General features: G+C 68.8%; 52 protein-coding genes (1 of these 52 running past the window's edge). 33 read left to right on the top strand and 19 right to left on the bottom strand.

Annotated features, from left to right (window positions below; genetic code table 11):
• Positions 1-4005: the 5' portion of an NAD-glutamate dehydrogenase gene (locus OZ671_RS23720; protein WP_268863020.1), read on the bottom strand. It extends 834 nt beyond the left edge of the window; 4005 of the gene's 4839 nt are visible here — the first part of the coding sequence; its start codon is at positions 4003-4005; its stop codon lies off the left edge, out of view.
• Positions 4006-4191: 186 nt separating this feature from the next.
• Here OZ671_RS23720 and OZ671_RS23715 point away from each other — a divergent pair, with 186 nt between their 5' ends.
• The 16 genes from OZ671_RS23715 to OZ671_RS23640 all read left to right on the top strand — a co-directional run bounded on the left by OZ671_RS23715 (position 4192) and on the right by OZ671_RS23640 (position 18254).
• Positions 4192-4776 (top strand): peroxidase-related enzyme, encoded by a 585-nt coding sequence (locus OZ671_RS23715; RefSeq protein ID WP_268863019.1) that lies wholly within the window; start codon positions 4192-4194, stop codon positions 4774-4776.
• A gap of 80 nt (positions 4777-4856) precedes the next feature.
• Positions 4857-5531 carry an LON peptidase substrate-binding domain-containing protein gene (locus OZ671_RS23710; protein ID WP_268863018.1) on the top strand — a complete coding sequence of 225 codons (675 nt, stop codon included), beginning with the start codon at positions 4857-4859 and terminating at the stop codon, positions 5529-5531.
• Positions 5532-5633: 102 nt separating this feature from the next.
• Complete coding sequence (locus OZ671_RS23705) at positions 5634-5831, top strand: Trm112 family protein (protein WP_038303382.1); 198 nt, start codon at positions 5634-5636, stop codon at positions 5829-5831.
• Between the two features lie 309 nt (positions 5832-6140).
• Positions 6141-7511 (top strand): MmgE/PrpD family protein, encoded by a 1371-nt coding sequence (locus OZ671_RS23700; RefSeq protein WP_268863017.1) that lies wholly within the window; start codon positions 6141-6143, stop codon positions 7509-7511.
• Positions 7512-7577: 66 nt separating this feature from the next.
• A complete protein-coding gene (locus tag OZ671_RS23695; RefSeq protein WP_268863016.1) occupies positions 7578-8066 on the top strand; it encodes a MaoC family dehydratase in 489 nt (162 codons plus the stop codon).
• Entirely contained in the window at positions 8063-9208 is a 1146-nt protein-coding gene (locus OZ671_RS23690) for an acyl-CoA dehydrogenase family protein (RefSeq protein ID WP_268863015.1), read from the top strand. Before OZ671_RS23695 ends, OZ671_RS23690 begins: the two co-directional genes overlap by 4 nt.
• Before the next feature lie 3 nt (positions 9209-9211).
• Positions 9212-9709 (top strand): MaoC family dehydratase, encoded by a 498-nt coding sequence (locus OZ671_RS23685; protein ID WP_038303355.1) that lies wholly within the window; start codon positions 9212-9214, stop codon positions 9707-9709.
• Positions 9709-10932 (top strand): CaiB/BaiF CoA transferase family protein, encoded by a 1224-nt coding sequence (locus OZ671_RS23680; RefSeq protein ID WP_268863014.1) that lies wholly within the window; start codon positions 9709-9711, stop codon positions 10930-10932. Before OZ671_RS23685 ends, OZ671_RS23680 begins: the two co-directional genes overlap by 1 nt.
• A gap of 42 nt (positions 10933-10974) precedes the next feature.
• Positions 10975-11892 (top strand): HpcH/HpaI aldolase/citrate lyase family protein, encoded by a 918-nt coding sequence (locus OZ671_RS23675; RefSeq protein WP_268863013.1) that lies wholly within the window; start codon positions 10975-10977, stop codon positions 11890-11892.
• Between the two features lie 82 nt (positions 11893-11974).
• Positions 11975-12991 carry a TRAP transporter substrate-binding protein DctP gene (dctP, locus tag OZ671_RS23670; RefSeq protein ID WP_268863012.1) on the top strand — a complete coding sequence of 339 codons (1017 nt, stop codon included), beginning with the start codon at positions 11975-11977 and terminating at the stop codon, positions 12989-12991.
• Between the two features lie 83 nt (positions 12992-13074).
• Positions 13075-13584, top strand: a complete 510-nt coding sequence (locus OZ671_RS23665; RefSeq protein ID WP_268863011.1) for a TRAP transporter small permease — start codon at positions 13075-13077, stop codon at positions 13582-13584.
• Positions 13585-13588: 4 nt separating this feature from the next.
• Complete coding sequence (locus OZ671_RS23660) at positions 13589-14866, top strand: TRAP transporter large permease (RefSeq protein WP_268863010.1); 1278 nt, start codon at positions 13589-13591, stop codon at positions 14864-14866.
• A complete protein-coding gene (locus OZ671_RS23655) occupies positions 14863-15657 on the top strand; it encodes an IclR family transcriptional regulator (protein WP_268863009.1) in 795 nt (264 codons plus the stop codon). Before OZ671_RS23660 ends, OZ671_RS23655 begins: the two co-directional genes overlap by 4 nt.
• A complete protein-coding gene (locus OZ671_RS23650; protein ID WP_268863008.1) occupies positions 15626-16915 on the top strand; it encodes an MFS transporter in 1290 nt (429 codons plus the stop codon). The genes OZ671_RS23655 and OZ671_RS23650 overlap by 32 nt, the downstream gene beginning before the upstream one ends.
• 133 nt (positions 16916-17048) lie before the next feature.
• Entirely contained in the window at positions 17049-17366 is a 318-nt protein-coding gene (locus OZ671_RS23645) for an ArsR/SmtB family transcription factor (RefSeq protein WP_268863007.1), read from the top strand.
• 12 nt (positions 17367-17378) lie between these two features.
• On the top strand, positions 17379-18254 hold the full coding sequence (locus OZ671_RS23640; RefSeq protein WP_268863006.1) for an SRPBCC domain-containing protein: 876 nt from the start codon (positions 17379-17381) through the stop codon (positions 18252-18254).
• Positions 18255-18281: 27 nt separating this feature from the next.
• Here OZ671_RS23640 and OZ671_RS23635 read toward each other — a convergent pair whose 3' ends face one another.
• The 3 genes from OZ671_RS23635 to fdxA all read right to left on the bottom strand — a co-directional run bounded on the left by OZ671_RS23635 (position 18282) and on the right by fdxA (position 20725).
• Positions 18282-19157: an RNA polymerase factor sigma-32 gene (locus tag OZ671_RS23635; protein ID WP_268863005.1), complete on the bottom strand. Its 876-nt coding sequence runs from the start codon at positions 19155-19157 to the stop codon at positions 18282-18284.
• A 237-nt stretch (positions 19158-19394) separates the two neighbouring features.
• Positions 19395-19976 carry a CarD family transcriptional regulator gene (locus OZ671_RS23630; RefSeq protein WP_268863004.1) on the bottom strand — a complete coding sequence of 194 codons (582 nt, stop codon included), beginning with the start codon at positions 19974-19976 and terminating at the stop codon, positions 19395-19397.
• A gap of 413 nt (positions 19977-20389) precedes the next feature.
• Entirely contained in the window at positions 20390-20725 is a 336-nt protein-coding gene (gene fdxA / locus OZ671_RS23625) for a ferredoxin FdxA (RefSeq protein WP_038303371.1), read from the bottom strand.
• A gap of 154 nt (positions 20726-20879) precedes the next feature.
• Here fdxA and htpX point away from each other — a divergent pair, with 154 nt between their 5' ends.
• Positions 20880-21791: a zinc metalloprotease HtpX gene (gene htpX, locus OZ671_RS23620; RefSeq protein WP_268863003.1), complete on the top strand. Its 912-nt coding sequence runs from the start codon at positions 20880-20882 to the stop codon at positions 21789-21791.
• 84 nt (positions 21792-21875) lie between these two features.
• Here htpX and OZ671_RS23615 read toward each other — a convergent pair whose 3' ends face one another.
• Positions 21876-23552 (bottom strand): methyl-accepting chemotaxis protein, encoded by a 1677-nt coding sequence (locus OZ671_RS23615; protein ID WP_268863002.1) that lies wholly within the window; start codon positions 23550-23552, stop codon positions 21876-21878.
• Positions 23553-23746: 194 nt separating this feature from the next.
• On the opposite strand from OZ671_RS23615, the gene OZ671_RS23610 reads away from it, so the two are divergent.
• The 4 genes from OZ671_RS23610 (at position 23747) to OZ671_RS23595 (ending at position 27524) form a co-directional block, all read left to right on the top strand.
• Entirely contained in the window at positions 23747-25093 is a 1347-nt protein-coding gene (locus OZ671_RS23610; RefSeq protein WP_268863001.1) for an RsmB/NOP family class I SAM-dependent RNA methyltransferase, read from the top strand.
• 86 nt (positions 25094-25179) lie between these two features.
• Complete coding sequence (lptM, locus tag OZ671_RS23605; protein WP_038303394.1) at positions 25180-25488, top strand: LPS translocon maturation chaperone LptM; 309 nt, start codon at positions 25180-25182, stop codon at positions 25486-25488.
• A 3-nt stretch (positions 25489-25491) separates the two neighbouring features.
• Positions 25492-26757 (top strand): diaminopimelate decarboxylase, encoded by a 1266-nt coding sequence (gene lysA / locus OZ671_RS23600; RefSeq protein WP_268863000.1) that lies wholly within the window; start codon positions 25492-25494, stop codon positions 26755-26757.
• 95 nt (positions 26758-26852) lie between these two features.
• Positions 26853-27524: a carbonic anhydrase gene (locus tag OZ671_RS23595; protein WP_268862999.1), complete on the top strand. Its 672-nt coding sequence runs from the start codon at positions 26853-26855 to the stop codon at positions 27522-27524.
• 223 nt (positions 27525-27747) lie between these two features.
• On the opposite strand, the gene OZ671_RS23590 is transcribed toward OZ671_RS23595, so the two are convergent.
• Positions 27748-28785, bottom strand: coding sequence for an aspartate-semialdehyde dehydrogenase (locus OZ671_RS23590; protein WP_268862998.1), 1038 nt, complete (start codon positions 28783-28785; stop codon positions 27748-27750).
• A 459-nt stretch (positions 28786-29244) separates the two neighbouring features.
• Between OZ671_RS23590 and OZ671_RS23585 the strand changes: the two genes are divergently transcribed.
• Together OZ671_RS23585 and OZ671_RS23580 are read left to right on the top strand one after the other, a co-directional pair.
• Positions 29245-30849 (top strand): glucan biosynthesis protein, encoded by a 1605-nt coding sequence (locus OZ671_RS23585; RefSeq protein ID WP_268862997.1) that lies wholly within the window; start codon positions 29245-29247, stop codon positions 30847-30849.
• A gap of 113 nt (positions 30850-30962) precedes the next feature.
• Positions 30963-32075, top strand: coding sequence for an S-(hydroxymethyl)glutathione dehydrogenase/class III alcohol dehydrogenase (locus OZ671_RS23580; RefSeq protein ID WP_268862996.1), 1113 nt, complete (start codon positions 30963-30965; stop codon positions 32073-32075).
• A 46-nt stretch (positions 32076-32121) separates the two neighbouring features.
• Here the strand turns inward: OZ671_RS23580 and OZ671_RS23575 are convergent, their stop codons facing one another.
• Complete coding sequence (locus OZ671_RS23575) at positions 32122-33168, bottom strand: LacI family DNA-binding transcriptional regulator (protein ID WP_268862995.1); 1047 nt, start codon at positions 33166-33168, stop codon at positions 32122-32124.
• A gap of 385 nt (positions 33169-33553) precedes the next feature.
• On the opposite strand from OZ671_RS23575, the gene OZ671_RS23570 reads away from it, so the two are divergent.
• The 5 genes from OZ671_RS23570 to OZ671_RS23550 all read left to right on the top strand — a co-directional run bounded on the left by OZ671_RS23570 (position 33554) and on the right by OZ671_RS23550 (position 37969).
• Positions 33554-34414 carry an amidohydrolase family protein gene (locus tag OZ671_RS23570; protein ID WP_268862994.1) on the top strand — a complete coding sequence of 287 codons (861 nt, stop codon included), beginning with the start codon at positions 33554-33556 and terminating at the stop codon, positions 34412-34414.
• Between the two features lie 68 nt (positions 34415-34482).
• The gene (gene araD1 / locus OZ671_RS23565; protein WP_268862993.1) at positions 34483-35478 is read left to right on the top strand and encodes an AraD1 family protein; all 996 of its coding nucleotides are present in this window, start codon (positions 34483-34485) and stop codon (positions 35476-35478) included.
• Between the two features lie 86 nt (positions 35479-35564).
• On the top strand, positions 35565-36857 hold the full coding sequence (locus tag OZ671_RS23560) for an MFS transporter (RefSeq protein ID WP_268862992.1): 1293 nt from the start codon (positions 35565-35567) through the stop codon (positions 36855-36857).
• A 184-nt stretch (positions 36858-37041) separates the two neighbouring features.
• Positions 37042-37554, top strand: coding sequence for a helix-turn-helix domain-containing protein (locus OZ671_RS23555; protein WP_268862991.1), 513 nt, complete (start codon positions 37042-37044; stop codon positions 37552-37554).
• An 88-nt stretch (positions 37555-37642) separates the two neighbouring features.
• Entirely contained in the window at positions 37643-37969 is a 327-nt protein-coding gene (locus OZ671_RS23550) for an antibiotic biosynthesis monooxygenase (RefSeq protein WP_268862990.1), read from the top strand.
• Between the two features lie 31 nt (positions 37970-38000).
• On the opposite strand, the gene OZ671_RS23545 is transcribed toward OZ671_RS23550, so the two are convergent.
• From OZ671_RS23545 to OZ671_RS23530, 4 genes are all read right to left on the bottom strand, one after another.
• Positions 38001-38306, bottom strand: coding sequence for a DUF1330 domain-containing protein (locus tag OZ671_RS23545; protein ID WP_268862989.1), 306 nt, complete (start codon positions 38304-38306; stop codon positions 38001-38003).
• Positions 38307-38419: 113 nt separating this feature from the next.
• A complete protein-coding gene (locus tag OZ671_RS23540) occupies positions 38420-39151 on the bottom strand; it encodes an alanyl-tRNA editing protein (RefSeq protein ID WP_268862988.1) in 732 nt (243 codons plus the stop codon).
• 87 nt (positions 39152-39238) lie between these two features.
• Positions 39239-40066: a helix-turn-helix transcriptional regulator gene (locus tag OZ671_RS23535; protein ID WP_268862987.1), complete on the bottom strand. Its 828-nt coding sequence runs from the start codon at positions 40064-40066 to the stop codon at positions 39239-39241.
• A 139-nt stretch (positions 40067-40205) separates the two neighbouring features.
• A complete protein-coding gene (locus tag OZ671_RS23530; protein ID WP_268862986.1) occupies positions 40206-40898 on the bottom strand; it encodes a PspA/IM30 family protein in 693 nt (230 codons plus the stop codon).
• A gap of 117 nt (positions 40899-41015) precedes the next feature.
• Here OZ671_RS23530 and OZ671_RS23525 point away from each other — a divergent pair, with 117 nt between their 5' ends.
• Positions 41016-41630, top strand: a complete 615-nt coding sequence (locus tag OZ671_RS23525; RefSeq protein WP_268862985.1) for a TetR/AcrR family transcriptional regulator — start codon at positions 41016-41018, stop codon at positions 41628-41630.
• Here OZ671_RS23525 and OZ671_RS23520 read toward each other — a convergent pair.
• The 5 genes from OZ671_RS23520 to OZ671_RS23500 all read right to left on the bottom strand — a co-directional run bounded on the left by OZ671_RS23520 (position 41627) and on the right by OZ671_RS23500 (position 52304).
• The gene (locus OZ671_RS23520) at positions 41627-43324 is read right to left on the bottom strand and encodes a hypothetical protein (RefSeq protein ID WP_268862984.1); all 1698 of its coding nucleotides are present in this window, start codon (positions 43322-43324) and stop codon (positions 41627-41629) included. The genes OZ671_RS23525 and OZ671_RS23520 overlap by 4 nt on opposite strands.
• A gap of 6 nt (positions 43325-43330) precedes the next feature.
• Entirely contained in the window at positions 43331-45388 is a 2058-nt protein-coding gene (gene pbpC, locus OZ671_RS23515) for a penicillin-binding protein 1C (protein WP_268862983.1), read from the bottom strand.
• On the bottom strand, positions 45385-50661 hold the full coding sequence (locus OZ671_RS23510) for an alpha-2-macroglobulin family protein (RefSeq protein WP_268862982.1): 5277 nt from the start codon (positions 50659-50661) through the stop codon (positions 45385-45387). Before OZ671_RS23510 ends, pbpC begins: the two co-directional genes overlap by 4 nt.
• Before the next feature lie 277 nt (positions 50662-50938).
• Positions 50939-51559, bottom strand: coding sequence for a 2-hydroxychromene-2-carboxylate isomerase (locus tag OZ671_RS23505; RefSeq protein WP_268862981.1), 621 nt, complete (start codon positions 51557-51559; stop codon positions 50939-50941).
• 4 nt (positions 51560-51563) lie between these two features.
• Positions 51564-52304, bottom strand: coding sequence for an SDR family oxidoreductase (locus OZ671_RS23500; RefSeq protein WP_268862980.1), 741 nt, complete (start codon positions 52302-52304; stop codon positions 51564-51566).
• A gap of 219 nt (positions 52305-52523) precedes the next feature.
• Here OZ671_RS23500 and rpmB point away from each other — a divergent pair, with 219 nt between their 5' ends.
• From rpmB to ppa, 4 genes are all read left to right on the top strand, one after another.
• Entirely contained in the window at positions 52524-52820 is a 297-nt protein-coding gene (rpmB, locus tag OZ671_RS23495) for a 50S ribosomal protein L28 (RefSeq protein WP_038303433.1), read from the top strand.
• Between the two features lie 163 nt (positions 52821-52983).
• Positions 52984-53994, top strand: a complete 1011-nt coding sequence (locus tag OZ671_RS23490; RefSeq protein ID WP_268862979.1) for a Tim44 domain-containing protein — start codon at positions 52984-52986, stop codon at positions 53992-53994.
• Between the two features lie 187 nt (positions 53995-54181).
• Positions 54182-54691, top strand: a complete 510-nt coding sequence (locus OZ671_RS23485) for a GNAT family N-acetyltransferase (protein WP_268862978.1) — start codon at positions 54182-54184, stop codon at positions 54689-54691.
• 139 nt (positions 54692-54830) lie between these two features.
• Entirely contained in the window at positions 54831-55367 is a 537-nt protein-coding gene (gene ppa, locus OZ671_RS23480; protein WP_268862977.1) for an inorganic diphosphatase, read from the top strand.
• A 51-nt stretch (positions 55368-55418) separates the two neighbouring features.
• Here ppa and OZ671_RS23475 read toward each other — a convergent pair whose 3' ends face one another.
• The 3 genes from OZ671_RS23475 to OZ671_RS23465 form a co-directional block, all read right to left on the bottom strand.
• A complete protein-coding gene (locus OZ671_RS23475; protein ID WP_268862976.1) occupies positions 55419-55802 on the bottom strand; it encodes a response regulator in 384 nt (127 codons plus the stop codon).
• Between the two features lie 42 nt (positions 55803-55844).
• On the bottom strand, positions 55845-56375 hold the full coding sequence (gene hpt, locus OZ671_RS23470; RefSeq protein ID WP_038303461.1) for a hypoxanthine phosphoribosyltransferase: 531 nt from the start codon (positions 56373-56375) through the stop codon (positions 55845-55847).
• Between the two features lie 69 nt (positions 56376-56444).
• The coding region (locus OZ671_RS23465) for a DUF3426 domain-containing protein (protein ID WP_268862975.1) at positions 56445-56879 on the bottom strand (435 nt) is incomplete at its 5' end.

Here is a 56879-nt window from a genome sequence, read left to right as displayed (position 1 = left end):
CTCGCGGCGCAGCCGGTGGCCTTCGATGGCGTCGGGGAAACGGTCCTGGATCGGCCGCGGGAAGTAGCGCACGAGCTCGCGGCCAAGATAGGGATCGTCCGGCACGCTGGAGGCGAGCAGATCGTCGTAGAGATCGAGCTTGGCATAGGCGAGCAGCACCGCCAGCTCCGGCCGGGTCAGCGGGTCGCCACTGCGCCGGCGCTCGGCGAGCTCAGCCTCGTCGGGCAGATATTCCACCGCGCGGTCGAGCTTGCCCTGGGTCTCCAGGCTCTGCATCAGCCGCTGCTGGAAGCCGAGCTCCTCCAGGCCACGCTTCTGCGACAGCGACAGGGCCAGGGTCTGCAGATAGTTGTTGCGCAGCACGAGCTGGCCCACCTCCTCGGTCATCTCAGCGAGCAGGCGGTTGCGATCGTCCAGGCTGAGCCGACCGTCGGTCTCCGGCGTCTTCAGCGCGATCTTGATGTTGACCTCGACGTCCGAGGTGTTGACGCCGGCGGAGTTGTCGATCGCATCGGTATTGATGCGCACGCCGCGCCGGCCCGCCTCGATGCGGCCCTTCTGGGTCACGCCGAGATTGGCGCCCTCGCCCACCACCTTGGCCCGGATGTCGAGCCCGGTGATGCGGATCGCGTCGTTGGCGCGGTCGCCGGCCTGGTCGTTGGTCTCCGCGCTGCCGCGCACATAGGTGCCGATGCCGCCGAACCAGAGCAGATCGACCGGCATTTTCAGGATGGCGTTCATCACCTCCTGCGGCGTCGCCTCGGGCCTCGGCAGGCCGAGCATGACCTGGGCATGGGCCGAAAGCGTGATCGACTTCGACGACCGCGAATAGACGCCGCCGCCTTCCGAGATGAGAGCCTTGTCGTAGTCGACCCAGGACGAGCGTGGCAGGTCGAACAGCCGCTTGCGCTCGGCCCAGGACTTCGCCGGGTCCGGATCCGGATCGAGGAAGATGTCGCGATGGTCGAAGGCGGCGTTGAGGCGGATGGTCTTTTCCAGCAGCATGCCGTTGCCGAACACGTCGCCCGACATGTCGCCGACGCCGGCGACCGTGAAGGGCGTCACGCCGATATCGACGCCCATCTCGCGGAAATGCCGCTTCACGGCCTCCCAGGCACCGCGGGCGGTGATGCCCATGCCCTTGTGGTCGTAGCCCTGGCTGCCGCCGGAGGCGAAGGCATCGCCGAGCCAATGGCCCTTCTCCTCCGACAGGCCGTTGGCCGTGTCGGAAAAGGTCGCCGTTCCCTTGTCGGCCGCCACCACCAGATAGGGATCGTCATCGTCATGGCGGACGGTATCGGCCGGCGGCTCGATGCCCTGCGCGGTGATGTTGTCGGTGAGCTGCAGGAGCGAACGCACGAAGATGCGATAGGCCTCGGTGCCCTCGGCGAGCCAGGCATCGCGCTGGGTGACCGGCGGCAGGCGCTTCGGCACGAAGCCGCCCTTGGCGCCGACCGGCACGATCACCGCGTTCTTCACCTGCTGCGCCTTGACGAGGCCGAGCACCTCGGTGCGGAAATCCTGCGGCCGGTCGGACCAGCGCAGGCCGCCGCGCGCGACCTTGCCGAAGCGCAGATGCACACCCTCGACCCGCGGCGAATAGACGAAGATCTCGTAGAGCGGCTTCGGCGCGGGCAGACCGTCGATGCGCTTCGATTCGAACTTGATGGCGATCGTCGGCCGGACCCGGCCGTCCTGCCCGATCTGGTAGAAATTGGTGCGCACCGCGGCCTGGACCAGATTGATGAAGCCGCGCAGGATGCGGTCCTCGTCCAGCACCGAGACATGGCCGAGCGCCTCCTCGAGCCGCGTGACGATCTCCTGCTGCTTCACCTGCCGTTCCTCGATCGACAGCGCCAGGCGCGGATCGAAGCGCAGGTGGAACATCAGCACCACGCCCTTGGTGACGCTCGCGTGCTTGCGCAGCGTGGTCCACAGATAGTCCTGGCTGAACGGCAGGCGGATCTGCCAGAGCACGCGGGCGAGCGTGCGGATCAGCGCGACGTCGCGCCAGCCGAGCGCGGCCTCCAGCGTCAGGGCGTTGAAGCCGTCGCTTTCGGCTTCGCCGCGCATGACCGCCATCAGCGCCGCCTCGAGCTTGTCGTCCAGCGCTTCGAGATCGATCACCGCACCGCCCGGACGGGTCAGCGACATGTCGTGCAGCCAGATGATCTCCGAACCGCCGCCGGCCGGCATCACCTCGTAGGTGCGCTCGTCGACCACGGCGAAGCCCATGGCCTCCAGGATCGGCACCCGCTGCGACAGCGGGATCGGATTGCCGCGGGCGAACACTTTCAGGCCGGCCTCGGCCTTGTTAGCCGGCTCCGAGCGATAGAAGTCGATGGCGATCGGGCGCTGCTCGGACAGGCCCTCGATGATCCGGATATCGCCGATCGCGGTCTCCGGCGTCACCGCCTCGCGATAGGCCGCCGAGAACGCGTCGCGATAGCGGCCGACGAGGGTCGTCGCCTTGCCCGGATCGTGGGCGAGGGTGAGGGCCTGGCCGAGCCCGTCGCTCCAGCTTCTCACGATGCGCGTGACGGCGCTTTCCAGCACGGCGCGCTCGACCTGCGGCGTCGCGCCGTCGTCGCGACCGATGATGTAGTGGATGCGGGTCAGCGTGCCGTCGGGATAATAGGGATAGAAGGCCGAAATCCGCCCCTTGAAGGCGCCGGCGAGATATTGCCCGATCTGGGCGCGCACCGTCGTGTCGTAGCGGTCGCGCGGAACATAGACGAGGATCGAGACGAAGCGGTCGAACCGGTCCGCCCGCGCCAGCACGCGCACGCGCGGCCGCTCGTCGAGCTGCAGCACCAGCAGCGAATGGGAGAACAGCGTCTGGTCGTCGATCTGGAACAGCTCGTCGCGCGGGTAGCTTTCCAGCACGTTGACCAGGGCCTTGCCGGAATGGCCGTCGGGATCGAAGCCGGCGCGGGCGAGCACCTTCTCCACCTTGCGCCGGAGGTAGGGGATGGTCTTGGCCGAACGGGTATAGACGGTCGAGGTGAACAGGCCGACGATGCGCAGCTCGCCGACCAGCTCGCCGGAGCGGTCGAACCGCTTGACGCCGATATAGTCCATGTGGACGCGGCGGTGCACGCGCGAGCGCACATTCGCCTTGGTGATGATCAGCGGCACCGGCTGCATCAGGAATTCGCGCGTTTCCGGCGTCATGGTGACGAGCTCGGTGCCGCGCCTGAGGATGCGCACATTCTCGTCGCGCAGTATGCCGAGACCGGATTCGAATTCCGGTTCCAGCTGCCCGTCGGCGAGGCCGCCGACATAGGCATAGTCGCGCAGGCCGAGCAGCGTGAAGTTGTTCGCCGCCAGCCATTCCAGGAACTGGATGCCCTCGGCCATTTCGGTGACCGGCAGGACCGGGTTGTTCTTGAGATCGTCGATGATGCTGCCGAGACGGGCCAGCATCGGCTTCCAGTCGGCGACGCAGATGCGCACGTCGGCAAGCGTCGCCTCGAGCTCGGCGACCAGCGCGGCCCGGCGCGCTTCGTCGGCGATGCGTGCGACATGGATATGGATGACGCTTTCGCGCAGCGAGGGCGGCTCGCCGTGCTCGAAGCGGCGATAGGCGGAGAGCGCACCGTTCGGCTCGCGCTCGACGGTGATGATCGGATGCGCGACGAGGCGGATATCGGCGCCCTGCTCGGCCAGCACGCCCATCACCGAATCGACCAGGAAGGGCATGTTGTCGTTGACCACCTCGATGACGGTGATCAGGCCGACCGCCGAGCCCGGCGAGGGCGGCGCGGGATCGTCGAGGCGGATCGTGCTCTGGCCGGCCGCCCGCCTGGCAAGGTTGGCGAAGCTCGCCGCCGCAAGGCTCGCGAGATCGCGCGCATCGTAGACGACCACGTCTTCGGGCGCGGCCCGCCCGAACAGATCGGCCACATAGCTTTCTGGGATGTCGCCGAGGGTGCCCCTGAGGATGATCGTCGCCTGCTCGATGATGCCTGCCGTTCCGCTCGCATCCTCGGTCCGGTTGGTCATGCTCTGCTCCCTTGGCTCATACCGGCTGCTCTTGTCGGCCCTGGCGGCCAAGCATGACCACGCGATCGGACTGCCGTAAAGACAATTTCCACCGCTACCGAGGGCGGCCGAGGTCATGCTACGAGGCTGTGACCGCATCAAGACGTGGCCGCCCGCAGGGGAGCCACCGCGCAGGGGAGGAACGCCATGGGCGAGATGCTCGCGAACAGGACCGAGGAGCCGATCGCCCTCGATCTGCCCGAATCGACGCTCGACGCGGAAATGGAAGCCTATTTCCAGAAGTGCCGCGACAAGATCGGCTATGTGCCGAACGTGCTCAGGGTCTATGCCCACGACCTTGCCAAGCTCAAGGCTTTCGTCGCCATGTACAACGACCTGATGCTGGCACCGTCCGGCCTCAGCAAGCTCGAGCGCGAAATGATCGCGGTGGCCGTGTCGTCGGTGAACCGCTGCTACTACTGTCTGGTGGCGCATGGGGCGGCGGTTCGCCAGCTCTCGGGCGACCCGGTGCTCGGCGAACAGCTGGTCATGAACTATCGCGTCGCGCGACTCGAGCCGCGCCAGCGCGTCATGCTCGATTTCGCCGTCAAGCTGACGGAAACGCCCTGGACCGTCGGCGATGCCGACCGGGAGGGCCTGCGCGCCGCCGGCTTCAACGACCGCGACATCTGGGACATCGGCGCGGTCGCGGCCTTCTTCAACATGTCGAACCGGTTCGCCGCGGCGACCGACATGCGGCCGAACGCCGAATATCACGCGAGCGCCCGCTGAGGCGGCGGGGCTGGCAATCGCCGGCCCTTCGCCTACATTGCAGCCAGAAGTATCCTTTGCGTTTTCGCGGAGCCCCAGCCATGGCGATGAACGCCGTCTATCGCGGGCCGGCTGATCTTCCCGACGTCATCCCGGTCTTTCCGCTGCCCGGCGCCCTGCTGCTGCCGCGTGGCCAGCTGCCGCTCAATATTTTCGAGCCGCGCTATCTTGCCATGATCGACGACGCACTGGCCTCCGGCCACCGGATCATCGGCATGGTGCAGCCCGTGCCGGCCGAGGAGGATGCCAAGCGCCCGACCCTTGCCGATATCGGCTGCGCCGGCCGCATCACCCAGTTCTCCGAGACCGGCGACGGCCGCTACATGCTGAGCCTGACCGGCATTGCCCGTTTCAGGATCGTCAGCGAGGTCCTCGCGACCACGCCCTACCGGCAGGCCAAGGCCGACTTCCAGTCCTTCGCGGCCGATTTCGAGGCGCGCGTCGGCGAGGAGGCGGTCGACCGCGACAGCCTCCTGAAGGCGCTGAAGGAGTTCCTGGAAGCGAACAACATGGAAGCGGACTGGGATGGCATCCGGCGGGCGCCGACGGAGGCGCTGGTCAATGCCCTCTGCATGATGTCGCCCTGGGGCGTTCGTGAGAAACAGGCGCTCCTGGAGGCACCCGACCTGAAGACGCGCGCGGCGCTGCTGGTCGCGGTGACCGAGGTCGCCCTTGCCAAGGACCAGACATCGGACGAAAAGCCTTCGCTGAACTGATTGCCGCGCTGCCCGCAGGGCCCGGCATCGCCAATGGACCGAACGATGAGCAATGACGAGACGACCGCCGGCCCGGACGGGACGCCGCCTTCCGACCCGCGCATGGCCGTGCCGCCGACGCGCCCGGGAACCGTCGATCCACGCCTTCTCGAAGTGCTGGTCTGTCCGGTCACCAAGGCGAGCCTCGTCTACGACGCCGAAGCCAACGAGCTGATCTCGCGCGCCGCGCGGCTCGCCTATCCGATCCGCGACGGCATTCCCATCATGCTGCCGGAAGAAGCGCGGCCGCTGGCGGACTGACGGCCCAAGGGGCGCGCAGCCCGCTGCCGCCCATGCGGGCCGGCCTCGACACGGCCCCGGTTCCGAGCCTTCGCGATCGGCGGAGATGACGCCGGAACGCGTGGGCGGCCGCCCTGCCCCTGGCTGCGGACATCACCGGCCCGCCCATCGGCGAAAGTCGCGCACCGCCATGTGTCGCCATGCGCCGCCCGGCCATCCGGGCCTGATCCATCATATATCTGATATATGCTCCGCCCCCCATGATGGATCTGGACGGTGCTGCCGGGCCGATGACATCCTCCCAAAAAACACGCGGGAGGAAGAGCGGCCATGGCGCCAGCAGTAGAAGCCTCTTTGCCGAGCGATGTCACCAGTCGGATTGCTTCGCGCGGCAGAGGTATTACCTGGAACGAACTTCCGGACGATATCAAGACGACTTCGCGTCAATGTATTCTCGACTGGTTCGGCGTGACGATTGCCGCGCGGGACGAAGATCTGGTCCGGATCCTCACCGAGGACGCGCTGCATGACGGCGGCCATCCGGCGGCAACGCTCGTCGGCCAGCCGCTCAAGGTCTCCGTCCGGCAGGCCGCGCTCGTCAACGGAGCCGCGAGCCACGCCCTCGACTATGACGACGTCAGCTACGCGATGGGCGGCCATCCGACCGTCGCCGTCCTGCCCGGCCTGCTCGCGCTCGCCGAGGAGCGCAGGGCCTCGGGCGCGGCGCTGCTGACCGCCTTTGTCGCCGGCTACGAAGTCGGCGGCATGATCGGCCTCCTGGTGGCGCCGAGCCATTATGCGCGCGGCTTCCACGCCACGGCGACGGTCGGCAGCTTCGCGTCGGCCGCGGCCTGCGCGCGGCTGCTCGATCTCGACGCGCAGGCGACACGGCGCGCCCTCGGCATTGCCGGCACCCAGGCCGCCGGCCTGAAGGCGCAGTTCGGCACGATGTGCAAACCCCTGCACGCCGGCAAGGCCGCCGAGAACGGCCTGATGGCAAGCCGGCTCGCGGCGCGCGGCTTCACCTCGCGGACCGACATTCTCGAATGCGTCCAGGGCTTTGCGGCCACGCAGAGCGACGACTTCGACGCCGAAGCGGCGCTGCGGCCACCGGTTGGCGGCTTTCACCTCCGCAGCAACCTGTTCAAGTTCAACGCCGCCTGCTTCGGCACCCACGGCACGATCGAGGCGCTGCGGCGGCTGCGCGCCGACAACGACGTCGCACCCGGCAGCATTGCCGCCGTCCACGTCATGGTCGAGCCCGGCGCGGACCGGATGTGCAATATCCGCGAACCGGCCACGGGGCTCGAGGCCAAGTTCAGCCTGCGGTTCAACGCCGCCCTGAGCCTGCTCGGCCGCGATACGGCGGCGCCGCAGACCTATTCGGATGCAGCGACCGCCGATCCCGATCTCGTGCGCCTGCGCGACCGGGTCGTCGTCCACCCGATGCCGCCGGGATGGAGCCATTCGCTGACGGAATGCACCGTCGAGCTTCAGGACGGACGGCGCCTTTCCGCCCGGCACGACGTCGGCATCCCCGCCGCCGACCTGGCGGAGCAGGGCCGGCGCATCCGCGGCAAGTTCATGAGCCTTGCCGGCCCACGCCTCGGCGAGGCGCGCGCGCACCGGCTGGCGGAGGCCGTCGAAGGCCTCGATGCCGGTTCCGACATTGCCGGCCTCATGGCTCTCGCCCGCCCCTGACGCCGGGCTTCGGACCTCGCCGGGCGGCTGCACGCCGACGCGGCACGACAACTTCAGGACAGATCCATGCCCCAACCCGACTTCATGACCAAGGCCGACGACTGGCCGAAAGGCAATCGCTACGAGGATTTCGAGCCCGGCCGCGTGTTCCACCATCACTGGGGACGCACGATCACCCAGGCCGAGAACGCGTTGTTCACGACCCTCACGCTGCATTTCAACCCGCAATATTTCAACGCCGAATTCGCGAGGGCGATGGGCCACCCGGAGCCGCCGATCAACCCGCTCCTGGTCTTCAACACCGTGTTCGGCATGTCGGTGGAGGACCTCTCCGAGGGCGGCGGGCCGTTCCTCAGCGTGGAAGAGCTGTCCTATCGCAAGCCCGTCTATCCCGGCGACACGATCTTCGCCCGCTCGACCGTGGTCGAGCGCCGCCTCTCGGGCAGCAATCCCGCCATGGGCATCGCCAAGTGGCACACCGAGGGCCTCAACCAGCACGGCGAGCTCGTCTGCGACTTCAAGCGCTCCAACCTGATCAACAGGCGCAACCCATGAGCTACATGACCGACGAACGCCGCATGATCCAGGAGGCGGCACGCGAATTCACCCTGAAGGAAGTGCTGCCGGTGGCCAACAGGCTCGACCCGGTGGAGGGCGAGATCCCGATGGCGCTGCGCGAGAAGCTCGCGGAGATGGGCTATTTCGGCATCCTCATTCCCGAGGAATATGGCGGTCTCGGCCTCGGCTGCTTCGAATATTGCCTGATCACCGAGGAGCTGGCGCGCGGCTGGATGTCGGTCGCCTCGCTGATCGCGCGCGGCAACAGCCTCATCGGCATGGAGAAGATGAGCGACGAGCAGCGTCGCGCCTATGTGCCGAAAATAGCGCGCGGCGAAATCCTTGGTGCCTTCGCGATGTCGGAACCGGGCGCTGGATCGGACATCGCCAACATTTCCTGCCGCGCCCGCCGCGACGGCGACTCTTACGTGATCACCGGCAGCAAATACTGGTGCACCTTCGCCGACGGCGCCGACTTCCTGATCGTCATCGCCCGCACCGGCGAAGGCAAGCGCCGCCACGAGGGCCTCTCCGCCTTCATGATCCCGAAGAAGCGCGGCGAACTGCCGGACGGCGTCCAGGGCAATCCGATCCCGAAGATCGGCTATTTCGGCTGGAAGACCTGGGAGCTCGCCTTCGACGGCTGCCGGGTGCCCGCCGACTGGATGATCGGCGAGGAGGGCAAGGGTTTCTATCTGGCGACCCACGGACTGGAAAAGGCGCGCGCCCATACCGCGGCCCGCGCCATCGGCCTCGCGCGTGGGGCGCTCGAGGATTCCATCGCCTATGCCGGCGGGCGGGTGCAGTTCGGCGAGCCGATCAGCCAGTTCCAGGCGATCCGCTTCAAGATCGCCACCATGGCGACCGAGATCGAGGCCGCGCGCCAGCTCATGTACCACGTCTGCACCGAGATCGACTCGGGCCGGCGCTGCGACCTGGAAGCCTCCATGGTCAAGCTGTTCGCCTCGGAAATGGCCGAACGCGTCACCTCCGAGGGCATCCAGATCCATGGCGGCGCCGGCTACACCAAGCTGCATGCTGTCGAGCGCTACTGGCGCGATGCGCGCCTCACCAAGATCTTCGAGGGCACCTCCGAGATCCAGCAGCGCGTGATCTCCGACCGCATCCTGGGGAGGTGAGCCATGAAGCTCTCCGACTATACCGGCAAGACCAATTATTTCGAGGACTTCAAGGTCGGCGCCGTCATCCGGCACGCCCGCGGCAAGACCCTGGAACCGCTCGAGCAGGTCATGATCACCAACCTCGTGATGAACACGGCCGAAGGCCATTTCAACGAGGACCTGATGCAGAAGAACGCCTCCGGCAGCGCCTTCGCCGGCGGCCGGCGGGTCAGCTTCGGCGGCGTCAACATCGCCATGTTCATCGGCCTCGCCGCCCAGGACACCGCGGAAAACGCCATCGCCGAGATCGGCATGGATGGCATCCGGCTGATGCGGCCGGTGTTTCACGGCGACACGCTCTACGCCTATTCCGAGGTGCTGGAGACCAGGCCCGCCGACCGTCCCGATGCCGGCATCGTCCGCTTCAAGCATTACGGCGTGAAGCAGGACGGCCAGCAGATCTTCGAAGGCGAGCGCACCGTGATGATCAAGCGCCGCAGCCATTGGGGAGACCGGTGATGGCCGCGACCGGTTTCGGGGCGCTCGACGGCATCCGCGTCATCGACCTCACGCAGATGCTCGCCGGCCCCTTCTGCACACAGCTGCTCGCCGACCAGGGTGCCGAGGTCATCAAGATCGAGCCCTTGGAGGGCGACAACACCCGCACGAGCGGCCCGTTCCATGCCGACGACCGCCTGCGCGCCTTCGGCGGCTACTACGCCTCGGTGAACCGCAACAAGCGCTCCATCGCGATCGATCTGAAGACCGAGGAAGGCAAGAAGATCCTGCTCGATCTGATCGCCTCCGCCGATGTCCTGGTCGAGAACTATCGCGCCGGAGTCATGGACCGGCTCGGCCTCGGCTACGAGGCCCTGCGCGCGCGCAATCCAAGGCTCGTCTACGGGGCCATCCGCGGCTTCGGCGACCCGCGCACCGGCGCGAGCCCCTATGCCGACTGGCCGGCCTTCGACGTGGTGGCGCAGGCCATGGGCGGGCTGATGCAGATCACCGGCCCCGACCGCGACACGCCGATCAAGGTCGGCCCCGGCGTCGGCGATCTGATGCCCGCGGCCATGTGCGCCTTCGGCATCCTCGCCGCGGTCGTCCACGCGGGGAAGACCGGCCGCGGCCAGTTCGTCGACGTGTCCATGGTCGACAGCGTCCTGTCGCTCTGCGAGCGGATCGTTCACCAGCATGCGTTTCAGAACGTCGTGCCGCACCCGGAAGGCAATCGCCATCCGCTGATCGCGCCGTTCGGCCTGTTCCGGGCCGCCGACGGCTGGGTGACGATCGCCTGCCATACCGATGCCTGGTGGGCCCTGCTGTGCCGGCTGATCGGGCGCGGCGACCTGATCGACGACCCGCGCACGGCCACCTCGCCGGCGCGCGTCGCCCATCGCGACCTCGTCTATGACGAGATCGGCGCCTTCACGGCAACGAAGACCAAGGCCGAGCTGCTCGCCCTGCTCGGCGGCAAGGTGCCGTTCGGTCCGGTCTACGACGTCGCCGACATCGTCGCCGACCCGCATTTCAAGGCGCGCGACATGGTGGTCGCCCTGCCGCATCCCGGGCTCGACCGCCCGATCGCGGTGGCCGGCATCCCGATCAAGATGACCGAGACGCCGGGGGCCGTCACGCGCCATGCCCCGCTCCTCGGCCAGGATACCGACGCGATCCTCGCCGAGCTCGGCCGCTCTCCCGAACGCATCGCCGCTCTGCGGTCGGCCAAGGCGGTCGGCTAGCCGCGGTCGCTTCGTCCTCCCCACATCCGAAAGGCTCGTCCCATGGCCATCAGCCGCCCGCAGCGCCGCCGGCGCTCCCAGCTCTCGACGCCCGGCTCATCCGAAAAGATGATGCAGAAGGCGGCGAGCTCGAAAGCCGACCACGTCTTCCTCGACCTGGAAGACGCGGTTGCCCCGAACCAGAAGGTCGGCGCGCGCGCCAAGATCGTCGAGGCGCTCAACACGCTCGACTGGACCGGCAAGGTGCGCTGCGTGCGCATCAACGATCTGACCACGCCCTACGCCTATGAGGACATCATCGAGATCGTCGAGGGCGCGGGCGAGAACCTCGACACCATCATGATGACCAAGGTGCAGACGCCGGCCGACATCCTGTTCGCCGACAAGCTCCTGACCATGATGGAAAAGAAGCTTGGCCTGAGGAAGCGCATCGGCCTCGAGGCCCTGATCGAAGAGGTCGAGGGCATGCAGAACATCGACGAGATCGCCCGCTCCTCCGACCGGCTGGAATGCCTGATCTTCGGCATGGGCGACTTTTCCGCGTCCATGGGTGTCGACCTCAAGATGGTCGGCGTCGCCGACGGCTATCCCGGCGACATCTGGCATCATGCCCGCTTCCGACTGGTCATGGCCTGCCGCGCCGCCGGTATCGATCCGGTCGACGGCCCCTATGCCGACTTCCGCAATCCGGACGGCTATCGCGAGGAGGCCAAGCGCGCCATGGTGCTCGGCTGCGTCGGCAAATGGGCCATCCATCCGAGCCAGATCGACATCGCCCTGGATGTCTTCAGTCCGAGCCGCGAGGACGTCGACAGGGCCCGCGCGCTGGCCAAGGCCTATGCCGAGGCGGAAGCCCAGGGGCTCGGCGCCATCAATGTCGACGGCGTCATGGTCGACGTCGCCTCGATCCGCATCCTGCGCAACACGGTCCTGCGCAAGGCCGACCTTTACGGCCTGTGATCCCGACGACCGGCGCGGCCTGCACGGCCGCGCCTCCGCCCGCCTGTCCGGGCCCATAAGCAACACCCTATGGAGGAACATCATGGCAGGCTGCACCCGCCGTCAGGCCACGGTCTTTTCCGCGCTCTTCGCGCCGGCGCTGCTGACGGGGCGGGAGGCCGCTGCGCAGGTCAAGCTGCGCGTCTCGCTCGACACCTCGTCCACCCATATCCGCACGGTCCAGGTCGGGCGCTATCTCGATGCCTTGAAGCGGCGGTCCGACGGCGCCATCGAACCGGAACTGTTTCATTCCGGCCAGTTGTTCCGCGACCGCGACGTCGGGCGCGCACTGCGCCAGGGGTCCGTCGACATGGCGGTGCCGGGCACCTGGATCGTCACCGGCCTCGAGCCCAATGCCGACTTCGTCGCCCTGCCCGCGCTGTTCGGCCAGCCCCGCGAGGTGCTCTACAAGGTCTCCGACGGCGAGGTCGGCCAGACCATCAACAAGCTGCTGGAGGCCAAGCTCCGCATCAAGGTGATCGGGCCCTGGCTGGACCTCGGCTATTCCAACACCTATGCGGTCAAGCCGATCAGCCAGCCCGGCGACATGGCCGGCCTGAAGATCCGCACCTCCGGCGGCCATGGCCAGTTCCTGCGTGTCGACTTCTTCGGCGGCGTCCCGAACTTCACCGCCTGGCCGGACGTGCCGCTGGCGCTCAGCCAGGGCACTTTCGACGGTCTGATCAGCACCAATGAGAGCATCGCCTCGGCCAAGCTCTGGGAATCCGGCCTCAAATTCGCGCTGCAGGACTACCAGTTCTACGGGCAGTACATGCCCATGGTGAGCAATGCCTTCCTGCAGAAGGCTCCGGCCGAGGCGCGCAAGCTGATCGCCGATGTCTGGAACGAGATGATCGGCGACTTCCGCAACGAGGCGAATGCCGCCCAGGCCAAGGCCGGCGAGGCCATGGCCGCCAACGGCATGACCGTCACCGCCATCGACCAGTCGGTGCTCGCCGACATCCGCCGGCGCATGCTGCCGATGCAGGATCGGGTGGCCGGCGAACTGAAGCTCGATCCTGCGCTGGTCTCGAAGATCACCGCCGCCGCCTCGGCCTGAGGCCGCGCCCCGGCACGGCACGGCACGTCGTTGCCGCGGCCCGATCGGCCAATCGTCAGAAAAACATCGTGGGAGGGAAACACGTGACCTTGCGTGTCTGGGACGTGGTGGAACGATGGATCATCGGCATCCTCGCAACATCCGCGCTCGTCATCTGCCTCTGGCAGATCATCGGGCGCTATCTGTCGACCAGCTTCGCGACGAGCTGGGGCGAGGAGCTCTCCGTCTACCTGATCATCTGGGCGACGCTGCTGACCGCCAGCGGCCTCGTCCGCGACGACGGCCATGTCCGGGCCGATCTGATCGTGGCGCGACTCTCCGACGCGAACCAGCGGCGCGTCGAGATCTTCAACTGTGCGGTCGCCGTGGCGTTCTGCGCGGGCCTTGCCTGGTTCGGCTATCTCGTCACGCGCGATGCCTACGAGCTCGGCGAGCGCAGCATGACGTCGTTGAGCTTTCCCATGTGGCTCTACTATGCCGCGCTGCCGACCACGGCGGCGCTGATGACCGCGCGCTACGTCATCCGGCTCGTCCAGTTCGTCTTCTGGTACGACCCGGCAAAGATGCGGCTCCATTCGAACCAGGACAGCTGACGCCATGCCGGTTCAATCCTTAGCCGTCGTCTTTTTTGTTTTCCTCGCCCTCGGCATGCCGATCTACCTGGCGCTCGGCACGACCGCGGCGAGCCTCTTCCTCGCCTCCGGCCAACCGCTCATGGCTGTCGCCCAGAAGATGCTGGACGAGCTCAATTCGCCCCTGCTCCTCGCCGTACCCTTCTTCGTCATGGCGGCCGCCTTCATGCAGCGTGGCGGCATTGCCCAGGCGCTGGTGAACTTCGCTGCCGCCTGGCTCGGCACGGTCCGCGGCGGCCTCGGCGTCGTCACCGTCTTCGGCTGCGCCATGTTCGCTGCGATCTGCGGCTCGTCGGTCGCCACCGCGCTCGCGATGGGCACCATCCTTGTGCCGGCCATGGTGACGCGCGGCTATCCGCCGTCCTTCGCGGCCGGTACGGCGGCGGCGGCGGGCACGCTCGGCATCCTCATCCCGCCGAGCCTGCCGCTGATCCTGTTCGCGGTGCTCGCCGACGAGTCTGTGCCGCGCCTGTTCCTCGCCGGCATCATTCCCGGCCTCCTTCAGGCGACCCTGTTCATCGGCTGGGTGCTGCTCTACGGCCGGTTCAAGAACCTGCCGCCTGAGCCGGCAAAGAGCCTGCCGCAATTCGTCAGGGTCAATCTCACCGCGCTGCCGGCCCTGTCGCTGCCGGCCTGCATCGCAATCGGCATCTATGGCGGCTACACCACGGCGACCGAAGCCAGCGTCCTCGCCGCGGCCATCGCGCTGGTCGTGGCGCTGGTCTTCTATCGCGGCTTCCACTGGACCGAGACGCTGTCGGTCATGGGCGATTCCATCCGCAGCGCCGGCACCATCATGATCATCATCGCGACGGCGCTGGCCTTCGGCCACTGGATCACCGAGTCGGGCGTCGCTGCGGCCCTCGTGCGCTTCATCGTCGACCTCGGCGTCAGCTCCTGGCAGTTCCTGCTGTTCGTCAATGTCGTCCTGCTGATCATGGGCATGTTCCTGGAGGTGGCCTCGATCATGCTGATCACCATGCCGATCCTGATCCCGCTCCTGAAGCCGCTTGGCATCGACCCGATCCACTTCGCCATCATGGTCACGATCAACATGGAGCTGGCCTTGATCACCGCGCCGGTGGGGCTCAATCTTTTCGTCATGGCATCGGTCACCAAGCGGCCGCTGAGCGAGGTGATCCGCGGGGTCAATCCCTATCTCGCGCTCATGCTGCTGCTGCTCGCCATGGTCACGTTCCTGCCGGAGATATCGTTGTGGCTGCCCAGGAAGGTCTACGGTTGATCAGAAGCGAGCCGGTCGGCGACGATCGAGCCGGGATCGGCGCGATCAAGTCGGCCAAGCGCGTCCTGGAGGTGCTCGAGCTCTTTGCCGAGCGCCGCGAGGCACTTGGCGTCGGCGACGTGGTCGAGGCGCTGGGCTATCCGCAGTCCAGCACCTCGACCCTGCTGCGCAGCCTGGTGCAGCTCCACTATCTTCACTACGACCCGGCCACCCGCAAGTTCCTGCCGACCATGCGGGTGGCGTTGCTCGGCAGCTGGATCCACGACCGGCTGTTCACCAGCACCAGCCTGAACGCGCTGATGGAAGGGCTGCACAAGGCAACCGGCTATACGGTCCTGCTCGGCATGCAGAACGACATCTATGTCCAGTACATTCACCTCATCTCCGGCACGCTCGGCGAATGGTACATCAAGCCGGGCTCGCTCAGGCCCCTGTGCCGTGCCGCGGTCGGCAAGATCCTGCTGGCGCGCAAGCCGGATGTCGAAGTGCTCGGCCTGCTCCGCCGCATCAATGCCGAGGAGACCAATGCGGAGAGCCGCATCCGTCCGAACGACCTGTTCGAGGACCTGAACCGGATCCGCCGCGACGGCTATGCCTGGACGGAGGGCGCGGTAATCCCGACCAACGGCGTGGTGGCGATCGAACTGCCGACGCCGCCGTCGCAGCCGCCCATGGCGATCGGCATCGGGGCGGCCAACAGCCGCGTGCGCGCCGAACGGGACCGGCTCCTCTCCCTGCTGCGCGAGGCCGTGCATCCCTATGTCCAGTCCCGTCCCGCACCGTCCCTCTGACGATATCGGCCGGACGCTCCGGACGGTCGGCGTCACCGTCGCGATCCAGGCCATTCACTCGCTGGCGGTGCTGGCCATTCCCGTCATGCTGCCGGGCGCCGCATCGGCCATCGGCGTGGAAGCCCGTTTCGCCGGCCTGTTCACGGCGGTCGTCTATGGCACGTCGATCATCGCCATGCTGGTCCTGGCGAGTTCGATCAACCGCATCGGGCCGATGACGCTCTGCGTCTTCGCCACCGTCTCGGCCGCCGCCGGCCTCGCGCTGTTCGCGGGCGGCAGCCTGGCTTTTCTCGTCGCCGCAGCCGTCCTGCTCGGCCTCGCCTACGGCCCGATCACGCCGACCACAGCCGGCATTCTCGCAGGCCGCGTGCCGCAGCGCTGGTTCGGCCTCGTCTTTTCGCTGAAGCAGACCGGCGTGCCCATCGGATTTGCCGCCACCGGCCTTCTGGTGCCGCTGCTGGCCGGACTCTGGGGCTGGCAGCGCGCCAGCCTGGTCCTGGCCGGAGCGCTGATGATCGCCGCCGCCCTGATGCTCGCCCTGAGGCGGGCCTATGACGGCCGGCGCGCCGAGATCGCAACCGACACGTCCGGCCGCCTCGCGCCGCTCTTCCTCGTCCTGCGGCATCGGCAGTTGCGCGCCCTGGCGGTCGGCTCCGCCATGCTGCTGATCCCGCAGGCCTGCCTCGGCAGTTTCCTCGTCGCCTTCCTGATGGAGAAGGCCGCGCTGACCGCCATTGCCGCAGGCGGCATGCTCTCTGCCGCGCAGCTCGCCGGCATGATCTGCCGCGTGGTGTTCGGCGCACTGGCCGACCGGATGAAAGAACGGTTCACGCTGCTGGCCGGCCTCGGCGCTCTCTCGGCCTGCGGCACGGCGGCCACCGCAGCCGCGGAGGCGGGCTGGCCGCTCGCCGCCGTCACGCTGGCCTGCATCATCTATGGCGCCGGCGCGGTCGGCTGGAACGGTGTCGTGCTCGCCGAATTCGCCCGCTGGTCGCCCAAGGGCCAGGCTGCGGCGGTTTCGGCCGGCGCGACGGCGATCACCTATGCCGGAGCGGTGCTCGGGCCTGCCCTGTTCGGCCTCGCCGCCGGCACGATCGGCTACCGGATGAGCTTCCTGACGGTGGCGACGGTTGCCGGCCTCGCCGGCGGCTGGTTCGCGGCGGAAGGCCTGCGGATGCGGCGGCATGGCCTGCCGGATGCCGGCGCGGCCGAACCGCCAAGGACCGTGAACGCGGCCGAGCGCGACAGCCCGGCCTGAGACCTGCCCGCAACCGGGCGCCAGCCTTGCCGCAGCCGTGTGGCCGGTGCTGCCCCAGACTGAACGACCTGGGCGGTTGACACCGCCGGGCCTTTGAGGAACTATTTAGTTCCGGAACTAAATGGTACCATAAATGACCAACGCCCAGCTCGATCTCGCCTTCGCCGCCCTCGCCGACGCGACCCGCCGCGCCATCCTGGCCCGCCTGCTCGACGGCGAAGCTTCGGTCGCCGAGCTCGCCGCTCCCTTCGCCCTGACACCGCGCGCGATCAGCAAGCATGTCGGCGTGCTTGAAGCGGCCGGACTGGTGGCACGCAGCCGCGATGCCCAGCGCCGGCCGAGCCGCCTCAGGGCAGAGCCGCTCGCCGGCATCGACCGCTGGCTCGACCCCTATCGGGCTCTTTGGAACGCACGTTTCGACCGGCTCGAACGCCGGCTCGCCGAACAGTAAGGGAGTTCATCCATGGCCGTCTCGCCTGCGCTCGACATCACCATCTCGCGCTTCTTCGCGGCATCGCCGGAGCGGGTCTTCGCGCAGTGGCTCGACGCCGACGCGCTGATCGACTGGTTCGCCCCCGACACCTATATCGGCCTGTCCGCCGAGGCCGACCCGCGCGTCGGCGGCCGCTGGCGGGTCGACTATCGTTCCGAGACCGGCCACCGCTTCAGCGAGCACGGCGAATTCCTGGACATCGTGCCGGCGCAGCGCCTGGTATTGAGCCTTTTCCAGACATTCGACAGCGTGGCGCGGGAGACCACCGTGATCGTGACCTTCGAGCCGCGCGACGGTGGCACGCTCATGCACTTCCGCCAGACCGGCCTCGACGATCCGGCCTGGCGCGACGGCGTCGCCGAGGGCTGGGTCGGCTGTCTCGACAAGCTCGGCATGCGGCTGGCCGCTGAGGCGGCGCAGAGGCGCGGCGAAGCGGAGATCCGGTCACTGTTCGACGCGTGGTTCGACGCATCCGCGCGCAAGGACCTCGATGCGGCCATGGCCCCGGTGGCCGAGACCGTCGTGGCCTATGAGCATTCGCCGCCGCTCGCGGTGCGCGGTCCCGCCGCGCTGCGCGAGGAATGCCGCCGCGGCTTCGCCCTGGCCGGGCCGGAATTTCGCTGGGACATTCCCGACCTGCAGGTCATCGTGCGCGGCGACATCGCCGTCACGTGGGGCCTCAATCGCATGACCGATCTTGCCGACGGCGGGGTCAAGAGCCGGATGTGGTCGCGCGGCACCCGCGTGTTCCAGCGCATCGGCGGCTGCTGGCGGATGATCCACCAGCACGTCTCCTTTCCGGCCGATCCGGAGACTGGCGCGGTCCGGATCGATCTCGCACCGTGACGGCCGGCACCGGTCCGGAGGCGCGTCTCAGGCGAGCGCCACCGCCGCGTGGCTATGCCTGTCGACCAGGACCTTGCGCAGCTTTTCCAGCGCCCGGTTCTCGATCTGCCGCACCCTTTCCTTGGAAATGCCGAAGCGATCGCCGAGGCTTTCGAGGGTTGCGCCGTCGTCGTTCAGCCGGCGCTCGCTGAGGATCTTCAGCTCGCGCTCGGACAGGATGCCGAGCGCGGCCCTGAGCCAGCGCGCCCGCCGCTCGCCGTCGATGGCCTCGCCCACCTGCTCGTCCGGCAGCGGCGCGCGGTCGACCAGGAAGTCCATGCGCTCCGCGCCCGGCTCGTTGTCGCTGTCGTGGCTCGCCGCGTTGAGCGACATTTCCGGATTCGACAGGCGTGCGTCCATCAGCGCCACATCCGCCTCCGAGACGCCGACCGCAACGGCGATCTCGCGGTGCATCGCCGTGCGCGCGGTGGTGGCATCCATGGTCTGCGACAGCCGGGCCCGCAGCCGGCGCAGATTGAAGAACAGCGCCTTCTGGTTGGACGAGGTGCCGCCGCGCACGATCGACCAGTTGCGCAGCACATAGTCCTGCAGCGCGGCCCGGACCCACCAGGTCGCATAGGTGGAGAAACGCACGTCGCGTTCGGGCTCGAAGCGCGAGGCGGCTTCCAGGAGCCCGACATGTCCCTCCTGGATGAGATCGGCCATGGGCAGGCCGTAGTGCCGGAACCGGTGCGCGAGGGCGATGGCGAGGCGCATATGGGCCTGGGTCAGGCGGTGCAGCGCGACCTCGTCGCGGTCCTCCTTCCAGCGCAGCGCGAGCTGGTGCTCTTCCTCGCGCTGCAGGAACGGCGCATCCCGTGCAGCCCTGATCAGCCCGCGCCGAAGCCGCGACCCCTGGTCCATGACGTCCTCCCCCTGGCAGCGCCGCGGCGGGTTTGCCCGCTCTCCGGCTGCCTAGGAGAAATGCGTATGCGATCTCGGCCGGAATCTCCAGGCTGGTGAAGGGGTTACCGGATTATTGCGACATTCTGCCGCATTCGCGGCAGACGACCAAGCGAGGCTCCGGACACGCAAAAGCCCGGCGCGCGGGCCGGGCTTTCGCTGTGTCGGATCCGTACCTGCAGCCGGGACGGCGTCGGGTCAGGCGGCCTCGACCTCGGCCTCGTCGGCATCGTCGAGATCCTCGGCCTTGGCCGCGCCACGGCGCGGGCCCTTGGCGAGCTGGGCCTCGATCTGCTTGATCGCCTCGGCCTCGCCGATGCGCTCGACGGCGGCGAGCTCGCGGGCCATGCGGTCCAGGGCCTGCTCGTAGAGCTGGCGCTCGGAATAGGACTGCTCGGGCTGTGTGTCGGAGCGATAGAGGTCGCGCACGACTTCGGAAATGGCGATCAGGTCGCCGGAATTGATCTTCGCTTCGTATTCCTGAGCGCGGCGGGACCACATGGTGCGCTTGATCCGGGCCCGACCCTTGAGCACATCGAGCGCCTTGGCCATCACGTCGGCGTCGGCGAGCTTGCGCATGCCGACCTGCGCGATCTTGGCGGTCGGGACACGCAACGTCATCTTGTCCTTCTCGAAGGTGATGACGAACAGCTCGAGCTTGAAGCCGGCAATATCCTGTTCCTCGATGGACACGATCTGCCCGACCCCGTGGGACGGATAGACGATATACTCATTCGTCTTGAAGCCCTGACGGGTCTGCGCGTTCTTCTTTGTGGTCATTCTGCGCCTTACTCCTCGCCGGCCACGTGGGGCCGCTGGTGACGCCGGACCGACGGCGGACCACCGCCGGCAGCCGGTCCACACGGCCCGACGGGCCGGTGGTGGTTCGCGCCAAAAGCCCTGCGCAATCCCCAGGAGGATCCGCCCCGGCTCTTGACCTTAGTCGACGACAAAAATAAGTCCCACGGCACGGTGAAAACCCGGGAAATGGGTTTCATCGCGTCGTTTCCTCGGAGTTTTCCGAAAAAAGGCGCCTCGCAAAAAGCGAGCGCACGGGCTTGACCGTTGTTTTGATCGACTGTGTCAGGACAATATCACAATTTTCGCCGAAATCAAAGGCTTAAGCGCCGGCCCCCTGGCAGGGCCGGTAACATGACCGTTGATTCGTCCACCGCGACGGCGGCGCGAATGGGTCAGTCGCCCTGTCCCGGTTCGGGCGACAACAGCGCTTCCTTGCCGGGTTTTCCGTCCCAATCCTTGGCATCCGCAGGCGACTCGCGCTTCTGCGTGATGTTCGGCCACTTGGCCGCGAAATCGGCATTGATGCCGAGCCATTTTTCGAGGCCGGCTTCGGTATCCGGCTTGATCGCCTCGGCCGGGCATTCCGGCTCGCAGACGCCGCAGTCGATGCACTCGTCCGGATGGATCACGAGAAAATTTTCGCCTTCGTAGAAGCAGTCGACGGGACAGACTTCCACGCAGTCCATGTATTTGCACTTGATGCAATTCTCGGTGACCACATAGGTCATGGACAGGCTCCGGCGTGTCGCGACAGGCGACCCTGGCGGATTACCAGATCAGAACGTTCGTATGCAAGCGAACCCGTGCCCGCGGGCATGGCAGTCTTGCCGTTTCCCCTGTCCCGCACGATCTATGGTCCGTCGCAACCCACGGGGAATTTTGATGAACTACGCCAAGACCGCCATGCTTCTGGCCGCCATGACCGCCCTGTTCATGGGCCTCGGCTTCCTGATCGGCGGCAGCACCGGCATGGTCATCGCACTCGTCGTCGCGGCCGCCATGAACTTCTGGAGCTATTGGGGCTCCGACCGCGCCGTGCTCAGCATGTATGGCGCGCAGGAGGTCGACCAGAACTCGGCGCCTGAGCTCTATGCCATGGTCCAGGGCCTGGCCGAGCGCGCCGGCCTGCCGATGCCGCGCGTCTACCTCATCCACGAAGACCAGCCGAACGCCTTCGCCACCGGCCGCAACCCGGAAAACGCCGCCGTCGCGGTCAATACCGGCCTGCTCAACCGGCTGACGCGCGAGGAAGTCGCCGGCGTCGTCGCGCACGAGCTCGCCCATATCAAGAACCGCGACACGCTGACCATGACGGTGACCGCAACCCTTGCCGGCGCGGTCTCGATGCTGGCCAATTTCGCCGCCTTCGCCGGCTCGTCGAACGACAACCGCCATCCAGTCGGCCTGATCGGCTCGATCGCCATGATGATCCTTGCGCCGCTCGCCGCCTCGATCGTGCAGATGGCCATTTCGCGCTCGCGCGAATATGAGGCGGACCGGCTGGGCGCGGAAATCTCCGGCAACCCGATGGCCCTCGCCTCGGCGCTCGCCCGGATCGCCGGCGCTCACGAGGAGGTCAACGTCACCGCCGAGCGCAATCCGCAGACCGCGCACATGTTCATCATCAACCCGCTCAGCGGCCAGCGGATGGACAACCTGTTCTCGACCCATCCGGACACCGGCAACCGTATCGCCGCGCTGCAGCAGCTCGCCGCCGCCTGGGGCCAGATGCAGAGCGCACCGCCGCAGCGAATGCCCTGGGGCGGCGGCCGGCGCGCCGGCCCCTGGGGCTGAGGCGGCAAGCCCTCTCGAAAGCGAAGCGGCCGGGATCCTGCAGGGATCCCGGCCGCGGCTTTTCCGACGGACCGCCGGCCGCCTTCAGGCCGCCCGGAGGTTCTGGACGAATTCGGCCACCTCGGCCTTCAGCTCCGCCGCCTTCTCGGTGAGGTTGGACGACAGGCTCATCAACTGGGTCGAGGCCGCGCCGGTCATTTCGGCGGCCCGGCCGACGCCGTTGATGTTGCCGGTCACCGCTTCCGTGCCCTGCGCGGCGCGCTGGGTGTTGGAGGCGATCTCCTGGGTTGCCGCGCCCTGTTCCTCGACCGAACCGGCAACGCTGGTCGAGATCGACCGGATCGAGGCGATCGTACCGACGATCCGCTCGATCGAGCCGACGGTGCGCTGCGTCGCCTGCTGGATCTCGGTGATCTTGGCGCTGATCTCGTTGGTCGCCCGGCCGGTCTGCGCGGCGAGCTGCTTGACCTCGCTCGCCACCACCGCGAAGCCCTTGCCGGCTTCGCCGGCGCGCGCGGCCTCGATCGTCGCGTTCAGCGCGAGCAGGTTCGTCTGGCCGGCGATCGTGTTGATCAGCTCGATCACCTGGCCGATCTTCTCGGCCGCCTCTGACAGGGCGCGGATGTCGTTCTCGGTCCGCGCGGCCTCGTCAGCCGCCGTATTGGCGATATCGGCGGACTGGTTGACCTTCGCCGCGATCTCCTGGACGGACGCCGCCATTTCCTCGGTCGACACCGCCACGGTCTGGACGTTGAGCGAGGCGCGCTCGGCCGCGCCGGAAACGGCGGTCGCCTGGCGCGAGGTCTCCTCGGCGGTCGCCGCGAGATTGCGGGCCGAATCCTCGAGCTCGCCCGACGACTGCGAGAAGCTCTCCGCAAGCGCGCCGAGCTTGGCCTGGAAGGCGTCGGCGATGGCGTTGCGCTCGCTCACCAGGCGCACGGCGGCGCGCTTTTCCGCCTCGGCCTGTTCCTCGCGCAGCCGCTCGGTCTCGGCGAGGCCGTCGCGGAACACCACAAGGGCGCGCGCCATGTCGCCGATCTCGTTCTGCGTCTTGGCATTGGGAATGGTGGTGTCGAGCCGGCCGCCGGCAACCGCCTGCATCGCGCCGGTCAGGCGGCCGAGCGGATTGGTCACGCCGAGAATGACGAAGGCCGCCGCGCCGAGCCCGAGCAGGAGGCCGATGCCGCCGAGAAGCAGGGTCTGAAAATGCGCGCTGTCATAGGTCGCGATGCTCTGGGCGTATTGCGCCTCGCTGCCCTTGGCATTGAATTCGAGCGACCTGTCGGTTGCCGCGATCAGTTCGTCGAACAGCTTGACCGCGCCGGCGACGAGGCCCGCCGCCTCTTCCTCGCGGCCGGCCCGCGCCGCCGAGACGATCCGGTCGGAATTGGCCTTGTATTGCGCCCAGCTAGCCTTGATCCGCTCATAGAGCGCCCGCTCCTCGGCATTGGCCAGCATGGCTTCGTAGCGGGTGAAGGCCGTCGCGATCTCGCTTGCCACCTGCTCGCGGAACTTCTCGAGCTCGGCGGTCTGGCCGCCGGCGCCGGCGCCGGCGAGCCGCAGTTCGGCGACGCGGGTGCGAGCGAACAGATATTTGATCACGCCGAGGGTGCGCACGCTCGGCAGCCAGTTGGTCGCCATTTCCTTGACGTCGTCATTGACCGCGGCGAGCCGCGAGGTCGCCGACCAGCCTTGGATCCCCGATACGCCGATCAACAGGAGAAGGGTGGCGATCAACACCGCTTTGACTGGGATTCTCATTCTGGGAAAACATCCTGTTGATTGCCGGGGATCGGCATGGCTTTGGATTTAGATATTTCCCGTAAAAGCATGGTTAAATTTGCCTGAGCACAACCTACGGGTTTGTCCTGGTTTTGTGGCGAGGCGAGGCCGCCGGACGCTGCCGTCCGGCGCGGCCCCTTGCGGCGCTCCGAGCCGCCGCCTAAACCGCCGCGATGACCAAACGCACCTTCCGACCGGCAGGCCGCCGGCCAAGCCCGAAGCAGGCGCCCGTGCCGGGCCTTGCCGCGCGCCGGCGCGCCTGCGAACTGGTCGAGGCCGTGCTGCTGCGGCGTCGGCCGCTCGACGAGGTGCTGGACGAGCCGACCGAGCTCGATGCCGCCGACCGCGCCCTGGTGCGCAAGATCGCCGCGACCACGCTGCGCCGGCTCGGCACGATCGACCGGCTGCTCGACAGCCGGCTCGCCAAGGGTCTGCCGGACGGCCTGCCGCGGCTGCGGACCGTGCTGCGCACCGGCGCGTGCCAGGTGCTGTTCCTTGATCTTGCGGACTATGCCGCCGTCGACATCGCCGTGCGCCTCGTCGAAGCCGACCGCAAGGCCCGCGGCTTTGCCGGCCTGACCAATGCCGTGCTGCGCGGCCTTGCCCGCGACCGGACGCTGATCCTCGGCCAGATCGACCCGCTCGATGACCTGCCCGCCTGGCTGCGCCAGCGCTGGATCGCCGCCTATGGCGAGGCCGAGACGCGTGCGATCGCGGCCATCCAGGCGGTCGAGCCACCCCTCGACCTGACCGTCAAGGCGGATGCCGAGGGCTGGGCCCGCCGGCTCGGCGGCACGACGACGCCGACCGGCTCCGTACGCCTCGTCGATGCCGGCCAGGTGACGGCCCTCGATGGTTTCAGCGAGGGCGCATGGTGGGTCCAGGATGCCGCCGCCGCGCTGCCGGCCCGTCTGCTCGGCGACGTTGCCGGCCGCCGCGTCGCCGACCTCTGCGCCGCCCCCGGCGGCAAGACCGCGCAGCTCGCGGCGGCCGGAGCCGCGGTCACCGCGGTCGACCGCTCGGCGCGGCGGCTCGAGCGGCTCGCGGCCAATATGGACCGGCTCGGCCTTGCGGTGGCCGTCGAGGCGACCGATGCCTTGACCCTCGCCGGTACGTTCGACGCGGTGCTGCTCGATGCCCCCTGCAGCGCCACCGGCACGGTGCGCGGCCATCCGGACGTCATGCACCTCAAGTCGACGGCCGATGTCGAAGGCCTCGCCCGCATGCAGGCGAGGCTGCTCGACCGGCTCGGCGACCTGCTCGTGCCGGGCGGCAGGGCGGTCTATTGCACCTGCTCGCTGGAACCGGAGGAAGGCGAACGGCAGATTGCCGGCCTCCTCGGCCGCGACGCCCGGATGGCGGTCGATCCGATCCGGCCCGACGAGTTCGCCGGCCTTGCCCCCTTCGTCACCCCCGACGGCTTCCTGCGCACCCTGCCCTCGGCCTGGAGCCATGCCGAGCCGGCGCGCGCCGGGCTCGATGGCTTTTTCGCCGCGCGGCTGATCCGGCGGCCGGACTGACCGCCGGGTGCTTGCCACGGCCCCTCTCGCAGTGCAGGGAATGTTCCGTTATGGTGCCGCCCGCTTCGTCCCCAAGAGGCCCTGCATTGACCGCTTTCCCGTCCCGCCGAACCGCTCTCGTCCTTGCCGTTTCGGGCGCGCTGGCGCTCGGCGCCTGCGGCCGCCGCGGCAATCTCGAACTGCCGGGGCCGACGCCGTCGACGATCGGCGGGCCGACGCCGCCGAATCTGCCGCCGCGCGCCGACGCCTCGATCGATCCCGCCAATCCGGCTGCACGCCAGCCGGGCGGCGCTGCGCCTGCGGGCGCCCCCCGCCGCGACTATGACCCCTATCGCCCGATCGGCCAGCGGCCGATACTGCCCTCGGGCCAGTTCGTTCTCGACCCGCTCTTGTAAGCCATGCACCACTTCGCCTACCGGGCCGGCGTCATGCACGCCGAGGATGTCGCGCTCGACCGGATCGCCGGCGAGGTGGGCACGCCGTTCTATTGCTATGCGACCGCGACGCTGGAGCGGCACTACCGGGTGTTCTCCGAGGCCTTTGCCGGGCTCGACACGCTCGTCTGCTATGCGATGAAGGCCAATTCCAACCAGGCGGTGATCAAGACCCTGGCCCGCCTCGGCGCCGGCATGGACGTGGTCTCGGGTGGCGAGCTGAAGCGCGCCCTGGCGGCCGGCGTGCCGGGCGAGCGCATCATGTTCTCGGGGGTCGGCAAGACGCGCGAGGAGCACCGGGCGGCGCTCGAGGCCAACGTCTTCTGCATCAATGTCGAGAGCGAGCCGGAAGTGCTGCAGCTCTCGGAGGTGGCGACCGCGCTCGGCGCGACCGCCCATATCTCGTTCCGCGTCAATCCCGACGTCGATGCCCGCACCCACGCCAAGATCTCGACGGGCAAGAGCGACAACAAGTTCGGCATTCCGATCTCGACCGCGCGCGAGGTCTATGCCCGCACCGCCAGGCTGCCCGGCATTCACATTGCCGGCATCGACATGCATATCGGCTCGCAGATCACCGAGCTCGCGCCCTTCGACGATGCCTTCGCCCTGCTCACCGATTTCGTCGGCCAGCTGCGCGCCGACGGGCATCGCATCGACCATGTCGACGTCGGCGGCGGCCTCGGCATCCCCTACAAGGACGACAACGAGCCGCCGCCCGACCCGGCCCGCTATGCCGAGGTGGTCAAGCGCCACACGGCGGGCCTCGGCGCCAAGGTGATCTTCGAGCCGGGCCGGATGATCGTCGGCAATGCCGGCGTGCTGGTCACCCGCGTCATCTATGTGAAGCAGGGCGAGAACCGCACCTTCGTCGTGGTGGACGCGGCGATGAACGACCTGATCCGGCCGACGCTGTATGATGCCTATCACGAGATCAAGCCGGTGCGGGAGGCCGCCGCCGGCGCGCCGCGCGCCAAGGTCGACGTGGTCGGTCCGGTCTGCGAGAGCGGCGACTTCCTGGCGCTCGACCGCAAGCTGACCGCGGTGAAGCCGGGCGATCTCCTGGCGGTGATGTCGGCCGGCGCCTACGGCGCCGTGCAGTCCGGCACCTACAATACCCGCGCCCTGTCGCCCGAAGTGCTGGTCGCCGGCGCCGACTGGGCCGTCATCAGGCCGCGCGTCTCGGTCGAGGAGATCATCGCGCTCGACCGCCTGCCCGGCTGGCTGTGAGCCGGGACTGTCGGTAGGACATTGCCAAACGGCGGATTGACCTCGCGCCCCAAAAAGGCGTTGAACGAGGCGTTTCGCAGTTGCGAGGTGCCGCCATGCTACCGACCCGCCTGATCGAGGGCTACGCCGCCTTCCTGGACGGCCGTTTCCCGCGCGAGTCCGAAAGGTACGAGAAGCTCGCCAAGGAAGGCCAGCATCCGCAGACCATGGTGATCGGCTGTTGCGACAGCCGCGTCTCGCCCGAGGTCATCTTCGACGTCGGCCCGGGCGAACTCTTCGTGGTCCGCAACGTCGCCAATCTGGTGCCGCCCTACGCGCCCGACGAGAACTATCACGGCACCTCGGCCGCGCTCGAATTCGCGGTGATGGCGCTGCGCGTCACCGACATCGTCGTCCTCGGCCACGGCCGCTGCGGCGGCATCCGCGCCGCCGTCGCCGAAGATGCCGAGCCGCTGTCGCCGGGTGATTTCATCGGCAAGTGGATGGGCATGATCGCTCCGGCCATCACCGAGGCCGGCCCGCGCGGCAGCCTCTCCATGGACGATTATCTGAGGAAGCTCGAACACGCCTCGGTCGCGACCTCCCTGAAGAACCTGCGCACCTTCCCCTGCGTCCGGATCCTGGAGGAACGCGGCAAGCTGAAGCTGCACGGCGCCTTCTTCGGCGTCGCCACCGGCGTGCTCAGCGTGCTGGACGAGGCAACCGGCCTGTTCTCGCCTGCGCTCGACCGGCCGGGCAAAGTGTTCAGTTGCGAGAACGTCGCCTGAGCGGCTCGTCGCGGCGCCTTGCCCGCGGCTATCGTCATTCCAGGAGGCCGCGCAGAACGTGCGTTTCGGCGGGAGGGGGAGCAGCTTGTCGCTGCAAGTCCCGCTCGCCAGGAGGACCTCCGTGCACGGCGCACGTCCGTGCGGAGCCGATCAGCGCGAACGAGACCCAAAACGGCGGGCCCACGGCCCGCCGTTCGGTTATGTCCGGGAGCGAGCCCGGGGCTCAGGCCGCGGCCCTGGCCTTCGGCTGGATCAGCTTGCGGTTGGCCAGCACCTCGGCGATCTGCACCGCGTTCAGCGCCGCGCCCTTGCGCAGATTGTCCGAGACGCACCAGAAGGCGAGGCCGTTCTCGACGGTCGCGTCCTCGCGGATGCGCGAAATATAGGTCGCGTCCTCGCCGGCCGCCTCGATCGGGGTCGTGTAGCCGCCGGCCTCGCGCTTGTCGTCGACGAGGATGCCCGGAGCCGCGCGCAGGATCTCGCGCGCTTCGTCGGCCGTCACCGGCTGCTCGCATTCGATGTTGACGGCTTCCGAATGGCCGATGAAGACCGGCACGCGCACGCAGGTCGCGGTCAGCTTGATCTTGGGGTCGAGGATCTTCTTGGTCTCGACCGTCATCTTCCACTCTTCCTTGGTGAACCCGTCCTCCATGAAGACGTCGATATGCGGGATCACGTTGAAGGCGATGCGCTTCGAGAACTTCTGAACCTCGGGCTCCTTCAGGGAGTAGAGCCCCTTGGTCTGACGATCGAGCTCGTCCATGCCTTCCTTGCCGGCGCCCGACACCGACTGATACGTCGAGACGACCACGCGCTTGATGCCGAAGCGGTCGTGGAGCGGCTTCAGCGCCACCACGAGCTGGGCGGTCGAGCAGTTCGGATTGGCGATGATGTTGCGCTTGGTGAAGCCGGCGACGGCATCGGCATTCACTTCCGGAACGACCAGCGGCACGTCGGAATCGTAGCGGAACGCCGAGGAATTATCGATGACGACGCAGCCCTGCGCGCCGATCTTGGGCGACCATTCCTTCGACACCGAGCCGCCGGCCGACATCAGGCAGATATCCGTGTCGGAGAAGTCGTAGTTCTCCAGCGCCCTGACCTTCAGCGTCTTGTCGCCGAAGGACACTTCCTGGCCGACCGAGCGGCGCGAGGCGAGCGGCACGACCTCGGAGACCGGGAAACCGCGCTCCTCGAGGATGGCGAGCATTTCGCGGCCCACATTGCCCGTGGCACCGACGACGGCGACCTTGTAACCCATGATTTAAGCCCTTGAGTTTGAACTCTCCCCCAGGACCGGAACCCAGTTTTGCCTCGGGGTTCCGTTACGCCCATCTCCCCCGTCGGGGGAGCACCCGGAAGCGAGGACTAAGCGTCAGCCTGCCGTGCCGCTTTTGGCGGCCGGCGTGGTTTTCGTGCGTTTCGTCGTTGCAGCGAAAGCCATTGGCGATAAGGGGTCCTCGGCGGAAGCGCCGTAAGGCACGTCTCAAACATCAGGCGCGGTAAAAAGTCAATGCGAATGACGCGGCAAGGACTCAAAGCGGCGATAAGGCCCGCCGGCAGGCGCGAAATCGCACGAATGCCGCGGCCACGCCAAAGAGCCCCATGCCCCGCCGCATATTCGCCGGAAAACCCGTGTCATCACAGCGCCCCGGCCATAGCCCGCGCGACAAATCCGGGTTAGTGCCTAGTCCCTCGATGCCGCGCGCCGGGATCGTGCATGTTGATGGGTGATCAGATGGTCCAGACGCTGTCCCGACGCAACCTCCTGAGCCTTGCAGCCGCGGCCGGCATGGCGCCGGTTCTCGCCGCCGAGGCGCGCGCGGCCGCCACCGAGCTGAAATTCGGCCCGGCGCGGCCGTTCAGCTACGACGCCCTGAAGGCCATGGCGCGCGAGCGCGCGGCAAAGCCCTATGTCGCCCCGCCCCGGCCGAACCAGGAGATCGTCGCGCAGATCGACTACGACAATCACGGCAAGCTGCGCTTCAACAAGGACGTCGCGCTGTTCGGCACCGGGCCCGGCGCCTATCCGGTCACCTTCCAGCATGTCGGCCGCTATTTCCCGAAGACCGTGCGCATGTATTCGCTCGCCAACGGCCAGGCCCGCGAAGTGCTCTACGACCCGAACTATTTCACCATCGGACCGGAGCATCCCGCCGCCCGGCTCGCGCCGGAGCCGTCGGCCTTCGCCGGCCTCTGGCTGCAGGAAGCCCGCTCGCGCGACTGGAAGGCGGAGGAGCCCTGGGCGACCTGGCTCGGCGCCTCCTATTTCCGCGCCGTCGGCGAGCTCGGCCAGGTCGGCCTCTCCGCCCGCGGCATCGCGCTCGCCCCGGGCCAGGGCCCGGGACCCGAGGAATTCCCCGACTTCGTCGCCTTCTGGATCGAGGCCGCGGCCAACGAGGGCGACCCGGTCACCCTGTATGCCCTGCTCGACAGCCCTTCGCTCTCGGGGGCCTACCGGTTCCTGTGCCGGCGGACCAGCGGGGTCATCATGGATATCGACGCGTCGCTGAACTTCCGCGCCCGGGTCGGCCATCTCGGGGTTGCGCCGCTCACCTCCATGTACTGGTATTCGGAGACGACCACCTCGCGCGGCATCGACTGGCGGCCGGAGGTGCATGACAGCGACGGCCTGGCGATCTGGACCGGCACCGGGGAACGGATCTGGCGACCACTCAACAATCCGCCGCGGATCATGACGTCGAGCTTCGTCGACCGCGCGCCGCGCGGCTTCGGCCTGCTGCAGCGCGACCGCGAGTTCCTGCACTATCTCGACGGCGTCAAATACGAAAAGCGGCCGTCGGCCTGGGTCGAGCCGCTGGGCGATTGGGGCCGCGGCGCCGTGCAGATCGTGGAAATGCCGACAGACGACGAGATCCACGACAATATCGTCGCCATGTGGGTGCCCGAAGAGGCTGCCGAAGCCGGCGCCTCGCGCGACTACCGCTACCGGCTGTCCTGGCTGGCCGACGAACCGACGCCGACCCCGCTCGCCCGCGTGATGGCCACGCGCCTCGGCCGCGGCGGCCAGCCCGGCCAGCCGCGCCCGATCGGCGTGCAGAAGTTCCTCATCGAGTTCAAGGGCGGCCCGCTGGTCAACCTGCCGCGCGGCGCCCTGCCTGAACCCGTGCTCTGGGCCTCGCGCGGCAGCTTCGGCTCCTACCGGCACATCGAGGCCGTGCCGAACGACGTGCCCGGCCATTGGCGCGTCCAGTTCGACCTGCAGGTGCGGGACACCGAGCCGGTCGAAATGCGCTGCTATCTGAAGGTCGGCGACCAGGTCGCCTCGGAGACCTGGCTCTACCAGTATCTGCCGCCGGGCTGATTCTCCGGATCCCCGGCCGGGTGGCATGCGGCGGCCAAGGCTAGGCTGGAGGCGTCGGACGTCCTATCGTCCGCCCGACTCTATCCGCCATCCGTTCGAAGAGGATCGAAACGATGAAGACCCGCGCCGCCGTCGCCTGGGAAGCCGGCAAGCCCCTGTCCGTCGAGACGATCGAGATTGCCGGGCCGAAACCCGGCGAGGTGCTGGTCGAGGTGATGGCGACCGGCGTCTGCCATACCGACGCCTACACGCTGTCGGGCCTCGATTCGGAAGGCCGCTTCCCGGCCATTCTCGGCCACGAAGGGGCGGGCATCGTGCGCGAGGTGGGCGCCGGCGTCACCACGCTGAAGCCCGGAGACCACGTCATTCCGCTCTACACGCCGGAATGCCGGCAGTGCAAAACCTGCCTGTCGCAGCGCTCGAACCTGTGCACCGCGATCCGCGCCACCCAGGGCCGCGGCCTGATGCCGGACGAGACCACCCGCTTCACCTGCGACGGCGGCGAGGTGTTCCACTATATGGGTTGCTCGACTTTCGCCAATTTCACCGTGCTGCCGGAGATCGCGCTCGCCAAGGTGCGCGAGGACGCCCCCTTCGACAAGATCTGCTATATCGGCTGCGGCGTCACCACCGGCATCGGCGCGGTGATCTACACGGCCAAGGTCTGGCCAGGCGCCAATGTCGTGGTGTTCGGGCTCGGCGGCATCGGCCTCAACGTGATCCAGGCGGCGCGCATGGTCGGGGCCGACCGGATCATCGGCGTCGATCTCAACCCGAGCAAGCGCGCCATCGCCGAAAAGTTCGGCATGACCCATTTCGTCAATCCCGACGAGGTCGGCCGCGACAAGGTGGTCGAGGCGATCGTCGACCTGACCAAGGGCGGCGCCGACTTCTCGTTCGAATGTATCGGCAATGTCCATACCATGCGCCAGGCGCTGGAATGCTGCCATCGCGGCTGGGGCGAGAGCATCATCATCGGCGTCGCCCCGTCAGGCACGGAGATTTCCACCCGGCCCTTCCAGCTCGTCACCGGGCGGGTCTGGAAGGGCTCGGCCTTCGGCGGCGCGCGCGGCCGCACCGACGTGCCGAAAATCGTCGACTGGTACATGGAGGGCAAGATCGATATCGACAGCCTGATCACCCACACCATGCCGCTCGACGAGATCAACACCGCCTTCGACCTGATGCACGAGGGCAAATCGATCCGCTCGGTGGTCGTCTACTGACGGCGGCCGGCCTGGCCGGGTTCCGGCGCAGCGCCCCGCCTCGCGATCAGGTCGTCTCGCCGAAATCGAGATGGACCGGCAGCACGATGTCCCGCTCACGGAACTGATGCTCGGCGAACCTGTCGAGCAGGGCCTGTCCGGCGCGCTCGCCCAGCGCATAGGCGGGCGACATCACGGTCGTGATCAGCGGCCGCGCATAGCGCCGGGACTCGAAACCGTTGAACCCGGCAATGCGGACCTGATCGGGAACGGCGACGCCCCGCGCCTGAAGCAACAACATGGCGCCGATCGCCAGGCGGTCGTTGGCGCCGAAAATCGCCGCCGGCAGGGGCTGGCGGTCGAGATAGGCGGCAACGCTCGCCTGGACGCTGTCGAAATCTTCCGTCGCCGTGCGGATTGTGTCGACCGTCGCCTCGGGCGCGAGCCGTGCCGTCGCCTGGCAGAAGGCGGAGACCCGCGCCTCGATCGCCGCCCATTCGGTTTCCGGCCTGATCACCAGGTAGCGCGGAGGCCGGCGGGCGGCGAAATGATCGGCGAGAACCCGCGCGCCGCCGTCATCGTCCTGGCGCACCACGCAGATGTCCGGCGCCTCGGGCGCGCCGGTCTCCTGGATCAGCACCACCGGCTGGTCGAGCTTGATCAGGGTTTCGACGATCTCGCGCCGCCGGGCCGGCGGGCCGGACATGATCACGCAGAAACCGTCGACGGCGAAGTTCTGCACCACCATCGACTTGCTGAACTGGCGCGGCGGTATGCCCTGCACCATGAGGGTATGATTGTTGCGGCTGAGCACATTGCTCAGGCCCGCCACCACCTGCGCATTGAAGTGGTCGGAGAGGAAGCTGCGGGTCTCGTCGACGATGGCGATGCCGACCGAGCGCCGGTACGCGGTGCGCAAGCCCCGCGCGCTCTCCTGGACGCGATAGTTGAGCCGCGCGATCTCCTTCTCGACGAGCTTGCGTGTCGCCTCGCTGACGAACTGGTGCCGGCCGTTGATGACGTTCGACACCGTCATGGGCGAGACATTGGCGGCGGCCGCGACGTCCTTGACGGTGACGCGCCGGCGCCGGGGATCCCGATCCGCCGGCGTCATGACCGCCCCGCCGCCAAGTCGATCCGCTCGCCCGTCATGGCCACTGCGTTCTCCCGATCTTCGGCACGCCGCCGGTCCACGCCCCCGGAGGCCAGCGCCGCCGCGCACGTCGCATCTCTCCATGCCGGATCGGGCGCTCCCGCGCCAGCCGTGCCGCAGGCAGCGCTCTGCAGGCGCGTGCGTTGAAATAATTTAACGATACATGGCGGAGAGGCAAGGCCCACGCCGCAGCGCCACGCTTGATAAGCTGCAATCTCGCAGGGATTGCCATGCAAATCGAACATGCCTCGAGCGCTTGAAGCAGCCGATTGATCACATGTAACGTTAAATGCTCAAGACCCATGATCGGCACCGCGCGCGACGCCGCCCGCGACAGGAGGACGCTGTGATCGTCGACTGCCATGTGAACGTGTTCGACGCGGCGCAGACGCGGCCGCTGTTCCACAGCCTCACGCCGTCCTCGCGCCCGGGCGCGATGGGACTGGCGGCCGATCCCGACACGGTCCACAGCGCCATGGCCGGTGTCGACAAGGCGATCATCTTTTCGTTGCGCTACGGTGATTCGATCGGCGTCGACGGCGATGACGAGGTCACCGCGCGGGCCGTCGCCCGGTATCCGGACAAGTTCGTCGGCTTTGCCGCGGTCGACCCGCGCCGGCCGGACTATATGGACCTGCTCGTCCACGCGATCGAGGACCTGAAGCTGAAGGGCGTGAAGTTCGGTCCGATCTACAACGGCGTCTCGCTGCTCGATCCGCGCATGGTGCCGGTCTACGACTATCTGCAGAAGCACAATCTGCCGCTGACCATGCATATGGGCACGACCTTCGGCGCCAATGCACCGGTGCAGTACGGCCGTCCGCTCGATGTCGACACCATCGCCACGCGCTATCCCGACCTCAAGATGGTCATGGCCCATATGGGCCACCCCTGGTACGAGGAGTGCATCATCGTCGCGCGCAAGCAGCCGAACGTCTATTGCGAAGTGTCGGCGCTGTATTACCGGCCGTGGCAGTTCTACAATATCCTGGTCTGCGCCCAGGAATACTTGATCACCGAGCGCGACAAGATCTTCTGGGGAACCGATTTCCCCTGGAGCACGGTCGAGGAATCGATCGCCGGCCTGCGCGGCATCAACGACCAGGTCGAGGGTACGCGCCTGCCGCGTGTCGCCGCCACGACGATCGACCGGATCCTCCATTCCAACCCGTTCGAGCACTGGTGGCACGGCGGCTATCCCGGCTGATCCCGATCCGCCCGCCCCTGCCATCCCCTGCCCCCTTCAACCGTCCGTTCCGGACGACAGGACAGTCCATGCATCTCGTTCAATACCGCGAAACCGACCAGACCCGCCGCGTCGCCATCGTCGGAGACGACGGCCGGACCGTCACGCCGCTTGCCGGCTACGGCACCACCTACGATCTCGCGACGGCGGCGATCGCCAGCGGCCAAACGCTCGCGGCCTTCTGCGCGACGCTGACGCGCGGGGCGCCGGTCGACTATGACGACATCCTCGCCTCGGGCCGCATCCTGCCGCCGCTCGATCATCCCGAGCCGGCGCGCTTCCTGGTCACCGGCACCGGGCTCACCCATCTCGGCAGCGCCGATGCCCGCGACAAGATGCATGCTCTCGAGCATGGCGAGGACGCCGAGCTCTCCGATTCCATGAAGATCTTCCGCATGGGCATCGACGGCGGCAAGCCCGCCGAAGGCGAGGTCGGCGTCCAGCCCGAGTGGTTCTTCAAGGGTGTCGGCACCTGCATCGTGGCGCCGGAAGCGCCGCTCGAACTGCCGGCCTATGCGCTCGCCGGCGGCGAAGAGGCGGAAATCGTCGGGCTCTATCTCATCGGCCCCGACGGCACGCCCTGGCGCCTGGGTTTTGCCATGGGCAACGAGTTCTCCGACCAGGTGACCGAAGCGCTGAACTATCTCTACACGGCCCACTCCAAGCTGCGGCAATGTTCGATCGGCCCGGAGCTGCTGGTCGGCCCGCTGCCCGACCATGTCGAAGGCGTGGTGCGCATCCGGCGCGGCGACGCGACGCTCTGGGAAGGCGAGTTCCTCAGCGGCGAGCGCAACATGTCGCACTCGATCCGCAATCTCGAACATTACCATTTCCGGTACGACACGTTCCGCCGCCCGGGCGACCTGCACGCCTATTTCATGGGTGCCGCACTGCTCAGCTGCGCCCATGGCGTCACCGCGCAGGACGGCGATCGCTTCGAGATCGACGTGCCCGCCTTCGGCCGGCCGCTGCGCAACACGATGACCGCCGTCGCGGCGCCGCGCTTCACCGTGAAGTCGCTGTAGCGGCCGGACGCCGCCTCACCGCCACGAACCAGCAACAGACGCGGGCCGCCCCCTGCCGGCCGGCCGCGCGATCCCCGGGGGGAAACATGCAGCCATCGGCCTCAGAGCTCGAACAATCGACGATCCGCAAACTCGACCGCCGGATCATCTTCATTCCGTTCATCCTGGCGGTCGTGTCGTTCATCGACCGCGTCAACATCAGCTACGCCGCGCTGCAGATGAACAGCGAGCTCGGACTCACCGTCACGACTTTCGCCCTGGGGGCGGGAATTCTGTTCGTTGGCTACTGCCTGTTCGAAATTCCCAGCAATCTCGTGATGCAGAAGGTCGGCGCGCGCCGCTGGCTCGCCCGCATCGCCATCACCTGGGGCCTGGTCACCATGGGCATGGCCTTCGTCGGCGGCATCTGGTCGTTCTACACGCTGCGCTTCCTGCTCGGGGTGGCCGAGGCCGGCCTGTTTCCCGGCGTCTATCTCTACCTGACCTACTGGTATCCCGACGCGCATCGCGGCAAGGCCAATGCACTGTTCCTGACCTGCATTCCGATCGCGGTCATCGTCAGCGCGCCGCTGTCCGCCTGGCTCGTCAGCTTCGACAAGACCATCATGAATCTCTCGGGCTGGCAGTTGATGTTCCTCGTCGAGGGAGCGCCCGCCATCCTGCTCGGCTTCATCGTCCTCGCCTGCCTGCCGGACCGTCCGCGCGACGTCGCCTGGCTGAGCCCCGCCGAGAAGGCCTGGCTGACCGACACGCTCGAGCGCGAGGTGCGCGCCGCATCCAGCGAAGGGCGGCACGACTTTGGCTATGCCCTGCGCAGCCCGACCGTCTGGGGCTTCGTCATCGCCTATTTCTGCTATGCCTGCGGCTCCTATGGACTGACCCTGTTCCTGCCGCAGATCCTTGCCCAGCTGAAGTTCACGACACTGCAGACCGGCTTTGTCGGCGCCTTGCCCTATATTGCCGGCCTCATCGCGATGGTGGCGAACGGCAAGCATTCGGACGCGACCGGCGAGCGGCGCTGGCATTTCGCGCTGCCCATGCTGATCGCCGCCGCCGGCTTGTGGCTGGCCGGCATGACCATGGCCCAGCCGCAGCTGGCGCTGGTCTTCCTGACCGTCGCCGGGGCCGGGCTCTATGCCTCGCTCGCCGCCTTCTGGGCGCGCCCCATGGCCTTCCTGGTCGGCACGGCCGCCGCCGCCGGCATCGCCCTGATCAATTCGCTCGGCAATATCGGCGGCTTCGCCGGCCCCTACATGGTCGGCTATCTGAAATCGGCGACCGGCGACTATTCCGCCGGCCTGATCGTGCTGGCCGGCCTGCTGGCCGCCGGCGCCGTGATCTGGCTGCTGCTGCGGGACAGGCCGGCCCGGGCCTCCTGAGGCAGCGGGTCCGGCCGCGGACGCTACGCCGAAGCCGGCCGGCCCCGGCCTTGGACAACAGGGCCGGCGCGCCGAGCGCCGTCGCCGGAGGCAGACGGCAGGCCGACTGTCGGGTAAATGTCGGGACGCTGGCGGGGTCGTGACGTGGCGCCCGCTGGCCCTTTCGGCATGTGATCGGCGGGCCATGATCGAAGACCCCACCATTCTCGTCCAGAAGCTCAGGATCCAGCGCGGCTGGTCCCAGGAGCAACTCGCCGCGCTCAGCGGCCTCAGCGTGCGCACGATTCAGCGGATCGAGCGCGGCCAGCCGGCCAGCACGGAGACGCTGAAGAGCCTGGCGGCGGTTTTCGAGGTGGATTTCAACACCTTGAGGAGCCCCGAAATGCCCGCCATGCCGACCAGCCCGACCCTGCCCGTTCCCGAACCGACCGTCGGCGAGGACGAGGCCCTCGTCCTCCTGCGCGTCAGGAAGATCAAGGCCTTCTACCTGCATCTCGCCCAATATGCGTTGATCCTCGCGGTCCTGACGATCGTCAATCTCTGGACTTCGCCGCGCTATCTCTGGGTCGGCTGGGTCGCGCTCGGCTGGGGCCTCGGTCTCGCCATGCACGGCCTGAAGGCGTTCGACAAGATTCCCTTCCTGAACGGCGACTGGGAAAGACGCGAGGTCGAAAAGCGCCTCGGCCGCCGCCTCTGAGCCCCGGCGCGCCCGCGGCCCGCAGTTTCGGCCAATACGCCGGGCCTGGCCGCATGGCCTAATGGCGCTCCGACACGGGAGACCCGGGATGATCGCACGGATCTGGCGCGGCTATGCCGCCTCCACCGCCGCGGCGGACGCCTATCAGGCCTTCCTGCGGCAGAGCTTCCTGCCGGCCGCGGCGCGCCTGCCCGGCTTCGCCGGCGTCAGCGTGCTGCGTCGCGACCGCGCGGATGGCGAGATCGAGTTCACCACCGTCACCCGCTTCGTGTCGCTCGAGGCGGTCAAGGCCTTCGCCGGCGAGGACTATGAGCGCGCCAATGTCGCGCCGCGCGCCCGCGAACTGCTGTCGCGGTTCGACGCGACCTGCTCGCATCACGCGGTCGTCGTGACCGAGGCGGACCTCGGTGCCTGAGCGCGGCTCCGCCGGCGGGCGCAACCGCCGGTCAGGCCGGCTGCTCGCCGTCATAGCCTTCGAAGATCACGAGATCGGCGATCGAGGCGGCCGTCCGGTATTTGAGAACGGCCTGGTATTCGGGCGAATGCCAGCACGCGCGCGCCGCCTCGTAGGACGGGAACTCGACCACCACATTGCGTTCGCGCGTGGTGCCCTCCACCACCTCGTAGCGGCCGGCGCGCACCAGGAAGCGGCCGCCGAACTTGGCGAAGGCCGGTCCGTTGCCCTCGACATATTTGCGATAGGTCTCGTGGTCGTTGATATCGACATGCGCCACCCAGTAGCCGCGTGCCATCCTGTCCTCCTGTCGCCCCTTGCGTCCCCTGCCGCGGCGCCGGGCGTGGTCTTGCCTGTCGCCCGATATCGATGCCGCCCCGCATGTGAGGCCGCAGCCGGATGGCCCGCCGCTCAGGTTCCCGGCGCCAGGCCGACAAGACCGATCTTGATCCGCCGGTTGTGCCGGCCCTTGTTGTCGATCTTCAGGACCTTGACCGGACGCGACGCGCCGGTCGAGGCGAGGTGGGTGCCACCGCAGGCCTGACGGTCGAGGCCGGCGATCTCGACGATCCGGATCAGCCCGTCGGCGGTCGGCGGCGGCGCGGCCGAGCGGGTGCGGATGAGCCCATGCTCGGCCTGGGCTGCCGCCAGCGGCACATAGCTGTCGGTCACCGCCAGGTCCTGACGGATCGCGGCATTGATCGGCTCGTCCAGACGGCGCAGCCGCTCGCTGTCGGCATCCGGCAGATCGAAATCCATGCGCGCCGTGCCGTCCTCGTTCATCTGCACGCCGGTCACCAGGGCGCCATCGAAGAGCTGGAAGACATAGGCGTTGAGGAGGTGGGTATCGGTGTGCAGCTCGCGCATCATCTGCCGGAAGGCCGGATCGACCACCGCTTCCACCGTGCCGGCGGGCTCGACCGGCTCCGCGAGCAGGGCCCAGGCCTGGCCCTCGGCCGTCTCGAAACCGGCAATGGCGGCTTCGCCGCCGCTCCAGCGGATCAGGCCGCGATCGGCGAGCTGGCCGCCGCCGCCCTGGAAGAACGGCGAGCGGGCGAGCGCCACGCGCCCTGGCCGTGCCGCGACGACTTCGGTCGTCACGGCGAGATCGTCGGGATGGTCATGGTAGAATGGCCGTTGCATGAAGACTGCAGCTCCTGATCGAAGAGCCCGGCAGCTTGCCCGACGCCGCGCCGCCGGTATTGGCGAGAATTGCGCCGGACGCCCGCGTCAGGCGGCGGCCTTGGCGAACTGCAGGGGCGTAATGCCGTAGCAGCGCTTGAAATGTCTGGTCAGGGCGCTCTGGTCGTAGAAACCGGAGGCGAGCGCGACGTCGGCGATCGCCTTCTGCCGCTTCAGCATCCGGCAGGCGGCGTTCAGCCTGAGCTGGGTCAGATAGGCATGGGGGGTGATGCCGGCGACGCGGTTGAACAGGCCGATCAGTTGGAATTCGGTGAGGCCGAAACGCAGGCCAAGCTGGTCGAGCGTCAACGGCTCGGCCACCCGCTCCGCCATCTCCTTCCTGATCCGCTCGAACAGCACGCGGTCGGCGGGCGCCGCCTCGGCTCGCTCGCCGCCACTGCCGTGGCGGTCGAACAGCATGCCGAAAGCCGACAACAGCGCCTCGCGCCCTGCGAGCGGATCATCATCGGCTTGCAGCCGGCGGTGCAGCGACAGGAAAGCCGCGATCAGGTCGGGATCGGTGAAATCGTTGCGCGTGAAATAGGGAATGCGCTCGATGCCGAGCCCGGCGGCAAGCGCATGGATGGCGCGCTGCGGCAGGTAGAAGCCGCGGTAGCGCCAGCGCGGGCTCGCCCCCATCCAGCCGGAATGCGGCTCGGCCGGATTGAAGGCGAAAAGGCATGCCGCGTGCGCCTGGCCGACCTGGCCCCGGCTCTTGACCTCGGCCCCGCCATCTTCGGTCACCGCGACGACGAAAGCCTCGTGCACATGCGGCGGATAGGAGTGGGTGGTGAAATCGGCGCACATCAGGCTGAGGCCCGGTATGTGCCGGTCGTTCCAGTAGACAGTGCGGTTGTGAGGATCGTGCCGCGCCATCGCGCACTCCGAGGCTGAGGCCGAAACATCCCGAGGCCCCCGCGCTGTGCCGCGGGGGCTCGCCGCGGCGGCGATGATGTCGCCGGATCGGCACCCGCGTCAACCATGGCGGCCGCATGTGGCGCGCCGCGCTCGGCGCTCAGCCGACCAGGCGCAGGGCCGCCGCCCGGGTGCGCAGGCGCAGCAGCACCTCCTCCGCCGTCGGCTGCGGCCGGGCGCCGAAGCCGGCTGCGGCCAGCACGCCGGCAATGTCCATCGAGACCGCGGCATTGTTGAGCGCCTCACGCGCGCTGGCGGCGGCCTCGCTCCTGGCCTGGTTCGCCCTGAGCCGGGCGAGCGTCGCCTCGGTCTCGGCGAGTTGCTCGTTGCGCGCCCGGCCGGCGGGGCGTTCACGCAGCCGCTCGGCGACCGCGACGAGATGGGCGATGCGCTGGTCGCGCTCCCAGTCGGCGAGGCGGTCGCGCGCAGCGGCAACGTCCCGCTTCAGCCGGCGCACCTCCGAGGCAAGTCCCTTCTGCGTTTCACAAGCCGTGATCCGCAGCCGCTCGAGGCTCGCGATGCGGCCGGCCGTCTCGGCGGCGGCGGGGATCCGTCCCTCGCCGAGCTCCTGGCTGGCGCGCTGCTCGAGCTGCGCGATGCGCCGGTCGAGCGATGCGACGCGGCGCAGTTCCTTCGCATTCGCACTGACGGCTGCGCCGAGTGCGCGTTCGGCCAGATCGAGCGACAGCGCGGCCTCGCGCCGATCCTCATCGATGAAGCCGGCGACGCGCAGGGCCGACAGGAGGCCGGGCGAATAGCGGCCGCGGAACAGGGAGATGACGGTCTTGAACATTGGGCGCTCCGTCGCTATGAACAGCGTTCATGGACAATCCATAGCAGCACCGTGAACGGCGTTCAAGGGGATTTTGAACATCGTTCATAATTTTTCGAGGGCGGGGGACGAGATCGGATGAACAGCACCGAAAGACGGGCGCGCCTGCGCGATGCGCTGATCGACGCCGCCGACGAGGCGATCGGGCGCGACGGCCTCACCGGCCTCAAGGCGCGGGCGCTCGCGGAGGCCGTCGGCTGCGCGCTGGGCGCGATCTACAATGTCTTTCCCGATCTCGACGCCCTGATCTTCGAGGTCAATGCGCGCACGCTGAAGCGCCTCGACGCCGCGCTCGGAGCCGATCTGCCCGTGCACGATCCCGAGGCAGCCATGCTGCAGCTGGCGCTCGGCTATCACCGGTTCACCCGCGGCGACAGCCGGCACTGGCGCGCCGTCTTCGCTCACCAGCTGCCCGAGGGGATCATGCCGCCCGACTGGTACCTGGCGCTGATCGGCCGACTGTTCCGCCATATCGAGGAGCCGCTGGAAACACTCGTGCCGCATCTCGACGCCAACGCCCGGCAATCGCTCGCCCGCACGCTGTTCTCGGCAGTCCACGGCATCGTTTCCATCGGGCTCGAGGAAAAGCTCGGCTCGACGCCCGACGCGGTCATCGCCCGGGGCCTGACGGTGATGGTGCGGGCCTGGGTCGCCGGCCTTCCGGCCGCAACCGGAGCGCCGGCCGCCGCCTAGATCCTGTCCTGCCCGAGTTCGATGCGCTCCGCGCCGGCACGGGCCTTCAGCGCCGCCACGGTGACGACCGCGATCCGCCCGTCGAACGTGCCGATGGCGAGCGTCTCGTCGCGGGCGTCCATCGCATAGATCACGGTCGGAAACCCGCCGATGGTCACCCGGCCGGCGACGGCCGCCGTGCCGTCGGCGGCATCGAAGAGGCTCAGCCCACCGTCCAGAAAGGCAACGGCGACGAGCCCCGCGGCGGGCATGAACACCATGGCGCTCGCCGCCGCCGCGGTGGCATGGCGCCAGGTGTCGGCCGGGACCGCCGCGCGGCGCAGCCGGCCGGGTGAGCCCGCGCGTCCGGCGTCTGGGGGACCGATGGGGCGGCGGAACAGGAAGCCTCGCTCGCCGCGCCGCGGATCGGGATCATAGTGCCGGCCGGCGAGAACCACGGCCGGCCCGAGCTCGTCCTCGACGTGACAGCCGAGGCATTCCATCGCATGGCTCGCGGGACTGCCGTCGTCGGCCAGCAGCGGCCAGAGCGGCTCGACCGTCCCGTCGGCCCGGACGCGGCAAAGCCGCTTGTGCTGGTGCTGGTCCGGCGGAGCTCCCTGGATGACGAAAAGCGACGGCGCACCGTCGATGCCGAGGAAATGGTTGAAACAGTCGTAGTGGCCGAGATCGACCGGCCGCGGCGCGGCGGTCGCCGACGTCATGATCACATCGGCCGAAGCCTTGCCGGCACGGTGCCGGTCCAGCCGCCCGACGAGCGCTCCGTCCGACGCGGCGCTGAAAACGTAGTGGCCCTCGAAATGCGCGACGTCGACGAGCCGCTCTCCGGTGAACCGCAAGAGATCGACGCCCTCGCCTCCGCGGCCGGAACCGCTACGGGCGACGACGAGAGGCGGCACGGTCCGCAGGATGGCGGCGCCGTGACGCCCGTCCCGCCGGAAGCTCTTCACCGTGCCCGCGGCGAGGTCATGCACCTCCATGAGGCAGCCGTCATGCACCGCTGCGACCCGCTGTGCATCGAGGAAGGCGAGATCCCAGATCGCGCCGCGCCGGTCGAGTGTGCCGACGGCGAGCCAATCCTTCAGGCTGCGTTCGACAGCCGCCGCGTCGCGCATCCCGTCGGCCGCGACGGGCAGGGCGTCGCGCGCAATCGCGGCCGCGGCATCGATGACGACCGCGACCGGCTCTGCCGAAGCAGCCGGAGCGTAAGGCACGCGGGCGGGATAGGACCGGTCGAAGGGATCCTCCTCGGCCTCGGCCCAGCCCTCGTCCCATGGCCTGACCAGGATGTCGAGCTGCCGACCATCCGCGCTGAACCGGCAGCGTTCCACCTCCGGCACGGCCTTGGCGGGCTGCCAGGCGCGGTCCGAGCGCCAGTCCCAGAACCAGAGATCGCCTTCGAAGACATAACCGCCGTCATAGCTGCCGGCGGCGATGGCGACGACCGGATCGGAGGTATGGAAGCCGACATCGTTGATCGGCAGCCGCAGGCGGTCGAAGACCGCGAAGGGCGCTGCCTCGCCGGGCCGGTGCAGCGCGAGCCGATAGCGCAGGTGTTGGCCCGCATAGGCCGCCCGCCCCGGCGGATTGGTCAGCAGTGGAAAGCTGCTGGCGACCGCCAGCATGGTTCCGGCCGGACCCGCGAACACGGCCGAGATCGCGCCGCTGCCCGCGATGGTGGGTGTCGATATGATCACGCCCCCTCACTCCACCCGCACCGTCACGCTGGCACTGCGACCCTCCGCATCGATCACCGACAGGGTGGTGAAGCCCGGCCCGTCGGGCGCGACATTGGCCTGCCGCTGGGCCCCGAAACGCGCCACCGGCCGGCCGTCGACGAGCACGGTGAAGGGCGGCCGCCCGCCGACGGTGCGCACCGGCAATTGCTCCATCGGGCCGGCCGCGGCGCCGAGATCGATGCGCACGCCGTCGGGCGGGAAGGCGATCTTCAGCTCGCGGGTATCGCCGGCCTCCTCGCGCGCCGCGCCGAACCGGCGCAGCGGCGGCGGCAGCTGGCTGTTGGTCAGGGCCTGCAGATGAGCGGGCCGGCCGGGCAAGGGCGCATAGGGGCCGAGCCGGGCGAAGGCGTCGAACAGGATGGGCGCCGCGGCGGTGCGTCCGGTCAGGCCGGGGATCGAGGATCCGTCAGGCCGGCCGACCCAGACCGCGATGGTGCGCTGGCCGTCGAAGCCGATCGCCCAGGCGTCGCGGAAACCATAGGACGTGCCGGTCTTGTAGGCATAGCGCCCGGTCAGGGCCGATTCCGGGGCCGGCGCATCGGTCAGGATGTCGCCGACCGCCCAGGCGGCTGCCTCCTCGGCCAGCGGCCGCGGCGCCGGCGGGGCCGGCAGGTCACGCCGTTCGATCAGCGCCGGCATGTCGCCGAGGCGGGCAAGCCCGGCATAGAGCGCGGCGAGGTCGACGAGACGCAGGCCGACACCGCCGAGACCGATGGCAAGGCCGGGCACCTCGCCGCGCGGCAGCGCCGGCCGGACGCCGGCCTGCTCCAGGCGCGACATGAAGCGCTGCGGCCCGACGGCCTCGAGCAGCGCCACGGCCGGCACGTTGAGCGACATCTGCAGCGCGTTGCGGGTCGAGACCGTGCCCTGGTAGCCGCGATCGAAATTGACCGGCGCATAGCTGCCGAAGCGCTGCGGCCGATCCTCGATCAGCGTTTCCGGATGGGCGAGCCCGGCCTCGTAGGCGAGCGCGTAGATGAAGGGCTTCAGGGCCGAGCCGGGCGACCGGATCGCACGGGTCATGTCGACGGCGCCCTGGCGCTCGGTATCGAGCGGATCGGCGGCGCCGATCCTGGCGATCACTTCGCCGCTGCGGTGATCGATGGCGACGAGCCCGGCCGAGATCTTGGCGCCGGCGGCACGCGCCCGCTCGCGCACCAGCGCCTCCAGCGCCTCCTGATGGCCGCGGTCGAGGGTCAGCCGATGCACCCGGCGGCCAGGTTCGGCGGCAACCGCCTCGGCACTCGCATGCCAGGCGAAGGCCGGCATGGCGCGCCGCGCCGTCGGCACGTGCTCCGCCTTGCCGGCCGCGACCTGCTCCGGCTTGAGCACGCCGGCGAGCAGCATCCGATCGAGAACGCGGTCGCGCGCCCGCCGGGCCCGCTCCGGGAACCGGTCCGGCCGGCGCGTTTCCGGCGCCTGCGGCAGGGCGACCAGCAGCGCCGCCTCGCCCGGCGACAGGCGGCGCGGCTCCTTGCCGAAATAGGCGAGCGAAGCGGCCCGGATGCCTTCGACATTGCCGCCATAGGGGGCGAGCGACAGATAGAGATCGAGAATGCGCTCCTCGCCCAGCGTCTGCCTGAGCCTGACCGCGCGCGCCATCTCGCGCAGCTTGACGAACAGCGAGCGGCCGTCCTCGCGCTTGTCGATCAGCCGCGCGACCTGCATCGCCAGCGTCGAACCGCCGGAGACGATGCGCCCATTGGCCAGCCACTGGCCGGCGGCACGGCCGAGCGCCAGGGGATCGACGCCCGGATGCGACGAAAACCGCCGGTCCTCATAGGCCTTGAGCATGCGCAGGAACAGCGGATCGACGGCGCCGACCGCTCCCGGGAAACGCCACATGTCGTCATCGGTCTGGAACGGCCGGAGCAGCCGGTCCTGCCGGTCGACGACCTCGCGCGAAAAGGCCGTGGCGCCGCCGTCGGGCCCCTCGCCGAGACGCCAGAAGCCATAGCCGCCGGCAAGGCCGGCGAGCACGAGCCCGCCGGCCGCGAGGCCGATGAGGCGGCGGCGTGTCACGGCCGCCCGCCCGCCGTCACTTCGGACTGTCCGGCCGCCGTGCGCGCGCTGCGCTCGGGCCGGTACATGTCCTCGACCGTCGCCGGCGGCACCACATACTGGCCGGGCGTCACCGCCCGGATCATGTAGGCCGCCTGCCAGGCGCTGCGGGCGCCCGGCGAGCGGGCATAGGAGGCCATGAAGCGGTCGTCGCGGAACGCCTGGTAGGCCGGCTGGACCGGCTCGCGCGGCAGCCAGCGCAGGGCCGAGGTGTCGGCGCTGGCGACGAGGCTCGGATTGTCGATCTCGAAGCCTGCCGGCAGCCTGTCCACCAGCATGACCTGGCCGAGCTGGGGCGCGGCCTCGGTGACGGCGAGCACCACGACGAGCCGCGTGCCCTGGGCGACCCGCGTTATGTCGGCCGGCCGGCCGTCCAGCGTCATGTAGCGTCGCTGCAGGGTGAAGCCGTTCGCCGCCGCCGGCTCGGGAGCCGTCGGCGTGCCGGTGGCGGTCACCACGGCGCGAATCGGGTCCGGGCCGGTATTGCGCAGGGCAAGGCCGTCATTGACCTCGGCCGAGCGCAGGGTGCGGGCAAGCGCGCCCTGGTGCTGGGCGCCGCCGACGTCGAGCGAGATGCGCTTGGCGTCCTCGATCAGCGCCTGGGCAGCCAGCACCAGCCAGACCTGCTCCTGCGTCGACAGGTAGCGCGTCCGGCTGCGCAGATCCTCGACGATCTGCTGGGCGCGGGCCGTGACCCGCCGGTCGAGCCGGGCCTCCGCGCCGAGCGCCATGATCGCCGCCGCGTCGCGCAGGCGCGAACCGTAGTCATAGCGGCCGAGATCGACCTGCCTGGCATCGCCGAGCAAGGCGACCGCCGAGGTGAAGACCCGTTCGGCCCGGGCCGTGTCGCCCATCAGCGCCAGCGCCGTGCCGAGCTGCGCCCGCGCCATCGGTGTGCCGATCTGGCCGACCTGGGTATCGGCGAGCCAGCGCAGTTCCGACAGCGCGCCGCGGCCGGAGCGGGCGAGCACGTAATGGGCATAGGCGAGATCCATGCCCTTGTTGCTGCCGACCCCGTTGGTCGAGGCGACGATCGTCCGCAGCCGGTCGACGGCGAGCTGGAAGGCCGTCGCCGGCACGCTGTAGCCCTGCTCGCGGGCGCGCAGCAGGAAGTCGGTGACATAGGCGTCGAGCCAGGAATCCTCACCGCTGCCCGCCGACCACAGCCCGAAGCTGCCGGAGCCCGACTGGCGCGACAGGATCCGGTCGATCGAATCGCGGATCCGCTCGGCGACCGGCGTCTCCATGCCGAGCCCGCCCTCGGCGGCCGACAGCACGCCGAGATAGAGCAGCGGCAGCGCGCGGCTGGTGGTCTGCTCGGTGCAGCCATAGGGGTAGCGATCGAGCGCCAGCAGGAGGCCGGGAATGTCGATCGCCGTCGACGGCCCCACCGATACCGCGACCTGGCCGGAACCGGGCACGAAGTCGCGCACGAGGTCGCGCGAGACGGTGACCGATTCGCCCGGGTTCATGGTCAGGATCGTCCGCGCCGACACGTCGGGCAGCGCCGGCCTGACGCCGAGCGCATAGCGCGAGGTGACGTCGAGCCCGTTCGGGCCGGTCAGCCGGACGCCGAGGCGCCCGACGCCGAGCCCGCTCGCGCTCAGCGGCACCGACACGGCGCCGCGGCCGCCATTGGCGCCGAGGCGGACGGTCGACTCGGCCCGGCCGATCTGCAGCGGTCCCTCCGGAGTGACGGTGAGCCGGTATTCGCCCGCCGGTGCCTCGGCATTGACGAGGTCGAACCGCGCCGTCGCCCTGTCGGCGTGGCCGAGCACGCGCGGCAGCGTCGCCGAAACCACGACCGGATCGCGGGCAACGACGTCGCGCGAGGCCGAGCCGTGCTTGGTAGTGGTCCAGGCCATGGCCATCAGGCGGACCGTGCCGTTGAAGTCGGGAATGTCGAACACCGCCTCGGCACGGCCGTCGGGACCGACGGTCAGGATGCCCGAGAACAGCGACAGCGGCTCCTGCGCGGGCGGCGCCCCGTTGAAGCGGCTGGCCGGGCCGTCGCCGCCGGAGCGGATCGAGCCGCGCGCCGCCGACATGCCGTCGATCAGCAGGCCGTAGAGGTCGCGGACCTCGGCCGAGAGCCGCCGCTGGCCGAGATAGTAGTCGTCGGGTTTTGGCGGCTGGTAATTGGTCAGCGTGAGAATGCCGACATCGACGGCCGCGACCGTCACCCGCGCCTCCTCGCCCGGGGCGAGGCCTTCGACCTTGACCGGCACCCTCAGCGCCGCGCGCGGCGCGATCTTCTCGGGCGCATCGAGGCTGACCCTGAGCCGCCGCTCGGCCGTGTCGACGCCGAACCAGGCAAGGCCGATGGCGCGGCCCGGCATGCGCGAGGCGGCGGCATCGAGCGGCCGGCGCAGGAACACCGTCGCATAGGCGCCGGCTCCCCAGTTCTCGCCGATCGGAACGGTCACTTTGCTCTGGCCCTGCGGCACCTCGATCGTCCGTTCGGCGAGCAGCCGGTCGCCCAGCACGGCGACCGTCGCGGTGCCGGCAAAGCGGGCATTGATCGAAATGGTCATGGTGTCGCCGGTGCGATAGGCCGGCTTGTCGAGGCTCATGTCGAGCACGTCGGGCGTGTCGGCCGTCCCCTCCCCGCCATAGCCGGCGGAGAAGACCACGGTCGAGATCGGCCCGGCGACGTCGCCGCCCGAGACCTCGACCCGGTAGCGGCCCCACTGGACCGGCACCTGGATGCGCGCCGCCTGCCCGGGCGCCGTCTGGATCTGGCCGCCGTCGACCCGGCGGGTCGTGACGATTGCCTGGCTGGCCCAGCCGGTGACGCCCCGCGTCCAGGCCCAGCGCGTCTCCAGCTTCAGGACCTGCCAGGTCAGCGTGCCGCTGGTGCGGGTCCGGCCGTCGCCGGCGACGCTGATCACCTCGAAGGCCGCGGTCTCGTTCTCGCCGGCCCGGTGGCCGTCGAACAGCGGCTTGATGCCGATCATCGGCGTGCCGGGCAGGACCGGCAGGGCGGTGCTGCGCTCGACCGCGCGCCCGCCGGGTTCGGCGACCCGCACCTGCAGGCGGGCGGTCAGCGGCCGGGTCGTGTCCTCCATCCGCGGCAGTGGCGCGGCCAGCGTCACCTTGCCCTGGCCGTCGGTGGTGATGCCGTCGGGCAGCGGCTGGCGGTCGCGCTTGGTGTCCTCGTCGCCGAGGCCGAACTCGTAGCCGGGAAAGTCGGGAAGGCTGGTGGTGGTTTCCATCACCACCTCGCCCTCGACGCCGAGATCGGCGCCGGGCATGCCGAACAGATAGCGCGCGTCGACGCTGGCGCCGAAGCTGCCGCCCCGCGTCAGCCGGTCGGCCGTCGGGGTCAGGTCGAAGGCGATGCGATCGGGCACGAAGTCCTCGACCAGGAACGAGACCGTGCCGGCCACCGGGCTGCGCGGGTCGGTGATCGCCTGGACACGCCAGGTGCCGGTCGGCGCCGAGGAGACGATCGGGATCGGCACGGCGCGCGCGCCGGCGCCCTGGTCCTGGGTGACGATGCGCCGGTATTCGACGCCGTCGGGCCGCGTGACAACCAGCGTCAGCGGCACGTTCGGCACCGCATCGCCCTTGCCGTCCCGCAGAAGCGTGGTGAGGTAGACGGTCTCGCCTGGCCGATAGATGCCGCGCTCCGGCACCAGGAAGGCATCGAGCGGGCCACTCACCTCGCGGCCGGCGACGCCCCGGTCCGAGAGGTCGAAGGCCGGCTGGCGCAGGTTCAGGAAGGCGTAGTCGCCCTGGGCCGTGGAGGCGACCAGCAGCGCCGGCTGCAGCGCGCCCTCGCCGCGCGTCAGGCCGGGTTCGAAGCGGACATGGCCGCTCGCATCGGTGCGCTTGACGCCCAGCACCTCGTTGTTGCGGGCAATGAGCCGGACCTCGGTATCGGCCAGCGGCTTTGCCGAGTTCAGCGAATGGACGAAGCCATGCACGCCGTCGACCCCGGACAGGCCGGTGAGGCCGAGATCGGAGACGATGAACCACTGCGCGACCAGGCCGCTGCTCGAATCATCGTCGTCCGGCGTCGCGGGACGGCCGTTGCTCGGCCGGGCGGTGATCAGATAGACGCCGGGCTCGAGCGATCTGACGGCCTCGTCCACCGGAAAGGCGGTGGTCACGTCGGCGTTGAGCTGGTTCTCGACGCTGAGCTTGCCCTTCCAGGCGGACATGCCGCGGTCGGAGATGAGCTGGCGCAGCTCGTAGGAATCGAGCGGCTTGGGGAAGTCCTGCGCCACCGTCTGGGCGATGGAGCGGTCGCCCAGCCGCATGATCTCGACATCGACGGAATCGACATTGACGCTGACCACAGGCACGCCGCGCTGGCCGTTGCGCGGCAGCACATAGGCCCGACCGGTGAAGCGCACCGACGGCGTGCGGTCGCGGACATAGATCGAGACGTCGACGTTGCGCATCAGGGTCTCGCCGGCGATCTCCGACGGCAGACCCTGCAGGAGCTGGAACTGATAGCGCTCGCCGTGGCGCAGGCCATCGACGCAGATCTGCCGGTCCTCGACCGTGATCGGCGGATTGGTCACACCGGCCTGGCGGATGAAGGGAGCGAAATCGGTCCGGCCCTTCTGCAGGTTCTCGGAGAACTGGAAACAGGCACGTGGACGCATGCCGTCCGAATCGATCTTGGTCTCACGGAAACGGAAGCCGTGCTGCTCGCGCAGCCGGTCATAGGCTTCCCGCGCCTCCGGCGTGTCGCGCGTTTCGACGACCGCCCGGGCAAGGTCGATGGCCGGCCGCCACTGCTGGCGCGCCACCATGATCTGGCGCAGCTGGCCGAGTGCGAAGGCCTCCTCGTTGCGGTTCTGCGAGCGCTGATAGGCATAGTAGGCGGCGCCCACCATGTCCTCGCTGTTCTGCTGCCGCTCGCGCCAATTGTCGGAACGGATGCCGCCGAGCGCCTGCGAATAGCGCACCCAGGCCGCGGTATCGGGCGCCGAGCGCAGCGCGATCACCTCCCAGGCGCGTGCCGCGGCGCGGAAATCGCCGCGCTGGGTCGCAGCGTCGGCATCGCGGCGGATATCCGGGATCGGGCGGGTGTCGCCGGCGCTGCGCGTCGCGACCCAGGCGGCGAACTTGCGCCCGAGTTCGTTGAGATCATCGCGCTGGAAGATCCGCAGAGGCGGCGGCGCGGGCGTCGGCTGCGCCTGGCTGCGCTGCGCTTCGGGAGCGGGTCTCGCCGGCTGCGGCCGCGGCACGGGCTGCGCCGGCCCCTGGGCCAGCTCCATGTCGGGCGCTCTGGATATCTGGGCGAAGCTGAAATCGGGGAAAGAAAAAGCAAAAGCCGCAGCAAAAACGAGCGGCCCCGCGGCCGCCAACAGACCTCGGATGCGCATCATGATGTCCTCTGCGTGGTCCGACGCCCCGACGGCCGCGCGGCGGGAGTGGATCATTCTCCTGCCGTTGCGGCAATCAGGAGAGATACGGGCTTGTCCTGATTCGCCTGTTCCTGTCCGGCCGGACCGCCGCAGGCGGCCAATGCCCGCGGACGCGGCACGTCAGCCTTCAGGTCGCCGGTCTTGCCAGCTCCTCCTCGACCTGCCCGAGCCGGTCCTTGCCGAAAAACATTTCGGTGCCGACAAAAAAGGTCGGAATGCCGAAGACGCCCCGCGCCACCGCATTCTCGGTATTGGCGACGAGCCGTTCCTTGACCGCGCCGTCCTGGGTGCGGGCGATGATCGCCGCGCCGTCGAGCCCGGCCGCGTCCAGCACCCGGTGCACCACCGCCGGATCGTCCATCTTCTCGCCGTCCTCCCACATCGCGGCCAGCACCGCGCGGCAGTAGGGCTCGGCCACCCCCGCCATCTCCGCGGCGATCAGGCCGCGCATGATCATGAGCGTGTTGACCGGGAAATGCGGGTTCATGCGAAAGCGGGCCAGGCCGTGGCGGGCGACGAAGCGCCGCAGCTCCAGCATTTCGTAAGCGAGCTTGCCCTTGATGGGGGCGAAGGCCTGGGCCGGCGACTGATTGCCGGTCGCCTTGAAGATGCCGCCGAGCAGGCAGGGCGTCAGCCTGACGGCCGCGCCATGGCGGGCGGCGATGGCCGGCAGGACCTGCGCCGCCAGATAGGCGTTGGGGCTGCCGAAATCGAAGATGAACTCGACCGTTCGCGGCGCGGCGCTCATGGCGTCAGAAGGTCTCCGTCCAGGGCCTCAGGTCCATTTCATGGGTCCAGGCCGATCGGCCCTGCCGGTGCAGCCAGACATAGTTGCGGGCGATCTCGTCGGGCCGGAGGACTTCGTCGCGGGCGAGCCGGGCGTCGAGATCGGCGATCCGGCCGCGGGCGAAGGCGCCGTCGATCGTGCCGTCGATCACCACATGAGCGACGTGGATGCCCTTCGGCCCGAGCTCGCGCGCCATGCTCTGGGCGAGCGCGCGCAGGCCGTGCTTGGCGCCGGCGAAGGCGGAGAATTCGGCCCGGCCGCGCAGGCTGGCGGTCGCGCCGGTGAAGATGACCGTGCCGCGCCCGCGCGGCGTCATGACGCGCGCCGCCTCGCGGCCGGTCAGGAAGCCGGCGAGCGCCGCCATTTCCCAGACCTTGGTATAGACGCGCGTCGTGGTCTCGACGATCGGGAACCAGACATTGGCGCCGACATTGAAGACCACCACTTCGAGCGGCCCGATCTCCGCCTCGATGCGGTCGACCAGCTCGACCATCTCGGATTCCTCGCGCGCATCGACGCCGAAGGCATGCGCCTTGCCGCCCTCGGCGCGGATCGACGCCGCGAGCTGTTCCAGCGCGTCGAGGTGGCGCGGCCGGCGGGTGAGGCAGACGCTGAGCCCCTCCCGTGCGAAGGCCCGGGCGACCGCCGCCCCGACGCCCTCTCCGGCGCCGACAATGAGACAGGCTCCCGTCGACTGTTCGGTCATCGCCATCGCCCCGGCTGGTGGCTCGCTGGCCGAGAGTTCACCCGAACGCCGTCGCCGTCAATCGGCCGGCAGGCGGCGCCAGGGCAGATTTCGGCAGGCGCCGTGCCGGTTTTGCTTGACAGGACCGGCCGGCATCACTATCGGGTCGCGTCTCCGAAAAGGACTTGAACTTGTCCCGCGTCCGGCGCCTGCCGTCGCCACGTCTTTAGGATCCGACCGATGTCGCGTCGTTGTGAACTCACCGGTAAGGGTGTTCTGGTTGGCCACCGGGTCAGCCATTCGAACATCAAGACCAAGCATCGCTTTCTGCCGAACCTGCAGAACATCTCCTTCACGTCCGAGGCCCTCGGCCAGACCGTGTCGCTGCGGGTTTCGACCCATGCGCTGCGCTCGGTCGACCACAATGGCGGCCTCGATGCCTTCCTGATCAAGGCCCGCGCAGAGAACCTGTCGCCGAAGGCCCGTCAGCTCAAGGCCAACATCGCCAAGAAGCGCGCCGAAGCCGCCGCCGCCTGACGGCTGCGTCGCTCGCGACATTCCAGCCAACCGGCGCCGGGAAACCGGCGCCGGTTTTCGTTGTTGGCGATGCGGCATTGTCCCGCAGCGACCTGGCTCCCATATCACGCTAAGTTGAGTGTCAAGCGTGGACGCACCCGCGTTTCGCGCATTGGGGAGACAGATGAAGACCAAGAGCCTCTTTCGCATGACCGCCGTGGCTTCCGTGGCTCTCATGCTGGGCGCGCTTTCGGCCGAGGCTCGGCCGGGCGGCGGACGCTCGTCCGGCAGCCGCGGCAGCCATACCTATTCGGCACCGCCGAGCACCAACACAGCCCCGTCCGCCGCGCAGCCGATGCAGCGCTCGACGACGACGCCCGCCCCCGGCATGCAGCAGCCCGGCATGGCCCAGCGGCCGCAGGCGACCCCGCCGGCCCAGGGCTCGCGCTGGGGCGGTCTCGGCATGGGCCTCGCCGCCGGCTTCCTCGGCGCGGGCCTGTTCGGCCTGCTGAGCGGCGCCGGCTTCCTGAGCGGCCTCGGCTCGCTCATGGGCATGATCGGCTTCCTGTTCCAGATCGCGCTGATCGCCGGCCTGGTGTTCCTGGTCATGCGCTTCCTGCGGGCGCGCCGCGAAGGCGCGCAGGGTCCGATGCCCGCCAATGCCCGCATGGGCGGCATGGGCTCCGGACCGATGGGCGGCGGCGACCGCATGCCGCCGCAGCCGCTCGCCGGCGGCCCGATCCCCGGCATGGCCGGCGGCTCGGTCGCCGCCCAGACCGGCCCGGTCGACAAGATCGGCATCACCGGTGCCGACTTCGACATGTTCGAGCGCCGGCTGCAGGAGGTGCAGGACGCCTATTCGCGCGAAGACCTGAACGCCCTCAGGGCGATCGCGACGCCGGAAATGGTGTCCTATTTCGCTGACGACCTGAAGGCCAACGCCCAGCGCGGCGCGGTCAACCGCATCTCCAACGTCAAGCTGCTGCAGGGCGACCTTGCCGAGGCCTGGCGCGAGCAGGACGGCGACTATGCCACGGTAGCGATGCGCTACGGGCTGACCGACGTGACGCTCGAGCGCAGCTCGGGCCGAATCATCGGCGGCGAGCCGCGCGGCGAGGAGGTCACGGAGGTCTGGACCTTCCGCAGGCCGCATGGCGGCGCCTGGCAGCTTTCGGCGATCCAGCAGACCGCTTGACGGCCCGAAGCCCAGCGTTCAAACAGAAGCGAGCCCCGGCGATGAGCCGGGGCTTTTTCGTCGCCCGGTCCTTCGCGTCCGGCGGCCACCCTTCGGCCGTGAATATTAACCCTTTGATCATACCTGTTGACGAACGCTTAACGAAACCGTTGCGAGCCAGGAGCCTTCGTGGTTCCATTCGAACACCATGAAGACCGTCACGACCGAAATCCGTCTTGCGCGCATCGTTGATGCTTCGATCGTGGCCGAGGTGCACGACGAGGCCTGGCGGGCGGCCTATCGTGGGCTCATCCCCGGAGCGGAGCTCGAGAAGCTGATCTCGCGGCGCGGTCCCGGCTGGTGGGAATCGGCGATCCGCAAGGGCAATCGCATCGCCCTTCTCGGCTTCGGCGACGAAGTGGCGGGCTACGCCAATTACGGCCGCAACCGCGCCCGGGCGCTGCCTTACGACGGCGAAATCTACGAACTCTACCTCAGGCCCAAATTCATCGGCCTCGGCCTCGGCCGCAAGCTGTTCCAGGCGGCCCGCAAGGATCTCGGCGGCCACGGCCTGGACAGCATCGTCGTCTGGGCGCTGAGCGACAACGAGACGGCGGTGAGCTTCTATCGCGGGCTCGGCGGCAAGCCGGTCGCCCGTTCGTCCGAAACCTTCGGCCACCGTTCGCTCGACAAGACCGCCTTCGGCTGGTCGGCCTGACCGGCTTCAACCACCCGCTGCGGCGCGGGTTCCATCAAAGCATGCCATTGCAGGGCAGATATTTAGTCTTTGGGCGCACTTGCCGCACAGGGGCCTCTGCCGCTATCGAGGCGGCCACCTTCTTCCGGAGACAGTCCTGATGCGTATCGACGCCGTTTCGATTGGCAAGAACCCGCCCCACGAGGTCAATGTGATCGTGGAGGTCCCCGTGGGCGGCGAGCCGATCAAATACGAAATGGACAAGGAGGCCGGCACGCTCGTGGTCGACCGGTTCCTCTATACCTCGATGCGCTATCCCGGCAATTACGGCTTCATCCCGCACACGCTCTCCGAGGACGGCGACCCCTGCGACGTGCTGATCGCCAACCAGCGCGGCATCGTGCCCGGCGCCATTGTCGCGGTGCGCCCGGTCGGCGTGCTGAAAATGGTCGACGAGGCGGGTGGCGACGAAAAGATCGTCGCGGTTCCCGTGCCAAAACTCACCCGCCGCTACGAGAACGTGCACGAAGCATCCGACCTGCCGGAAATCACCCGCCAGCAGATCGAGCACTTCTTCGAGCACTACAAGGATCTCGAGAAGGGCAAGTGGGTGAAGGTCGAAGGCTGGGGCGACGCCGCCGAGGCCCGCCGGCTGATCACCGAGGCGATCGAGCGCGCCAAGGCCGCCAAGGCCTGAGCGCGCGCGGATCCGGGATCCCCGGCCGGTCCGGGCCGCCCGGTTCGCCGGTCAGGCCGGCCGCTTCGGGCCGGCCGCCAGCGCTTCGGCCACCTTCGCCCTGATGTCGGCGAGCGAGAAGGGCTTGGTCATCACGTCGTGAACCAGGGCGTCGAGCCCGTGGGCACGCTCGCGCTGGTCGGCATAGCCGGTCATCAGCAGAATGATCAGCTGCGGAAACTGCGGCGCCGCGGCGAGCGCCAGCGCGATGCCGTCCATCAGCGGCATGCGGATGTCGGTCAGCAGCAGGTCGAAGGCGCCCTTGCCGCGCTCGAGCACGTCGAGCGCCTCGGCGCCGTCCATCGCCTCCACCACGGTGTGACCATCGATCTCGAGGGCCCGCCGGACGAAGACCCGGACGGGTTCGTCGTCCTCGGCGACCAGCACACGTGCCATTGCCGTCAGCCCTCGATCCTGTCCGCGAAACGCACCATTCGTTCAGTCCTCGATCACGCCGACGAAGGGCAGCTGGCGCCAGGCATGGGCGACGTCCATGCCATAGCCCACGACGAACACGTCGGGGCAGACGAAGCCGACATAGTCGGCATTCAGGTTGACGGCCCGCTTGCCCGGCTTTTCCAGGAGCACGCAGGTGCGCACGCTGCGCGCGCCGCGCGCGCTCAGGAGGTCCTTGGCATAGGTCAGCGTGCGGCCGCTTTCCAGGATGTCGTCGACCAGCAGCACGTCGCGATCGGCGACCGGGCTTTCGATGTCGTGCACGACGCGCACCGTGCCGCTCGACACGGTGCCCTCCAGATAGCTCGACAGCGACATGAACTCGACCTCCGGCGCCATGCCGGCGGCATCCATGGCGCGGATCAGGTCGGCCGCGAACACGAAGCTGCCCTTCAGCACGGCGATGACGAGCAGACGATGCGGATTGGTGTCGGCGATCTCGCGCACCATCTCGGTCTCGCGCTGCGCGATGGCCTCGGCCGAATACAGCACGCGAATCTTGGAACGGTCCATCACGGGCCTCCGGGGATCCTGAGAGCAAATCGGGTCATGGTCATGGCTTAGCGCGGCCGAACGGCCGCGTCATCTGCCGCCGGCGTCCTGCCGGGTGAAGAAGCGCACCTCGACGGTAGCCCCGTCCGGCGGCGGCGACGCGAGCCGCGAGCGGAACGGCACGGCCTCGCCGGGCGCGAGCTGCGGCTTCGGGGCGGTGGCGGTCCAGGTATAGATTTCCTTGCCCGTCGCGTCGCGCACGGCCAGGCGCAGCCGCGGCAGGTCGATCGGCCGGCCGGAAATATTGACGAGCTGGCCCTCGACCACCAGGACGACCACGCCGTCGACGATCTCGTTGGCGCCCTTCACGTCGCGAAAATCGACGCCGCGCAGGTTCACCGACAGGCCCACCGCATCATAGACCGTCGCGCTCTCGGGCACCGTGCGCACGACCTGCTCGCGGCCGAGGAAGAAGGTCGCAAGCAGCGCCATGCCCAGCAGCACGATGGTCATCGGCACCGGCAG

This window comes from Phreatobacter sp. AB_2022a, assembly GCF_026847585.1.
GTDB lineage: Bacteria > Pseudomonadota > Alphaproteobacteria > Rhizobiales > Phreatobacteraceae > Phreatobacter.
This window is presented reverse-complemented; position numbering and strand designations above follow the sequence as displayed.

Coding starts and splice junctions, on each gene's coding strand:
- OZ671_RS23715 (WP_268863019.1), top strand. CDS start 4,192: ATGGGCGAGATGCTCGCGAACAGGACCGAGGAGCCGATCGCCCTCGAT.
- OZ671_RS23710 (WP_268863018.1), top strand. CDS start 4,857: ATGGCGATGAACGCCGTCTATCGCGGGCCGGCTGATCTTCCCGACGTC.
- OZ671_RS23705 (WP_038303382.1), top strand. CDS start 5,634: ATGGCCGTGCCGCCGACGCGCCCGGGAACCGTCGATCCACGCCTTCTC.
- OZ671_RS23700 (WP_268863017.1), top strand. CDS start 6,141: ATGGCGCCAGCAGTAGAAGCCTCTTTGCCGAGCGATGTCACCAGTCGG.
- OZ671_RS23695 (WP_268863016.1), top strand. CDS start 7,578: ATGCCCCAACCCGACTTCATGACCAAGGCCGACGACTGGCCGAAAGGC.
- OZ671_RS23690 (WP_268863015.1), top strand. CDS start 8,063: ATGAGCTACATGACCGACGAACGCCGCATGATCCAGGAGGCGGCACGC.
- OZ671_RS23685 (WP_038303355.1), top strand. CDS start 9,212: ATGAAGCTCTCCGACTATACCGGCAAGACCAATTATTTCGAGGACTTC.
- OZ671_RS23680 (WP_268863014.1), top strand. CDS start 9,709: ATGGCCGCGACCGGTTTCGGGGCGCTCGACGGCATCCGCGTCATCGAC.
- OZ671_RS23675 (WP_268863013.1), top strand. CDS start 10,975: ATGGCCATCAGCCGCCCGCAGCGCCGCCGGCGCTCCCAGCTCTCGACG.
- dctP (WP_268863012.1), top strand. CDS start 11,975: ATGGCAGGCTGCACCCGCCGTCAGGCCACGGTCTTTTCCGCGCTCTTC.
- OZ671_RS23660 (WP_268863010.1), top strand. CDS start 13,589: ATGCCGGTTCAATCCTTAGCCGTCGTCTTTTTTGTTTTCCTCGCCCTC.
- OZ671_RS23650 (WP_268863008.1), top strand. CDS start 15,626: ATGTCCAGTCCCGTCCCGCACCGTCCCTCTGACGATATCGGCCGGACG.
- OZ671_RS23645 (WP_268863007.1), top strand. CDS start 17,049: ATGACCAACGCCCAGCTCGATCTCGCCTTCGCCGCCCTCGCCGACGCG.
- OZ671_RS23640 (WP_268863006.1), top strand. CDS start 17,379: ATGGCCGTCTCGCCTGCGCTCGACATCACCATCTCGCGCTTCTTCGCG.
- OZ671_RS23635 (WP_268863005.1), bottom strand. CDS start 19,157: ATGGACCAGGGGTCGCGGCTTCGGCGCGGGCTGATCAGGGCTGCACGG.
- OZ671_RS23630 (WP_268863004.1), bottom strand. CDS start 19,976: ATGACCACAAAGAAGAACGCGCAGACCCGTCAGGGCTTCAAGACGAAT.
- fdxA (WP_038303371.1), bottom strand. CDS start 20,725: ATGACCTATGTGGTCACCGAGAATTGCATCAAGTGCAAATACATGGAC.
- htpX (WP_268863003.1), top strand. CDS start 20,880: ATGAACTACGCCAAGACCGCCATGCTTCTGGCCGCCATGACCGCCCTG.
- OZ671_RS23615 (WP_268863002.1), bottom strand. CDS start 23,552: ATGAGAATCCCAGTCAAAGCGGTGTTGATCGCCACCCTTCTCCTGTTG.
- OZ671_RS23610 (WP_268863001.1), top strand. CDS start 23,747: ATGACCAAACGCACCTTCCGACCGGCAGGCCGCCGGCCAAGCCCGAAG.
- lysA (WP_268863000.1), top strand. CDS start 25,492: ATGCACCACTTCGCCTACCGGGCCGGCGTCATGCACGCCGAGGATGTC.
- OZ671_RS23595 (WP_268862999.1), top strand. CDS start 26,853: ATGCTACCGACCCGCCTGATCGAGGGCTACGCCGCCTTCCTGGACGGC.
- OZ671_RS23590 (WP_268862998.1), bottom strand. CDS start 28,785: ATGGGTTACAAGGTCGCCGTCGTCGGTGCCACGGGCAATGTGGGCCGC.
- OZ671_RS23585 (WP_268862997.1), top strand. CDS start 29,245: ATGTTGATGGGTGATCAGATGGTCCAGACGCTGTCCCGACGCAACCTC.
- OZ671_RS23580 (WP_268862996.1), top strand. CDS start 30,963: ATGAAGACCCGCGCCGCCGTCGCCTGGGAAGCCGGCAAGCCCCTGTCC.
- OZ671_RS23575 (WP_268862995.1), bottom strand. CDS start 33,168: ATGACGCCGGCGGATCGGGATCCCCGGCGCCGGCGCGTCACCGTCAAG.
- araD1 (WP_268862993.1), top strand. CDS start 34,483: ATGCATCTCGTTCAATACCGCGAAACCGACCAGACCCGCCGCGTCGCC.
- OZ671_RS23560 (WP_268862992.1), top strand. CDS start 35,565: ATGCAGCCATCGGCCTCAGAGCTCGAACAATCGACGATCCGCAAACTC.
- OZ671_RS23555 (WP_268862991.1), top strand. CDS start 37,042: ATGATCGAAGACCCCACCATTCTCGTCCAGAAGCTCAGGATCCAGCGC.
- OZ671_RS23550 (WP_268862990.1), top strand. CDS start 37,643: ATGATCGCACGGATCTGGCGCGGCTATGCCGCCTCCACCGCCGCGGCG.
- OZ671_RS23545 (WP_268862989.1), bottom strand. CDS start 38,306: ATGGCACGCGGCTACTGGGTGGCGCATGTCGATATCAACGACCACGAG.
- OZ671_RS23540 (WP_268862988.1), bottom strand. CDS start 39,151: ATGCAACGGCCATTCTACCATGACCATCCCGACGATCTCGCCGTGACG.
- OZ671_RS23535 (WP_268862987.1), bottom strand. CDS start 40,066: ATGGCGCGGCACGATCCTCACAACCGCACTGTCTACTGGAACGACCGG.
- OZ671_RS23530 (WP_268862986.1), bottom strand. CDS start 40,898: ATGTTCAAGACCGTCATCTCCCTGTTCCGCGGCCGCTATTCGCCCGGC.
- OZ671_RS23525 (WP_268862985.1), top strand. CDS start 41,016: ATGAACAGCACCGAAAGACGGGCGCGCCTGCGCGATGCGCTGATCGAC.
- OZ671_RS23510 (WP_268862982.1), bottom strand. CDS start 50,661: ATGGAGCTGGCCCAGGGGCCGGCGCAGCCCGTGCCGCGGCCGCAGCCG.
- OZ671_RS23505 (WP_268862981.1), bottom strand. CDS start 51,559: ATGAGCGCCGCGCCGCGAACGGTCGAGTTCATCTTCGATTTCGGCAGC.
- OZ671_RS23500 (WP_268862980.1), bottom strand. CDS start 52,304: ATGACCGAACAGTCGACGGGAGCCTGTCTCATTGTCGGCGCCGGAGAG.
- rpmB (WP_038303433.1), top strand. CDS start 52,524: ATGTCGCGTCGTTGTGAACTCACCGGTAAGGGTGTTCTGGTTGGCCAC.
- OZ671_RS23490 (WP_268862979.1), top strand. CDS start 52,984: ATGAAGACCAAGAGCCTCTTTCGCATGACCGCCGTGGCTTCCGTGGCT.
- OZ671_RS23485 (WP_268862978.1), top strand. CDS start 54,182: ATGAAGACCGTCACGACCGAAATCCGTCTTGCGCGCATCGTTGATGCT.
- ppa (WP_268862977.1), top strand. CDS start 54,831: ATGCGTATCGACGCCGTTTCGATTGGCAAGAACCCGCCCCACGAGGTC.
- OZ671_RS23475 (WP_268862976.1), bottom strand. CDS start 55,802: ATGGCACGTGTGCTGGTCGCCGAGGACGACGAACCCGTCCGGGTCTTC.
- hpt (WP_038303461.1), bottom strand. CDS start 56,375: ATGGACCGTTCCAAGATTCGCGTGCTGTATTCGGCCGAGGCCATCGCG.